This window comes from Luteibacter aegosomaticola, assembly GCF_023078475.1.
GTDB classification, from domain to species: Bacteria; Pseudomonadota; Gammaproteobacteria; order Xanthomonadales; family Rhodanobacteraceae; genus Luteibacter; species Luteibacter aegosomaticola.
The window spans coordinates 3091891-3146811 of record NZ_CP095741.1 but is presented as its reverse complement, the minus strand read 5'-3'; the positions used below and the strand labels follow the sequence as shown (position 1 = coordinate 3146811).

Annotated in this window: 56 protein-coding genes, 1 other RNA gene and 1 riboswitch (1 of these 58 only partly in view); of the genes, 32 read left to right on the top strand and 25 right to left on the bottom strand. The window is 63.7% G+C overall.

All coding sequences use genetic code 11. The features are described 5' to 3' along the window. On the top strand, positions 1-100 hold the 3' portion of the coding sequence (locus L2Y96_RS13865) for an asparagine synthase-related protein (RefSeq protein WP_247327155.1). The gene continues 1481 nt to the left of window position 1, outside the view; 100 of the gene's 1581 nt are visible here — the last part of the coding sequence; the start codon falls outside the window, past its left edge; it ends in the stop codon at positions 98-100. A 9-nt stretch (positions 101-109) separates the two neighbouring features. Here the strand turns inward: L2Y96_RS13865 and kdsA are convergent, their stop codons facing one another. After that, positions 110-955, bottom strand: coding sequence for a 3-deoxy-8-phosphooctulonate synthase (gene kdsA / locus L2Y96_RS13860; protein ID WP_247327150.1), 846 nt, complete (start codon positions 953-955; stop codon positions 110-112). A 132-nt stretch (positions 956-1087) separates the two neighbouring features. On the opposite strand from kdsA, the gene L2Y96_RS13855 reads away from it, so the two are divergent. The 3 genes from L2Y96_RS13855 to L2Y96_RS13845 all read left to right on the top strand — a co-directional run bounded on the left by L2Y96_RS13855 (position 1088) and on the right by L2Y96_RS13845 (position 2666). Continuing rightward, positions 1088-1225: a hypothetical protein gene (locus tag L2Y96_RS13855; protein ID WP_247327148.1), complete on the top strand. Its 138-nt coding sequence runs from the start codon at positions 1088-1090 to the stop codon at positions 1223-1225. A 10-nt stretch (positions 1226-1235) separates the two neighbouring features. Continuing rightward, a complete protein-coding gene (locus L2Y96_RS13850) occupies positions 1236-1565 on the top strand; it encodes a hypothetical protein (protein WP_247327143.1) in 330 nt (109 codons plus the stop codon). 189 nt (positions 1566-1754) lie between these two features. After that, positions 1755-2666, top strand: a complete 912-nt coding sequence (locus tag L2Y96_RS13845) for an MASE1 domain-containing protein (protein ID WP_247327140.1) — start codon at positions 1755-1757, stop codon at positions 2664-2666. A gap of 3 nt (positions 2667-2669) precedes the next feature. Here L2Y96_RS13845 and L2Y96_RS13840 read toward each other — a convergent pair whose 3' ends face one another. Together L2Y96_RS13840 and L2Y96_RS13835 are read right to left on the bottom strand one after the other, a co-directional pair. Continuing rightward, positions 2670-3125 carry a hypothetical protein gene (locus L2Y96_RS13840; protein WP_247327125.1) on the bottom strand — a complete coding sequence of 152 codons (456 nt, stop codon included), beginning with the start codon at positions 3123-3125 and terminating at the stop codon, positions 2670-2672. A gap of 87 nt (positions 3126-3212) precedes the next feature. Next, entirely contained in the window at positions 3213-3764 is a 552-nt protein-coding gene (locus L2Y96_RS13835) for a lipocalin-like domain-containing protein (protein WP_247327122.1), read from the bottom strand. Positions 3765-3899: 135 nt separating this feature from the next. Here L2Y96_RS13835 and L2Y96_RS13830 point away from each other — a divergent pair, with 135 nt between their 5' ends. The 3 genes from L2Y96_RS13830 (at position 3900) to L2Y96_RS13820 (ending at position 6545) form a co-directional block, all read left to right on the top strand. Then, the gene (locus L2Y96_RS13830) at positions 3900-4832 is read left to right on the top strand and encodes a LysR family transcriptional regulator (protein WP_247327119.1); all 933 of its coding nucleotides are present in this window, start codon (positions 3900-3902) and stop codon (positions 4830-4832) included. 84 nt (positions 4833-4916) lie between these two features. Then, entirely contained in the window at positions 4917-5753 is an 837-nt protein-coding gene (locus tag L2Y96_RS13825; protein ID WP_247327116.1) for an alpha/beta fold hydrolase, read from the top strand. A 45-nt stretch (positions 5754-5798) separates the two neighbouring features. Continuing rightward, positions 5799-6545: an SDR family NAD(P)-dependent oxidoreductase gene (locus L2Y96_RS13820; RefSeq protein WP_247327114.1), complete on the top strand. Its 747-nt coding sequence runs from the start codon at positions 5799-5801 to the stop codon at positions 6543-6545. 42 nt (positions 6546-6587) lie between these two features. On the opposite strand, the gene L2Y96_RS13815 is transcribed toward L2Y96_RS13820, so the two are convergent. Together L2Y96_RS13815 and L2Y96_RS13810 are read right to left on the bottom strand one after the other, a co-directional pair. Beyond that, entirely contained in the window at positions 6588-7127 is a 540-nt protein-coding gene (locus L2Y96_RS13815; protein WP_247327102.1) for a methylated-DNA--[protein]-cysteine S-methyltransferase, read from the bottom strand. A 12-nt stretch (positions 7128-7139) separates the two neighbouring features. Beyond that, entirely contained in the window at positions 7140-7508 is a 369-nt protein-coding gene (locus tag L2Y96_RS13810; protein ID WP_247327100.1) for a VOC family protein, read from the bottom strand. A gap of 150 nt (positions 7509-7658) precedes the next feature. Between L2Y96_RS13810 and L2Y96_RS13805 the strand changes: the two genes are divergently transcribed. Then, a complete protein-coding gene (locus L2Y96_RS13805) occupies positions 7659-8906 on the top strand; it encodes a glycoside hydrolase family protein (protein ID WP_247327097.1) in 1248 nt (415 codons plus the stop codon). Between the two features lie 12 nt (positions 8907-8918). Here L2Y96_RS13805 and L2Y96_RS13800 read toward each other — a convergent pair whose 3' ends face one another. Next, complete coding sequence (locus L2Y96_RS13800) at positions 8919-11327, bottom strand: glycosyl hydrolase family 95 catalytic domain-containing protein (RefSeq protein WP_247327081.1); 2409 nt, start codon at positions 11325-11327, stop codon at positions 8919-8921. 339 nt (positions 11328-11666) lie between these two features. Between L2Y96_RS13800 and L2Y96_RS13795 the strand changes: the two genes are divergently transcribed. The 3 genes from L2Y96_RS13795 (at position 11667) to L2Y96_RS13785 (ending at position 16225) form a co-directional block, all read left to right on the top strand. Next, the gene (locus L2Y96_RS13795; RefSeq protein ID WP_247327079.1) at positions 11667-14576 is read left to right on the top strand and encodes a TonB-dependent receptor; all 2910 of its coding nucleotides are present in this window, start codon (positions 11667-11669) and stop codon (positions 14574-14576) included. 38 nt (positions 14577-14614) lie between these two features. Continuing rightward, entirely contained in the window at positions 14615-15817 is a 1203-nt protein-coding gene (locus L2Y96_RS13790) for a glycoside hydrolase family 27 protein (protein ID WP_247327076.1), read from the top strand. Between the two features lie 195 nt (positions 15818-16012). Further along, entirely contained in the window at positions 16013-16225 is a 213-nt protein-coding gene (locus tag L2Y96_RS13785) for a hypothetical protein (RefSeq protein WP_247327063.1), read from the top strand. A gap of 3 nt (positions 16226-16228) precedes the next feature. Here the strand turns inward: L2Y96_RS13785 and L2Y96_RS13780 are convergent, their stop codons facing one another. Then, complete coding sequence (locus L2Y96_RS13780; protein WP_247327060.1) at positions 16229-16567, bottom strand: hypothetical protein; 339 nt, start codon at positions 16565-16567, stop codon at positions 16229-16231. A gap of 130 nt (positions 16568-16697) precedes the next feature. Next, positions 16698-17525 (bottom strand): SDR family oxidoreductase, encoded by an 828-nt coding sequence (locus tag L2Y96_RS13775; protein WP_247327057.1) that lies wholly within the window; start codon positions 17523-17525, stop codon positions 16698-16700. Positions 17526-17622: 97 nt separating this feature from the next. Between L2Y96_RS13775 and L2Y96_RS13770 the strand changes: the two genes are divergently transcribed. Both L2Y96_RS13770 and L2Y96_RS13765 read left to right on the top strand, forming a co-directional pair. Then, entirely contained in the window at positions 17623-18540 is a 918-nt protein-coding gene (locus L2Y96_RS13770; RefSeq protein ID WP_247327056.1) for a LysR family transcriptional regulator, read from the top strand. A gap of 453 nt (positions 18541-18993) precedes the next feature. Further along, entirely contained in the window at positions 18994-19986 is a 993-nt protein-coding gene (locus L2Y96_RS13765) for a hypothetical protein (RefSeq protein WP_247327053.1), read from the top strand. 300 nt (positions 19987-20286) lie between these two features. Here L2Y96_RS13765 and L2Y96_RS13760 read toward each other — a convergent pair whose 3' ends face one another. From L2Y96_RS13760 to L2Y96_RS13750, 3 genes are all read right to left on the bottom strand, one after another. Beyond that, a complete protein-coding gene (locus L2Y96_RS13760; RefSeq protein WP_247327050.1) occupies positions 20287-20493 on the bottom strand; it encodes an excisionase in 207 nt (68 codons plus the stop codon). Beyond that, the gene (locus L2Y96_RS13755) at positions 20490-21095 is read right to left on the bottom strand and encodes a hypothetical protein (RefSeq protein ID WP_247327047.1); all 606 of its coding nucleotides are present in this window, start codon (positions 21093-21095) and stop codon (positions 20490-20492) included. Before L2Y96_RS13755 ends, L2Y96_RS13760 begins: the two co-directional genes overlap by 4 nt. Positions 21096-21935: 840 nt before the next feature. After that, positions 21936-22382, bottom strand: coding sequence for a DUF4145 domain-containing protein (locus tag L2Y96_RS13750; protein WP_247327045.1), 447 nt, complete (start codon positions 22380-22382; stop codon positions 21936-21938). 331 nt (positions 22383-22713) lie between these two features. Between L2Y96_RS13750 and L2Y96_RS13745 the strand changes: the two genes are divergently transcribed. Then, a complete protein-coding gene (locus L2Y96_RS13745) occupies positions 22714-23211 on the top strand; it encodes an IclR family transcriptional regulator (protein WP_247327042.1) in 498 nt (165 codons plus the stop codon). Positions 23212-23423: 212 nt separating this feature from the next. On the opposite strand, the gene L2Y96_RS13740 is transcribed toward L2Y96_RS13745, so the two are convergent. Together L2Y96_RS13740 and ssrA are read right to left on the bottom strand one after the other, a co-directional pair. Beyond that, a complete protein-coding gene (locus tag L2Y96_RS13740) occupies positions 23424-24713 on the bottom strand; it encodes a hypothetical protein (RefSeq protein ID WP_247327024.1) in 1290 nt (429 codons plus the stop codon). A gap of 431 nt (positions 24714-25144) precedes the next feature. Beyond that, positions 25145-25537: a transfer-messenger RNA gene (gene ssrA, locus L2Y96_RS13735) on the bottom strand. Between the two features lie 299 nt (positions 25538-25836). On the opposite strand from ssrA, the gene L2Y96_RS13730 reads away from it, so the two are divergent. Continuing rightward, positions 25837-26718: a DUF3800 domain-containing protein gene (locus L2Y96_RS13730; protein WP_247327021.1), complete on the top strand. Its 882-nt coding sequence runs from the start codon at positions 25837-25839 to the stop codon at positions 26716-26718. Positions 26719-26751: 33 nt separating this feature from the next. Here the strand turns inward: L2Y96_RS13730 and smpB are convergent, their stop codons facing one another. Then, a complete protein-coding gene (smpB, locus tag L2Y96_RS13725; RefSeq protein WP_247327017.1) occupies positions 26752-27252 on the bottom strand; it encodes an SsrA-binding protein SmpB in 501 nt (166 codons plus the stop codon). Between the two features lie 80 nt (positions 27253-27332). Between smpB and L2Y96_RS13720 the strand changes: the two genes are divergently transcribed. Both L2Y96_RS13720 and L2Y96_RS13715 read left to right on the top strand, forming a co-directional pair. Then, on the top strand, positions 27333-27761 hold the full coding sequence (locus L2Y96_RS13720) for a type II toxin-antitoxin system RatA family toxin (protein ID WP_247327015.1): 429 nt from the start codon (positions 27333-27335) through the stop codon (positions 27759-27761). Beyond that, positions 27754-28026, top strand: a complete 273-nt coding sequence (locus L2Y96_RS13715; RefSeq protein ID WP_247327012.1) for an RnfH family protein — start codon at positions 27754-27756, stop codon at positions 28024-28026. The genes L2Y96_RS13720 and L2Y96_RS13715 overlap by 8 nt, the downstream gene beginning before the upstream one ends. Before the next feature lie 75 nt (positions 28027-28101). On the opposite strand, the gene L2Y96_RS13710 is transcribed toward L2Y96_RS13715, so the two are convergent. Next, the gene (locus L2Y96_RS13710) at positions 28102-28572 is read right to left on the bottom strand and encodes an outer membrane protein assembly factor BamE (RefSeq protein WP_247327011.1); all 471 of its coding nucleotides are present in this window, start codon (positions 28570-28572) and stop codon (positions 28102-28104) included. Between the two features lie 75 nt (positions 28573-28647). Here L2Y96_RS13710 and fur point away from each other — a divergent pair, with 75 nt between their 5' ends. Then, positions 28648-29064, top strand: coding sequence for a ferric iron uptake transcriptional regulator (gene fur, locus L2Y96_RS13705; protein ID WP_247327008.1), 417 nt, complete (start codon positions 28648-28650; stop codon positions 29062-29064). Positions 29065-29463: 399 nt separating this feature from the next. On the opposite strand, the gene L2Y96_RS13700 is transcribed toward fur, so the two are convergent. Next, on the bottom strand, positions 29464-31083 hold the full coding sequence (locus tag L2Y96_RS13700) for an MASE1 domain-containing sensor histidine kinase (protein ID WP_247327006.1): 1620 nt from the start codon (positions 31081-31083) through the stop codon (positions 29464-29466). An 89-nt stretch (positions 31084-31172) separates the two neighbouring features. Between L2Y96_RS13700 and L2Y96_RS13695 the strand changes: the two genes are divergently transcribed. Then, complete coding sequence (locus L2Y96_RS13695) at positions 31173-31802, top strand: response regulator transcription factor (RefSeq protein WP_247326995.1); 630 nt, start codon at positions 31173-31175, stop codon at positions 31800-31802. Positions 31803-32031: 229 nt separating this feature from the next. On the opposite strand, the gene recN is transcribed toward L2Y96_RS13695, so the two are convergent. Continuing rightward, positions 32032-33702 carry a DNA repair protein RecN gene (gene recN / locus L2Y96_RS13690; RefSeq protein ID WP_247326993.1) on the bottom strand — a complete coding sequence of 557 codons (1671 nt, stop codon included), beginning with the start codon at positions 33700-33702 and terminating at the stop codon, positions 32032-32034. A gap of 129 nt (positions 33703-33831) precedes the next feature. On the opposite strand from recN, the gene hrcA reads away from it, so the two are divergent. The 6 genes from hrcA (at position 33832) to L2Y96_RS13660 (ending at position 41279) form a co-directional block, all read left to right on the top strand. Continuing rightward, entirely contained in the window at positions 33832-34890 is a 1059-nt protein-coding gene (hrcA, locus tag L2Y96_RS13685) for a heat-inducible transcriptional repressor HrcA (RefSeq protein ID WP_247326990.1), read from the top strand. Between the two features lie 82 nt (positions 34891-34972). After that, the gene (gene grpE / locus L2Y96_RS13680) at positions 34973-35500 is read left to right on the top strand and encodes a nucleotide exchange factor GrpE (RefSeq protein ID WP_247326987.1); all 528 of its coding nucleotides are present in this window, start codon (positions 34973-34975) and stop codon (positions 35498-35500) included. A gap of 96 nt (positions 35501-35596) precedes the next feature. Then, positions 35597-37522: a molecular chaperone DnaK gene (dnaK, locus tag L2Y96_RS13675; RefSeq protein WP_247326985.1), complete on the top strand. Its 1926-nt coding sequence runs from the start codon at positions 35597-35599 to the stop codon at positions 37520-37522. A 130-nt stretch (positions 37523-37652) separates the two neighbouring features. Further along, a complete protein-coding gene (gene dnaJ / locus L2Y96_RS13670) occupies positions 37653-38777 on the top strand; it encodes a molecular chaperone DnaJ (protein WP_247326981.1) in 1125 nt (374 codons plus the stop codon). A gap of 457 nt (positions 38778-39234) precedes the next feature. Beyond that, a complete protein-coding gene (gene dapB, locus L2Y96_RS13665) occupies positions 39235-40029 on the top strand; it encodes a 4-hydroxy-tetrahydrodipicolinate reductase (protein ID WP_247326978.1) in 795 nt (264 codons plus the stop codon). A gap of 19 nt (positions 40030-40048) precedes the next feature. Beyond that, positions 40049-40239: riboswitch (yybP-ykoY riboswitch) on the top strand. Positions 40240-40268: 29 nt separating this feature from the next. Beyond that, on the top strand, positions 40269-41279 hold the full coding sequence (locus L2Y96_RS13660) for a sodium:calcium antiporter (RefSeq protein WP_247326965.1): 1011 nt from the start codon (positions 40269-40271) through the stop codon (positions 41277-41279). A gap of 174 nt (positions 41280-41453) precedes the next feature. Here L2Y96_RS13660 and L2Y96_RS13655 read toward each other — a convergent pair whose 3' ends face one another. Continuing rightward, positions 41454-42146, bottom strand: coding sequence for a 2OG-Fe(II) oxygenase family protein (locus L2Y96_RS13655; protein WP_247326948.1), 693 nt, complete (start codon positions 42144-42146; stop codon positions 41454-41456). A gap of 209 nt (positions 42147-42355) precedes the next feature. Between L2Y96_RS13655 and carA the strand changes: the two genes are divergently transcribed. From carA to greA, 3 genes are read left to right on the top strand one after another with little or no spacing between them, the layout of a single operon-like run. Beyond that, the gene (gene carA / locus L2Y96_RS13650) at positions 42356-43495 is read left to right on the top strand and encodes a glutamine-hydrolyzing carbamoyl-phosphate synthase small subunit (protein WP_247326942.1); all 1140 of its coding nucleotides are present in this window, start codon (positions 42356-42358) and stop codon (positions 43493-43495) included. A 51-nt stretch (positions 43496-43546) separates the two neighbouring features. Continuing rightward, positions 43547-46774: a carbamoyl-phosphate synthase large subunit gene (gene carB, locus L2Y96_RS13645; RefSeq protein WP_247326939.1), complete on the top strand. Its 3228-nt coding sequence runs from the start codon at positions 43547-43549 to the stop codon at positions 46772-46774. Next, positions 46771-47253: a transcription elongation factor GreA gene (gene greA, locus L2Y96_RS13640; RefSeq protein ID WP_247326936.1), complete on the top strand. Its 483-nt coding sequence runs from the start codon at positions 46771-46773 to the stop codon at positions 47251-47253. The genes carB and greA overlap by 4 nt, the downstream gene beginning before the upstream one ends. Before the next feature lie 74 nt (positions 47254-47327). On the opposite strand, the gene L2Y96_RS13635 is transcribed toward greA, so the two are convergent. From L2Y96_RS13635 to L2Y96_RS13605, 7 genes are all read right to left on the bottom strand, one after another. Next, on the bottom strand, positions 47328-47693 hold the full coding sequence (locus tag L2Y96_RS13635) for a hypothetical protein (protein ID WP_247326935.1): 366 nt from the start codon (positions 47691-47693) through the stop codon (positions 47328-47330). Between the two features lie 49 nt (positions 47694-47742). Continuing rightward, entirely contained in the window at positions 47743-48177 is a 435-nt protein-coding gene (locus tag L2Y96_RS13630) for a roadblock/LC7 domain-containing protein (RefSeq protein WP_247326925.1), read from the bottom strand. Then, on the bottom strand, positions 48174-48737 hold the full coding sequence (locus tag L2Y96_RS13625) for a GTP-binding protein (protein ID WP_247326924.1): 564 nt from the start codon (positions 48735-48737) through the stop codon (positions 48174-48176). Before L2Y96_RS13625 ends, L2Y96_RS13630 begins: the two co-directional genes overlap by 4 nt. Beyond that, the gene (locus L2Y96_RS13620; RefSeq protein ID WP_247326914.1) at positions 48734-49678 is read right to left on the bottom strand and encodes a hypothetical protein; all 945 of its coding nucleotides are present in this window, start codon (positions 49676-49678) and stop codon (positions 48734-48736) included. The genes L2Y96_RS13625 and L2Y96_RS13620 overlap by 4 nt, the downstream gene beginning before the upstream one ends. Continuing rightward, a complete protein-coding gene (locus tag L2Y96_RS13615; protein WP_247326912.1) occupies positions 49675-50436 on the bottom strand; it encodes a PAS domain-containing protein in 762 nt (253 codons plus the stop codon). The genes L2Y96_RS13620 and L2Y96_RS13615 overlap by 4 nt, the downstream gene beginning before the upstream one ends. Before the next feature lie 145 nt (positions 50437-50581). Continuing rightward, entirely contained in the window at positions 50582-51481 is a 900-nt protein-coding gene (locus tag L2Y96_RS13610; protein WP_247326910.1) for an RNA polymerase sigma-70 factor, read from the bottom strand. 78 nt (positions 51482-51559) lie between these two features. Then, entirely contained in the window at positions 51560-51982 is a 423-nt protein-coding gene (locus L2Y96_RS13605; protein ID WP_247326908.1) for a cupin domain-containing protein, read from the bottom strand. A 144-nt stretch (positions 51983-52126) separates the two neighbouring features. On the opposite strand from L2Y96_RS13605, the gene L2Y96_RS13600 reads away from it, so the two are divergent. The 4 genes from L2Y96_RS13600 (at position 52127) to L2Y96_RS13585 (ending at position 54749) form a co-directional block, all read left to right on the top strand. Further along, a complete protein-coding gene (locus tag L2Y96_RS13600) occupies positions 52127-52396 on the top strand; it encodes a sigma factor-like helix-turn-helix DNA-binding protein (protein ID WP_247326906.1) in 270 nt (89 codons plus the stop codon). Then, positions 52393-53400, top strand: a complete 1008-nt coding sequence (locus L2Y96_RS13595; protein ID WP_247326904.1) for a LysR family transcriptional regulator — start codon at positions 52393-52395, stop codon at positions 53398-53400. The genes L2Y96_RS13600 and L2Y96_RS13595 overlap by 4 nt, the downstream gene beginning before the upstream one ends. 76 nt (positions 53401-53476) lie before the next feature. Then, a complete protein-coding gene (locus L2Y96_RS13590; RefSeq protein WP_247326902.1) occupies positions 53477-54241 on the top strand; it encodes an SDR family oxidoreductase in 765 nt (254 codons plus the stop codon). Positions 54242-54257: 16 nt separating this feature from the next. Further along, a complete protein-coding gene (locus tag L2Y96_RS13585; protein WP_247326900.1) occupies positions 54258-54749 on the top strand; it encodes an Ohr family peroxiredoxin in 492 nt (163 codons plus the stop codon). The last annotated feature ends 172 nt before the right edge of the window (positions 54750-54921 follow it).

Genomic DNA, 54921 nt, shown 5'->3' with positions numbered 1-54921 from the left:
GCTCCTGGAAACGATCGCCGAGACGCGGTCGCACCCGGCCTCGTCGGCGTTTGCCTCGTTCCTGTCGCTGGAACGGTGCGCCCGGCAAGCGAGCGCCTGAGGTCTCGCGTTAGCGAATATCCAGCGGTGCGAAGCCCTTCACCAGATCGTCGATGGCCTTGATCTGCGCCAGGAACGGCTCGAGGGCATGGAGCGGCAGGGCGCTTGGGCCATCGCAGCGGGCGTTGTCCGGGTCGGCGTGGGCTTCCAGGAACAGGCCGCCGATACCGACGGCCATGCCGGCGCGGGCGAGTTCCAGCACCTGGCGACGGCGGCCGCCGCTGGCTTCGCTACCGGAATCACGGCGCTGCAGGCTGTGGGTCACGTCGAAGATGGCCGGGTAGCCACCCGTCGATTCGATCATCTCGCGGAAACCGAGCATGTCGACCACGAGATTGTCATAGCCGAACTGAGCGCCGCGCTCGCAAAGGATGATTCGCTCGTTGCCGGCTTCCTTGATCTTGCCCGTCACGTGCTTCATCTGCGTGGGGCTCATGAACTGCGGCTTCTTGATGTTGACGGCACGGCCGGTCTTCGCGATGGCTTCCACCAGATCGGTCTGGCGAGCCAGGAAGGCCGGGATCTGCAGCACATCCACTACCTCGGCGACGACCGGTGCCTGGAAGATTTCATGCACGTCGGTGATGACCGGGCAGCCGAATTCCGCCTTCACGCGCTCGAAGATGCGCATGCCTTCGTCGAGGCCCACGCCGCGGAAGGAGTGGATGGACGAGCGGTTGGCCTTGTCGAAGCTGGCCTTGAACACGTATGGGATGCCCAGCTTGCGGGTCACGTCGACGTAATGCGACGCCGCGTGCAAGGTGGAATCGAGGTCCTCCAGCACGTTGATGCCGCCAAAAAGCACGAAGGGCAGGCGGTTACCGACGTCTACGCCGGGTGCAATGGAAACGTTCATCTCGACTCCGAAAGGGGGCTGGGGCTAGCCCTCTATGGTACTGCGAGCGGGGTCTTCACGTTTCAGGGCTAAAGCGCCTAGCCGGATGGCCGTTAAGCCTCGGGAGACTCTAAATCCCCGAAGGACCGTGCCATGCCGCAGCAGCCCAACCCCTCGCGCGAACCGCGCGCCATCGCCCTCCACGCCCGCCGGGCCGATCTGATGGTGAAGAGCACCGTGCTCGCCGCCATCGCCTGGGGTATCGCGCACTACCTGCTGCAAGCGCTCTAAGGGGGCGGGCGTGCTGTTCTTTGCCTGGCGGGGCGCTGGCTGCCTCGCGCTCATCGTGCCCATCGCCGTCCTTATCGCGGCCCAGTTCTGTATCGACGGGGTCATGGGGCAGGGCTATTACTCTTCGCACCATGTCGTGCCTCCCCTTGCGTTGCTCGTCAGCGCCGTCATCGTGTGGCTGATCGGCCGCAAGGTGAACCGCAAGGAGGCGCTGTTCCACACCTACCCGGACACCGGCATGGTGGTGCAGAAGCGCGAACCGCATACCTTTCTCGGGATGCCGTTGGAGTGGTCCGCAGTGCTGCTGTTGCTGTATGCGGCCTATATGCTTTTGAAGTGATGCTGGAAAAAGTGACGTAGATCAACGACGTGGGGCGATATACCACGTCGATATTGCCGTTCGGTCGCGAGTGACACGCGTTTTCGGCAACGGAATGATTTCTGCGACTCTCGCAAGGTAGATGAGGGGACTTTTGGGGGCGCTTCTGCCACCCTTAGTGGACAACACAGGGATCGCTAAGGGGATGGCGTGAGCGCAAGCACGGAGCATTGGAGAGTTTGGGGCCAGCATCTGGCCGTTGCAGCCGTCTATGCGGCCGTCTATCGCGTGGCGTACCAGTTGAGTATTTCCCATTGGGAACTCACGGTCGGCTTGCGGCTGGGCTGTTTGTTGTTGGTGCCTATGCGGCTTTGGCCGGCGCTCGCGCTGGGCGAGCTTCTTCCTGTATTCGAGAGCGCCTTGTTGTGCATGGAGTCGTTTGGTCTGGCATGGCTGCTCGCCGCATCCGTGCCGCAGATCGTGATTTGCATGGCGGCCATGAAGCCGCTGCGCCTGTGGGGATCGGTTCGTGCGCCCGACGGCCAGGTCCGCATCGGTTACGTGTTGACGGCCGCCCTGTGTTGCGCACTATTGAGTGCACTTCGTGATACGGCGTCTCTATGGGTCGCATTGATGTCGTCGTCGCCCGACGGTGGTGTGAGTGCCACCTTGGCCACCGGATTCAGCACCTATCTGTTTGGCGGCTATCTAGGTGGCCTCACGGTCGTGCCGGCCATGCTCGCCGTCCAGGACCAGATGGGCAAGTTGCCGACATTCGGTGCACTCTGGCGTAGCTCGCTCTTTCGCGATAGTTGTTTGTGGTTGATACCTGTGCTCGCCATGCTCGTCTGGCAGGCGAACAATTCTGAGGTATCAGACGTCAGGCAATTGGCGCGTCTTGCCATGATGCTGCCCATGGCGGTTATGGCGTGGCGCTATCGTTGGCATGGCACCGCTATAGCTGGCTCCGCAGCGAGCGTTGCGCTCGCTCTGACCAGCCATGCAGTGCGCGACCCAGCGGTGATGTATTGCCAGGTCGCGCTGGCCCTTGCGATCTCGGCCGGGTTGATCATGGGCGGCAAGGCGAGCCTTGCCGCCCATGCTGTGCTCCAGAAGAGCTAGGTTTTAGGGGGCGCCCTTATTGCACTCGATCGGATCGCTCTTGCAATCCGTTGGTACCAGCATGAGCCTTGCCGTGCCATCGGCCTGCGGAGCCACGTAGGCCTGCACGCCATCGCCGCTGTAAACCTGCACGGACGCACGGCTTGCTGGTGCGGGCAGCGGCTCGTCCGGCGTGGAGAGGTTTCCGGCATCCGTGCCGATCGGCAAGCCCACCAGGCTGTACGGGGTGCGCGCAAACGCACCACGCACTACGCCTTGCGCGTCGTTGATCTGGATGTACCGCGTGCTTCCACGCGCAAACACATACACATGCCAATTCGGATTGGCGCTCACATCGGTGGTGTTAGGCCAGGCCTGGCCGAGCCCATTGGCCGCCGGTGCGGCGGCGAGGGCGGGCCCTGCGAGAAGCGCGGCGAGCAGGGCAAGGGACGGCAGGGTGCGACGGACGTGCACGTGCATAGGACCTCCATGGTCGTAATGGTCCGCCTAGCGTAACGCGTGTAACTAACTCACGTATATGAAGTCAGGCCGTTTTCCGGCCGAGAATTACGAGCCGACTCGACGCCATACCACCTCGCCATGCGCGCCTTCCGCGGCGCCGCTTGACGGCTTCGCCACGGTATAGGTCAGCTCATCGTTCTTAATTGTGTAGGCGGTGTCGCCGCCTTTGCCATCCCAGTTGGGAAACGATGCCCGCACGATCTGGCTATGCATCATGTTTGCGTCAGCGCTTACATGTCCGTAATGCGCATTGAAGCCCATCGATGCCGCCTTGTATTCCTCCGGCGTGCCTTTTGACTTGTCGTTCACGGCAAACGGCATCCGCTTTGAGCTCACGATCTGCATCATGTAATCGCCGTGTGCATCGATAAGCCACATGCCTTCGGGCGATGGCCCGTAGAGTTCGACCCGGTGGCCGTCGGGGTAGACGTTGTCACAACGGACGAGTGTCCACGCGCCGACCAGTTCCTTGGGGACCGGCATCGTGCCCTTCATCATCGTGGTGTCGGTGGACGCTGCCGGGGCGGCAGATGCCAGCGGGGCGACGAGCGCCAGGGCGAGTGCGGAAGCGAGCAGGGAAGTGTTGAAACGCGACATGGCGGTGCCTCGGGCTGGGTGGTGGCCAGATCCTCTCTCGCGCAGCGGATTTTGATAATGAGTCCCTATCTTGATTGACCTTCAAGCAGGATTTGAAGATGATCCGGCCAAACGGCCGTCCCGGAGGATGGATCCATGAACCGCCTGAGCGATATGCAGCTGCTCGTCGACGCCGCCGACCTCGGCAGCCTCTCATCGGCCGGACGCCGCGCCGGCCTTTCGCCAGCGGCGGCCAGTGCCTGCGTGCAACGGATCGAGGCCGCACTGGGTGCGCGCCTGTTCGAACGCACCACGCGCCAGCTTCGGCTCACCGATGAGGGACGCATCTACGTCGCTTCCTGTCGCGTGGCGATTGAAACCATGCGCGAGGCCGAGCGCGTCGTTCGTAGCGGCACGGAGCAGGTGAGCGGCACCTTGCGCGTCTCTGCGCCATCGGACCTTGGGCGCAACCTCCTGGTACATATTCTGGACCGGTTCATGGCGCGGTATCCGGAGGTGCGAATCGTGCTGACGCTTTCGGATTCGCTATCGCGCTTCGTGCCGGATGATGTCGACGTGGCCGTGCGCGTTGGCGCGCTCGAAGACACGGATCTCGTCGCACGCCGCCTCGCTTCCAGTTGGCGTGTGGTCTGCGCATCGCCCGCATGCATCGCCGCACATGGCATGCCGGAGCAGCCGAGTGATTTGTCCGAGCTGCCTACGCTTGTCATTACCACTAACGCGGGGCCACGGAATGAATGGCGCATCGGCGATACGGTAGTACGCGTTCGTCGTTATCACGAATGCACCGATAGTGAAGTCATCCGCACCTGGGCGGTGCTGGGCAGGGGATTTGCCTACCGGCAACTCTGGGCCGTAGCGAATGACGTTCGCGAAGGGCGGCTGGTCCTCGTCCATCCCGATACCTGGTCGGCGCCGGCGCCGATCCATGCGATGTACCACGCCAATACCTTCCAGCCGCCGAGGGTACGGCGGTTCGTGGACTTCCTGCAGGAAGAGATGGCGGCAGCGTTGCCGGGCGAGGCACTCGATGGCCTGTCCGTTCCGGGCCATGCCCGGGAGGCATGATGGGCTGCCAACAAAGTCTTTCCTGTGCTGGCTTTTCCAGGCCTAACCTTTGTCCATTCCTCCTTACGGACAAAGGCAAACGCCATGTCATCGCATAACCACAACACCGCTCCGACCCAGTATGTCGAAGCCAACGGTATCCGCTTCGCCTATCGCCGTTTCGGTAAGGCCGGCGGCGTGCCCATCGTGTTCAACCAGCACTACACGGGCACCATGGATTACTGGGACCCCGCTGTGACGGATGGGCTGGCCAGGGATCGCGAAGTCATCCTGTTCAACAATGCTGGCGTTTCCAGCTCATCGGGCGAGACCCCGGATAACTTCCAGGCCATGGGCGCCAACGCCATCGCGTTCATTCGCGCCCTTGGCCTGACCCAGGTCGACGTCCTCGGCATTTCGATCGGTGGCTTCGTTGCGCAGGAAATAGCGCTGCAGGGAGGGGATCTGGTCCGCAAGATCATCCTCGTGGGTACGGGGCACCGTGGCCAGGACATGACGGCCAGCCGTTCCAATGAGTTTTTCTCGGCCACGTACGATCCGCCGGAGCACCTGTGGTTGGACGTGCACTTCAAACCGACTGATAGCAGCCGCAAGGCCGGGCTAGCCTTCCTCGAGCGGAAGTGGCTGCGCACGGATCGCGATCCGGAAGTCAGTGAACAGACGATTGCCGCCCAGGGCGAAGCGGTCGGCAAGTGGATTGCACCGGCGGATGACGTGCTGGCCTACCTGAAAAGCATCACGCAGCCCACGCTGGTGGTACAGGGCAGCGACGACGCGATCATCCCCACCGTGCATTCGCTGACGCTCCAGCACGAGATGCCGAACGCGCAGCTCATCGTCTATCCGGATTCGGGCCACGGTTCGATCTACCAGTACCCCGACCTTTTCGTGACCCACGCGACGATCTTCCTCACCGCGTGACCTGCGGCCGCGTGGCTGCACTTTCTTCTTCTATCAGGAACACTCATGAACTCGCTTAACGGCAAGACCGCCCTCGTTACGGGCGGCTCGCGCGGCATTGGCCGCGCTATCGCTCTCGGCCTGGCTAAGGCCGGTGCCCAGGTACTGGTCCACTACAGCGCATCGCCCAAGGATGCCGATGACGTGGTCTCCGCGATCACGCAGGCAGGTGGTCGGGCTACGGCCGTCGGCGCCGATCTCGGTGCATCGGATGGTGCGCACAAGCTGGCATCGGCGGTGCGCAAGATCGTCGGCGAGCGGTTAGATATCCTCGTGAACAATGCGGGCGTGTCGTCGGCCGCGACGATTGAAGAGCAGACCATCGAGGACTTTGATCGCCAGTTCGCCGTGAATGTCCGCGGCCCGTATTTTCTCGTCCAGCAGTTGCTGCCGATCCTGGGCAAGGGTAGTTCGGTGATTTTCACCACCTCACTCGCGGCACGTTCGGCGGTGGGCAATCTCTCGGCTTACGCAGCGACCAAGGGTGCGACGGAAACCCTGGTAAAGCACTTCGCCGCGGCACTCGGCAAGCGCGATATCCGCGTGAACGCGGTGGCTCCGGGCGTGGTGGAGACCGACATGTCGAAGTTTGCACGGACCGACGAAGGGCGGGACTTTACGCTCGGTATGCAGGCGCTCCAGCGCGTTGCGCAGCCGGATGACATCGTCGGCCCGGTGGTTTTCCTTGCTTCGAATGATTCGGGCTGGGTGAACGGTGAGGTGATCGCGGTGGATGGTGGTTCGAAGCTCTAAGGCGCTTCGAACGCGAGAGCTAGCACCGCCGGTGGCTTCCCGTCACCGGTGGTGCGCGAAAAGGTCGCCTGTTCGCGCGGGTTCTGTTGCAGAGGCCGGCGTGAATGAACCCTCCAGCGTCAGTAACCACGTTTTTGCTGCGATACCGCCAGCGAAGCCGGTCAGGCTGCCGTTCGTGCCGATGATGCGATGGCATGGGGCGATGATTGAGATCGGGTTACGGCCGTTTGCCGCGCCGACAGCACGTGAGGCCGTTGGCCGGCCGATGGCTTCCGCGATTTGCGCGTAGGAACGGGTTTCACCGAAGGGCACGCGGAGCAGTTCGGCCCACACTTCTTTCTGGAACGCCGTGCCGTGGAAATCGAGCGGCAGGTTAAACACCTTGCGTTTGCCCGCGAAGTATTCGTTGAGTTGGCGCGCCGCTTCGTCCAGCACTGGGTGCTGGCTGGCTTCTTCGGCTACCGGGAGGACGACACGCCTGGGCGAGTCGTTCTCCCAAAGGATCGCAGCCAGCCCCTGGTCGCTGGCGATCAGTTTCAGCTGACCTACGGGGGAGGGAATAAGCTTATAAGCGTATGGCATGGTCGTGAGAGCTTAGCTGTTTTTGTCTTCAGGCCATTCACGAAAGATCACGCAGACAGTCGTCTTGTCCAGCATGGCGAACTCGCGGGAACCCCAGGGCTTGAGTTGGGGCCTGTTACCGTTGGGATGCAGGAGGTGCGGAACGCGTTGGGACAGCTCCTGGAAGATCCCGTCGAGATCGTCTGTGTCGATACTCAGTTCCGGACGATCCTTCGCTGCAAATTCCGGGCTTTCGACCAGATAGGCCTTTGCGCCATCACGGGCGATCACGGCCATGTCGTCGTCGCGGTACAGGACCGCAAAGCCGAGGCCGTCGACGAAGAATTCAATGCCTTCCTGCAAATGATCGTAGAAGACCTTGGGGATGAGGTTCTTGAACATGGCAGGCGGCCAGGGCGATGAAGTCATTGAGGCTACGCTCGGTCGGGCGGCCTAACAAGGCGGTGTGTGCCTTTGCTCGTGCCATACGAGCGGGACATAGAATTCACTTCCGGCTGTTAGCCTTCGTGCCTACTCAGAAGGGAGCACGCCATGCGATTGACGTTAAGCGCTCTTGGCCTCGCGATTCTCTCGTGTGCGACCGGAACGGCGGGCGCACAACAGGCCGACACGGCGTTACCGCAGCAGCAGATCACGATCCAGCCGATGACATCCGTCGACGTCAGTAGCGGCAAAGGCTATTTCCAGGATCCGTATCCCATACACACGACCTCGCCCGAGGCATCGCGTGGGTTGCCCGTCTTTGCCGGAACGAACCAGAAGCTCTTGTCGTGTACGGGAGAGATCCGGCCTGACTGCTTTGCAGCGAGCCCGGTGAAGCTTGATCCCGGCTCGTTCGCCGACAAGGTGACAGCCGCAGGTGCACACCTCAATAACTTCGAAAACCTGAACATCTTCCAGGATGACACCGGCGCCTGGCAGATGGCGGTGACGGCACACCTAAAGAAAATCGGTGGCACGGGCTCTGGCTGGAATGTGATCCTGCATGCCCATCCGACGAGTGAGGGCGCAGGGGTGCCTACGGCCTGGCAAGTCGACGACGTGCTGGTCGGAGGCGTCGAGAAACCCGCGCCGGATAACTATGACGGAAAGTACTTCGAAGACAACGGCACGCTCTATCTGGTCTACAACAGGAAGATCGGGGAAGGGCAGGATGCGGTGGTGGCGCAAGCGATGAAGTCGCCTTCCCAGAAGGCCGGCGTACCTCCCGTGCCGTTACTCGGGCCGGAGATGGCAGACGGTGGTTACAACTCCGAGCTAGCCTTCGGTTTGAACCAACCGAAGACTGTACAGCTGATCGAGACCGGCAACATCACGAAGATCGACGGGAAGTATGTGATGACCTATTCGGTTGGCACATACAACCGCCCGGACTACAAAGCCGGCATCGCGTGGTCCGATCATTTCCTGCCGACCGCCGGCACGTACTATCGTCGCGTACAGATGCCCGACAAGGCCGGCATCTGGGGGCAGATCAACCACCCGGAAGTGAAGTACCTCCTGCAGGCGCAAAAGCCGGCGTGGCCCAATTACGTGGGCCAGCAGGTGCTGGCGCCGGGCGTGCCGGCCATCATCAGGACGGCGGATCAGCAGTATTACCTGACCTTCGCAGGTTACGACCCCTCGGATGCACCGACCGACGAGAAGCATTTGTACAAGGGTGCGCATCGGCGCCCGTATTACGTGCGGCTGAAGGTGGACGTACCCGCCGGTAAGACCGTCGATGGCGCGTCGGCGGCAGAGCTGGCGAGGTGGGTCGAGCCAGCACGCGGCATCTGATGCCCGATGCGCTCAGCCGCGTTGCGCGGCTGAGCGTCGATCATGCGGGCTTGCGGTGGTGTCCGGGGTAAGCGTCACGGCGTCGCCCCGCCGGAGCGAGACATCCGTCGCCCATCCGCCGAAGCGTACGCGCGTCTGCTTGCCGCCCACGCTGTGCACCGTCACCGACGTGACCTTGCCTTGTTTCCAGGCTAGATCAACCCGAAACCCGCCGCGCGCACCCATGCCTGTCACGCTCCCCGATGCCGCCCACGCGTCGGGCAGGGCGGGCAGAAGCACGATTTCGCCAGGCCGCGAAGACATCAACATCTCGAGCATGGCCGTAGGCGTGCCGAAGTTGGCGTCGATCTGGAACGCCTCGGATGTGGCATCCAGCTGATACATGTCGAACAGGTTCTTCGCGGTGCCGTTGGTCAGGTGCTCCGAGGGCGACAGGTTGGTGAGGATGAGCCGGTAGGCTTTCGCCGCATCGCCCAGACGCGCCCAGCACATCGCACGCCATGCGCACGCCCATCCGTACCCGCCCGTGCCCCGCGCCTCGAGAAGGCGCTTCACGCCCTCGATCAGTGCCGGTGGGCTGGTGTCGGTCCGGATCCGGTCGCCGGGGAAGAAACCGACCAGGGGCGACAGGTGCCGGTGCTCGTGCTCGCCGAGATCGTCCGGTGTCATCCACTCTTCCAGCCAGCCGGTCTTGGGGCTCACCACGGGCAAGTAGAGCCGCGCGTGCAGTTGCGCAATCCTTGTGGCGTAACCGGCGTCCTTGCCGAGGATCGCCGCTGCCTGGCGATAGTTGGCGAACAGATCCCATACCCATTCCTGCGAATACGTATTCCCCCTGGCGTCCGTGGGGCCGTGTTCGGGCGACCAGTCGGCATCATCGATCAGCACCTCGCGCATCTCGCCTGTCGCGGGGTCTTTGATGCGAGTGGTCAGCAGGCGTGCCTCCCAGAACTCGCAGGCACCCTTCAGCAAAGGATAGATGCGCGCGAGATAGGCGCGATCCTGCGTGTACTGGTAGTGCTGCCACAGGTTGTTGCAGAGCCACGCGTTGCCGGCGGGGTGCCAGCGCCAACCGCCGCCGCCGTAGATGTTGGTGGAGATACCGACGGTCCAGCCAGCGACCTTGCCTGAGCTGTTGCGGTAGCTGTTCCTCGGGTCGTTGAAATGCTGCCGCGTCACGGTCGCCCAGGCATCCACCTGGCTCAGGCAGTAGTCGGTGAAGGGGGCGAAGCACGACGGCAAGCCCGCGCGGTCGGGCAGCCAGTAGTTCATCTGGATATTGATGTCGTTGTGGTAGTCGGCCATCCACGGCGACACGTTGCTGTCGAGCCAGAGACCTTGCAGGCCGGTGGGCAAGCCACCCCGCGAGCCGGCGATCGTCAGGTAGCGACCGTATTGCAGGTAGGTTGCTTCGAGCTCCGGGTCGGCATGTGCTCCGGCGCTGGCCCGCGCCCTGAGCCGGGTCCACGTGTCCATGCCGCGCTGTGCTTCTGTGGAAGCCCCCAGATCGACGTGCATGGCATCGAACAGGGAGCGGTAGTCAGCGACATGGGTACGTAGCAGCGCATCCCACGGCTGCGACGCGGCGGCCTCGGTCTTCTGGATTGCGCGCTTCAGCGGGTACAGCGACGCATCCATGTAGTTCGATGCCAGTTCCGGCGTGTAGTTGGTGCCGCCGCAGACCATGACGGAAAGTGTGCTGCAGTTCGCAAAATGAAGGCCCGAGGCATCCGCGCTGACCGTGCCGGAGCCGGCCGTGGCCACGACATGCGCCGCATAGCGCAGGCCGTTCTCCAGGGTACCCTGGAAGTGGCACGTAGCCGCTGGTGAGGCGCCCGGTACGCTCGTCGCTTCGGTCGTGTCGCCGTGCATGCCCTGTAGCGCAATGGAACCACTGCAGGCGCCACCACCGCCTTGCGACAGATGGATGGCGATCATGTCGTCCGGGTGGCTGGCGATGACATCCCACGCGTATGCAACGCCGTCCTTGCGGTACGAAATCCTCAAATAGCCTTGTTCGAGGTCCAGCTCACGGCGGTAGTCGGTGATGTGGCCCATGTCGTGGCCATGCACCGACAGACGCAGCTTTGCCAGCATCACCAGGCTGCCGAAATGTTCCGTGGTGTAGTCGAACTGGCCATCGTCACCCAGCACGACATCGCGTTTGCCCAGCCACATCGAGGCATCGGTGAGGTACAGGAAGGACGAGGCCGGGTCGCCGCCGACCAGCGCGCCGAGGCGTCCGTTACCGATGGGTAACGCCTCGCGCAGCACGTGGGCCTCTGCAGCGGGGGTGTCGTACCAGAGGACGTGTTTGCCGAGAGCCCGCCGCATGGGGCCCAGAGGGCGCGAAACGGGCTTTGCTTCAGCAAAACGGGGCAGGGCAAGCCACGGCAGCAGGGCCGCCGTGGTGCAGGTCATCTTGAGGAAGCGCCGCCGGCCGAGCCGATCCCCGCCTGGATCTCCGCTACCTGCCATCGCGTGCCCATACCCCTCGACGAATAAATTGTAAGACAAATCAATCTAGGCGGTTAAATCACGCTTGTCATGTTGCGCCGCAGCTTGTTGAAGGAGCGGAAACTGGGCAACGATTAAAAAGTACTACAAATGCGCGGTAGACGCTGGCGGCTCGGTCAGGCGGTAGGGATGACCCGGGCTCTCCAAGCTTCGTGGTGCCACCAATGGGGGGTGGTGCCGGTGAGCGTAGGGCGGCAATCCGTGTGTGCTCATGGGGTTTCCACAACGTCGGGGAGAGTAAGCATGCAGCTAACGAAACTAGCGGTCGCTGTGCGGCGGTCGCTCGTGGCAACGGGTGTCGCCTGGATGGTGGGCTATGGCGTACCGGGCTATGCACAGACAGCGGCCGCGCCAGATACGGCGCCGGCTGGAACGCAAACATCAGCGCCTCAGGCCAAGCCGGCCAAGCCGGCGAAGACGACCAAACCCGCGGCTGACGCCGGGGACGATAAGAAGGTGACCGAACTGGGTGCCGTGGCTGTCACCGGCCAGCTGGCCGCGCTGCAGCGTGCGCAGGCGATCAAGCAGGACGCGGTCAACGTCGTCGATTCCATCTCCGCCGAAGAGGCGGGCAAGTTTCCTGACCCCAACGTGGCCGACGCGCTCCAGCGCGTACCGGGCGTTTCGGTGAACCGCAGTGGCGGTGAATCCAGCCAGATCGCCGTGCGCGGCTTCGGCCCGGACTTCGTGGCCGTCACGATCAACGGGCGCCCCATGGCCACGGCCTCGGGCTCGCGTGCCTTCAATTTCGACGTGCTGCCGTCCGAGATCATCAGCGTTGCCCAGGTCAACAAGACCTCGTCGGCCGATATTCCCGAGGTGGATATCGGCGGCGTGGTGAATATCCAGACCGCGCGGCCGCTCGACTTCACCGGTTTCCACGGCGCGTGGAGCGGGGCGGGGGTGAACAGCAACCTGACCGGTGACTGGGAAGGCAAGACCACGCCCAAGGCCTCGGGTCTGCTGGGCTGGACCAACTCGGACCACACCTTCGGCTGGATGGCCTCGGCGTCGTACTACAAGCGCAAGGACACCCAGCTCAACACCCAGGCCAGTTCCTGGTATGCCAATCAGGACATCAAGACCCAGCCAGACCAGACCGTGCCGACGTACACCGGCGTGGCGGTTCCGGAAACGCTGGCCACGAACGTGCTGGACGAGACCCGCACCCGCAAGGGCGTTAGCGGCGCCATCGACTGGAAGCCGATCGACCAACTGACGGTGCAGTTCGATACCTTGTACTCGAGCTACAAGGTCGATGGCCTGGAGCATGAGTTCGGCGAGTACGGCAACACCGGCGATATCCAGTCGATGACGCTCGACCCGAACGGCACCGCGCTCAACTTCGTGCGCAATAGCTCCGGCCCCAACGTCATGGCGAACGACTACGTCATGTCCTATGCGCCGAGCTATGAAAAGAGCTACCAGAACGGCCTGAACCTCGGTTTCGATATCGACCAGGACACCAAACTGAGCCTGGATGTGTCCAGCTCCAAGGCGTGGAACAAGGAAAGCCCGAACGGCTACTTCCTCGTGATCGGTGCCAAGAACTTCGGTACCAACCCCACCTGGACCAACGGTGGCAACAGCGAGCCGCCGAGCTACTCGAACATCCTGTCGACCACCGACATGTCCAACCTCGCGGCGCACTGCTGCAACGCGGGCTCGGGCAACAACGTGACCAACAAGGTCAACAACTACCAGCTAACGCTCGACAAAGCCTTCGACGGCGTGTTCTCGCGGTTGCAGGCGGGCGTGCAGTACTCCAAGCAGTACGTGAAGTCGGATAGCTGGGGTACGCCCAACGGCATCCTCTGCAACGCCTACTGCGGCTATTCCCTCAATGTGCCGCCGGATGCCGTCGGCGCCTATGTGTACGATGCGCCGTCGAAGATCCATGGCGTGTCATCGCCGGGTGCGCCGTCGCAGTGGATCCAGTACGACCCGCGCGCCTACCTGGCCTGGCTGGCGTCGCCGGCAGCCTACAACCAGCTTCCGGACGACAAGCGCAACGCCTTGCTGGCCGGTCTGGCAGCGAACGGTGGCACCCTCGATGCCGCGCCCAACCCCGGTAGCTACAACAACGTGGCCGAGAACCAGAAGGCGTTCTTCGCCAAGGGTATTTTCGAAGGCACCGCCTGGAACATGCCCTGGGCGCTCGACGTGGGCGTGCGGTATCTCAACATCGTCTCGACCTCGACGGCGGTGAACCAGCCGCCGGTGACGTACTACGTCGACCCCAACGACACCAGCAATGCCCAGGTGACGTATGGCCCGCTGGCGCCGCAGTCGGCGGAGGGCGGCTATCACAAGTGGCTGCCGTCGATGAACTTCAAGTGGACCTTGCTGGATAACCTGGTCTACCGATTCTCGCTCTCCAAGACGCTGACGCCGCCGCAGCTCAGCAACCTCTACTACAACACCAGCTACGGCGTGCGCCCGAACTCGCTGACCATCTCGCGCGGTAACCCGCAGCTCCAGCCGTATTCCTCGCGGAACTACGACATGGGCCTGGAGTGGTACATCGACGACGCCAGCTACATCGCGCTGGAAGGCTTCTACAAGAAGGTCAGCAACTTCAGCACGCTGGTGAGCTCGCCGGTGCAGTTCCTGACCGACCAGAACAGCGGGCAGCCCCTGACCTGGTCGCTCACCCAGCCGGTCAACCTGAATTCGTCGAACATCTACGGCGAAGAGCTGACCTTCAACTACCAGTTCAAGAACCTGTTGCCCGACCCGTTCGATGGCCTGGGCATGGCGCTGAACTACACGCATGTGAAGAGCAGCACCTCGCTGAGCCCGGGTGTGATCGCTTCCGCCGGCAAATTCGCTGTGCCGGGTATCGGCGATTCGGCCAACGCGAGCTTGTATTACGAGAAGGGCCCCGTGCAGGTACGTGTCGCGTACAACTGGCGTGGCAAGTACCTGGAGAGCATCTCCTACGGCGGCGGCGCCCAGCCGGCCACGCGTAGCGCTTACGGCCAGGTGGACTTGAGCGCGAGCTACGCCATCAACAAGCATCTCTCGGCCTTCGTCTCCGGCACCAACCTGACCCACGAGCACTTGTACGACTACTCCGTCTACCGCAATCGCTTCCTGTATGCCGAAGCGGACGGCACCATCTACACGGTGGGCTTGCGGGGCACGTTCTGATGGTGCGGCAGTTCTTTTCACCGATACGAGGTAAGACGATGAACCCTACGCTGGCAAACATCCTTCGGGGCACGGCCCTTGGCACGCTCATGTGCGCGGCGGGTATCGCCACCGCACCGGCCAAGGCCGCCGACACCGCGGACCTCCTGCCGCAGATGGGTTTCAACAACTGGAACTCCACCCACTGCCGCGCCGAGTTCGACGAAGCCATGATTCGTGGCATCGCCGACAAGTTCATCAGCCTGGGGCTGAAGGACGCCGGCTACCGTTACGTGAACGTGGACGACTGCTGGGCGAACTGGCAGCGCGACAAGGACGGGCACCTTCAGCCCAACCCGAAGCGCTTCCCGAGCGGTATTGCCGCGCTGGCCGACTACATCCACCAGCGCGGGTTGAAGTTCGGTGTCTACTCCAGTGCGGGAACGTCGACCTGCGAACCGTTGCAGGAGGATCGTGGGTTCCCGGGCGGCCTGGGCCATGAGGTGGATGATGCAAAGACCATCGCCTCGTGGCACGTCGACTACCTCAAATACGACAACTGCAACAACCAGAAGCTCGATGCGCACAAGCGCTACACCGACATGGCCAATGCGCTACGCAACAGTGGCCGGCAGATCTTCTTCAGCATGTGCGAGTGGGGCGAGAACAAGCCGTGGCTGTGGGCGAGCAAGGCGCCGGTGAACGCAGGGTCGTGGCGTACCACGGGCGATATCACGGACACCTACGCGTCGATGCTGAAGATCTTCAAGGAAAACGTGGTGCTCGATAAGTACGCGAGCCTCGGGCACTGGAATGATCCGGATATGCTTGAGGTCGGCAATGGCGGCATGACGGATGTGGAGTACCGAAGCCACTTCAGCCTCTGGTCGATCATGGCCTCGCCGCTGCTGATCGGTACTGATTTGCGGACGATCAAGCCGGATGCGTTGCAGATTCTGCTTAACAAGGATGTGATCGCGATCGACCAGGACCCGCTGGGCGTCCAGGGGCATCAGGTGCGCGATGCCGATGGCATCCATGTGATCGTGAAGCCGCTGAAGGATGGTGGTAAGGCCGTGGCGGTGTTCAACGAAGGGGATTCGGCCAAGGATGTGTCCGTGGCGCCTTCGGAGATCGGGCTGAAGGCCGGCGGGAGCCATACCGTGCGGGATCTTTGGGCGCATACCGACGCCAAGGGCGACGGCGCGATCAAGGTGAAGCTGGAGCCGCATGCTACGGTGATGTATCGCATCAGCAAGTAACGCCTCGCGAACCTGTCGTTAATCCAAAACGGCAGGTTTGCTGTAATCGCAGCGGTAGCTCACACATTCATTACCTGCCGCCTGAGAGCCTGCACCTTGTCCCGTGGCACCTCACCCCGCCACGACGACCCGGCCGCTCCTGCATCCTCAGCAGGAGCGGCCTCCTTCATTGTGACTCCTCGCAGGAGAGTTACCGTGCAGATGCAGATGCATATCACCGATGAGCGTGGTCGCCGGAGAAGGGCGACCGTTAGCTACGATGCGTTTGACCACCAGGTGGCGTGGGTTGCCGAGGTTGAGGGCGAGGGCATGGATGTGCCTTTGTCTGGAATGGCGGCGGATGAGGATAGCGTTGCGCCAGCCGTGCAGGTGGCGGCGTTGCGGTGGGGGATTGCGTCGCGACGGTGACGCTCACTTCTGCCGGCAGTTCGGCCCATACCAGGCGTTGTTCACGGTATCGAGGTTCGCATCCATCATGGCTGCGCTGCAGATGGGGAATCGGGTGTCGCCGTTGCGCTTGATGCTTAGGGCCTTCATGCGGGCGTCGTCGTCTTTGGCGTCCGCGGCCGCATTTTCGCGCTTCTCATCGAGCTTCATCATGCACTCGGCGAATTTATCTGTGCCGGGTTGGAAGCCGTAGCCTGCGCACTTCTTTTGGTCGTCGGCCTGCTTGTGGTCGGCGAGGGCGGTCTGGCAGCCAGTCGCTGCGGTCAGACAGATGAGAAGCGGTAACCAGACCTGGGTGCGCATGGCATTTTCCCGTTTGCTGTTTGAGCCCCTGAATCAGGATGGCTTTTAGCGCCTTTTTTGCGCGCGGGCAAATGGGGTGGGCTGCCGGGGTTAACGGCAGCCCTTGCTTCATTAGCTCAATGGGTGGTTTTCAATCATCGACGTCGGCCGAGTAGGCGAGTGCCTTCTGCGCCGTGAGGTCGTCCAGCCGGGCGTGCAGGGACTTGTAGATGTTCTCGAACGCGGTGCTGCCAAGCGCGACGCGCAGGCGCGGCTGGCGTTGGTCGGCGATCTGGATGATCGCGTCGACGGTGCGTCCGGCGTCGCCCTTGATCTTGAACGAGCCGTTCGCGATGCCGCGGCGCACGTCCCCGGCCGGAGTAGCGTCATACACCGGCGTCTCCGGCGCGCGGTCGAGGCCGCTGCCGAATTCCGTGGCCGTAGGGCCGGGCTCCGCAATGACGACATGGATACCGAACGGCGCCACTTCCTGGGCGACGGCTTCGAGGAAGCCTTCGATGCCCCATTTCGTGGCGTGGTACAGGCTGAAGTTGGGGTAGGCCACCTGGCCGCCTTCGGACGAAACCTGCACGATGCGGCCGCCGCCCTGTGCGCGGAGGTGGGGTAGGACGGCGCGCACGAGCTGGATCGAGCTGGTCAGGTTGGTCGCGAGCTGCCGATCGATCTGTTCGTCACCGACCTCCTCAGCGGCACCGAACAGGCCGTAGCCGGCGTTACTCACCACGACATCGATGCGGCCGAAGGCGGCGAAGGCGTTTTCTACCTCGCGGCGCAGCGCTGCGGTGTCTGTCAGGTCGAAGCGCGCGATGCGCAGGCGGTCGCCTGCCTGGGCGGCCAGCGGTTCCAGCCTTTCGCTGCGGCGGCCGCAGGCCACCACGCGATCGCCGCGGGCCAGGAGCTTGCGTGTCATATCGAGGCCCAGGCCTGAGGAGGCGCCAGTGATTAGCCAGGTCTTCATGGGGGTTCTCCGGTAAAGGTGTTCCCTCAAGATAGGCGCCGACCACTGGACTGATAAGATGCACCAATGTGCATGGGCTAGTGGGAGATTTTCACCAATGCCGGACATCACCCTGACGGACCTGAAGGCGTTTATCCAGGTCGCGCGGCATCGCAGCTTCCAGCGCGCTGCGGACACCCTTGGGGTGTCACGGTCGTCCCTGAGCCATGCCGTGAAGGGGCTCGAGGATCGCCTTGGGGTGCGCCTCCTGCACCGTACGACCCGAAGCGTTGCCGTGACCGAAGCCGGCGAGAAGCTACTCCAGCGCGCCGCGCCCTTGCTTCAGGATCTGGACGACACGCTCGACGACCTGAGCCACGGTGAAGGCGAAATCGTCGGTACGCTGCGGATCAACGCGAATAAGGGCGGTGCGCGCTGGTTGCTGGACAACGCGATACCTCTGTTCCTTCAACGTCACCCGCAGGTCGAACTCGACCTCGTCACTGAAGGCCGCCTCGTCGATATCGTGGCCGAGGGATTCGACGTCGGCGTTCGTCTGGATGAGGCGGTGCCAGGCGACATGGTTGCCGTGCGCTTTGGTGAGCCCGTGCGGTTCATTGCCGTGGCGTCGCCTGAGTACATCAAGCGTGCAGGCACGCCGCGCAAGCCGCAGGATCTGATGCAGCACAGCTGCATTCGGCAGCGCCTACCGAGTGGCAAGCGTTACCGCTGGGAGTTCGGCAAGGGCAAGCAGGAAGTGCAGGTGGATGTGCCTGGGGCGCTTAGCCTGGATGACAATGATTTGATGGTCGCGGCGGCTGTCGCGGGGATGGGCGTTGCGTTTGTGCCGGAGCCGTTTGCTCGTGGTGCTCTGGCTGAGGGCGCGCTTGTGTTGCTTCTTGCGGAGTGGTCACCACAGGCGCCGGCACTTTGTCTCTACTATGCGAGCTATCGACAGGTGCCTGCGCCGTTGCGGGCGTTTATTGATGTTGTGCGGGAGGTTGATGCGGGGTTGCAGGGTGTGAGGCAGCCGTGACACCAGGTAGTCGAAGCTCGTCCATCGCTGTGCTGTTGGCGGGACACGCGGGCTGTTCGTCACTCCCATCGGGGCCCTTGCTCAGCGTGCCGCTCGTTCAATGGAGCCTCCTCTTCTAGGGCATCACTACGTTGCGGCACTTGAATTCTGAATGGCAAGATGGTTCGTCGAATGCCGCAAGGCAGAGTACGAAAACCGATACTTGCTAGGTGGCACCTGCAGGTCGCCTGGCATCATTGAATCGTTGACCAAGAGCACGTAGCGCGCGCATGGTACTTTGGGATGTTGCGGAGTATGCGCGCCATGACGTGGACGCACTATGCTCTTGGCAGCTCTATTGGCGAAGGCACTTCCCTAGGCAGCCGTAGGTAGTCACAGTGCAGCGTATGCGGCTTATGGTCGCGTTTAACTTCTCTAACACCCTTGGGATTGGTTGTCTTTTCGAGGTCTACGATGCGTTATATCTATCTTGACTGGGTGGTTCTTCAGCACATGAAGCACCTGACGATCAGTGACGGCGTGCACGGCCCCGATTTCGTGAGCCGAGTTGAGGCACTCTCGGTACAGTACGTTTTTCCGATTTCGCAAGCGCATATCAGTGAGATGCTCTCTCCGAAGGCAACACTAAGCGACGACCGAGCGAAAGACATTGCCCTTCTGAAGGCGGTGTCTAACGGTGCCGTTGTTCAGATTCGATGCGGAATTCCTTCGGTCGAGCCGGTTCCCTTGGATGCGTTTATTAACGCAGTCGAAGCGTTGCCCAACGAGGAGTCGATGCCTCCGGTCTCATTTGAGCGATTTCAGGCGAGTGTGGACACTGCGACGATGGACAAGAACCATCCGTTCCTGCGGCCGCTTGTGGAAGCCGGAGGCAATCTCGATGAGGCGTTGCTTGAGCAGATGGTCCAAGACCTCATGACGGCAAGCGATGAGCCGGCGTCGTACAAAGCATTTCGGCAGCAGGTGGCGAAAGCGCCTTCCGTGATCCGGAAGGGGCGTCCAACCGTGGTCGATAAGCGTTCCGAAGGCTTCCGGCGCGTGCTGCCCGTCTTCGACTTCTTGGCGGCGAGAGCCATCGCCGATGTCGAAGCTCAGCTCGTGCCTGCCGCCAAAGCGTTGGCCGAAATGGGGGGGTCGGACTGGAACGCCTTCCCGCGTGACTGTCGCATTGAGTTGGCTTTGGGGCTTCTAGATTTCCATGCGGACTTCCACGACAAAACGAGGACCGATAACCCGCCTCGCAACATGCAGCGAGATGCAGAGCACTTCTGTTTTGCGAGCGAAGCGGCATGGTTCGTGACTGAGGACCGCGGACTGCTCAAGAAGGCTCGAGTCGTCGGCAAGGCGTTCGACTTGGCGGTCAAGGTGGTGTTAATGGCGGATTTTCTCGCGGATGGCCCGGCGGCCGGCGTCGATGGTGTGGGCCAGTCGACCGAGGCGCGATAGAGGCGCCAGCTGTTGGAACGAATGGGTGATCGTGTGAGTGCCAAAACTTGGAAGCGCAGGACACCGAGCATGAAGAAGGCGAGATAGCTCCAGTCGTCCAGCTTGGTGCGGGGATGATACCGGTGCGGTCTCAGCGCGGCGTCGACGAAGAGTGCGACGTCCATGTGCGGGCTTACTCATCAGTTAGCAGAGTGATTAGTGAATGGCCGTCATATGGCGCGTTGCTGTCACCACTGCGCCACCCCAAACCATTGCTCACCCGCTCCCGACACCTGCCCCGGATGTAGTAGAAGTCGATCGCTATGCTGCTTTTCGTAGCTGCTCGGACGCCATTTGTCCGTCCACCCATTTCTCGTACCCCTCGGTGTCAATCAGCACACGCCCATCGGGCGCGTGCTTCCAGACATTGCCCTCCAGCCACACGCTGTTTTTGATCTTCGCCCGCACCGCATTCTCGCTATAGCCAGACTCGGCGGCGAACTTGCCAATGGTGACGTAGCGGATCACGGAGACCCTCCGGGCGGCGGAACAACACAAGGTTCGTCCAGGACGATAGTCACCGGCGCTCCGCCGACGCCAAGGTAGCCCGAGGTGATTGCGTTATGCCCGCGCACGCAGTGCGCATCGCCGGGCGGTGTCATGGTCGGGCCCTTGAGGTCGGGGCGGGCGCGGAATTCGCCGCAGGCGGTGAGGGCGAACAAGGCGGAGAGCAGGGCAGCGATTGCAAGCTTCATGACTTTGGGAGCCTTTCCGTAGGCCAGGAAGGCGAGCCTGATACGGCGTAAAACGTTGTCAAGTTCGTCGTCTTGCTCGCTCGAAAAAATGCGCGCACCATCCCGATCGACATTCATCACTCGGGAACGGACATGCTCAAGCGGGTTGGGAAGCATTGGGTTCAGTACAGCGCCGAATCGTTCGGGGCTGGGCGAGAAAGCTGGAATGGCGTGTACGCGATCTTCGATCACGAGCCCAAGGCTGATAGCGAGCCACTGGAGACAGGAGAAGCGGGGAACGGCAGCGATGAAGCCAATCCTGCCATCGACGCAGCTTATGCGGCTGGTGTCGCGCGAGCCAAGGAACTCGACGCTGCAAGTGGTTGAGAGGCTCACGCTATACCCGCCCTGGCGCGGCGCGGCGCATGCTCGCCACCTGGCCCTTTCGCGGGCGCATGTGCTGGCAGTCGACCGTTCGCTGGCCGAGGTCATTGATCTCGGCACACGAGCAAGGTACGTCAGTGTCGCGGCGCGAGACCTGCTCAGGCGCCTCGGCGAGCGTGTAACGGTGCGCCTCGTCAAGGCGCGAGGTGTATCTGGCACCGATCTTTGCCCACCACTGACGCGGCGGACACGCTGGCTCTCGCGCAGGTCGCCCTCGATCTAGCCCTTGAGCGCGAACTTGCCCGCATCGGCGGTATAGACGCCGACGATCTCGTCCTCAATGGTCAGACACAGAACGGTGCCTTATCGAATCAAGTTGCCGGGATAACCGAATTCACGACGCGCCACCCGACGGCGACCGCGGCAACACCCGTAGCGCAACTCCGCGTGGATTTGCCCGCGCCATATTTGATGCGAACGCAAGGCCGTTCCGGTCTGCGCTGGCGCAAGCCGCATGATCGGGCCGTGCACCAAACAGGTGGTGACCGCGGTAGTCGTGACTCCGACTGGTCTACGGTTCGTCGGCACCAATTACGTCAGCAACCACCAGTCGGCCTGCCCTCGCGACGGCATGCCCTCCGGAGTGGTATACGAACTCTGCCATGACGTGTGTCAGCAGGTTGGCCATGCCGAGATCGTGGCGCTGGCCGAGTCAGGTGCGCATGCCTTCGGCGCGACGCTATATCTCGAGGGTCACACCTATGCATGCGATCCCTACCAGGCCGCGGAACGCGCCGCCGGCGTAGTAGAAATCGTCATTTCCGCGCCGCCGGAGCAAGCATCAACTCCCAGCTACTCAGCTTCTCGTCGCGCCTTAAAGCGCTCAACACGCTTGGGCAGAGTGAACATGTAGGTGAGGAACGTCTCAACGAAGTGCGCGGCGTCTTCAGCGTCCTCTTGCGAGATGTCATCAAGCTCATGCATGTCGTTTCCCACGACGCGCACCGTGTCGGCCCAGTCCATCATTGCCTTCGGGATGGAGAGGTTGGCGGCAAGTTTCTTCAAGCGAACGTCGAGCTTGAAGGGAAGTGCCTCGTCCGTGCCGAGATCAGCCCAAAGAATCTGTGTGGCTCGATCAAGGCTGGTACGGAAGGATCCCGCGGCAGGAGTCCATTTGCCGAGCGCGAGGATGTCCATGCCGTCGACATACGCATTTCCGATCTTTTCGGGAACATCCGCCGGCGCTGCGTTAACTACAGCCACGGGGAGGGTGCGAACGAACTCGATATTGACGTTCACCTCCGCGTTCCCGGTGCACGAGGTTTGTCCTGCGAGCGCCATTCCGCTCGGTGCTCGAAAGACGACGATGCTGTGCTGCTGGCAGTGCACACATCGGCCAAGTGTTTCTCGAAAGATGACAGGGCCGCCTGGCGTTGTTGGATCCGACCAAACGATGGTTAGAATCGATTTGTCGTGTCCGCAACGCGGGCACGGTCTCGAGACGGTGTACATGCGTTTCTCTCCCTGATTTGGGCACCGATCATACGGGGACTTTTCGGCCCCCGCAGCACCTGGATGATCCCAGGACGACCCAAAACCTCCAAGCCGCGCCGCGCTGCGCTACGCTGGGATGGGCGGTCCTTGGCTGTACCAGCTTTTCGATGCGACCCAGGAAACGGTCGATCTATCGACCCTCGCCGGGGAGGAGGTGCTGTTCCTCGACCGCTTCCTTTCCGACCAGCCGTCACGCGCCGTGCCCGAGATCGGCTTGACCTATCCGGCTTACAGCATGACCAACGGTAAGGCCTTGCTGGCCTGCTTGTCGGATTGCGACGTTCGCAGCCTATTCGGCAACGCGCAACTTCGTCAGCTAACGCCAAAGACCTTGCCCTGTGTCAGTGCGCTCCTGACGCAACTCGCCACGATTCGCGCCGGCGATTTCGCTTACGACATCGAAGAACACAAGATGGGGACGTGCGCGATCGGTATGCCGCTTCCGGCTCGGCAAGGGCAGCTGCTGTCGGTATCAATCGTCATGCCGGCGTCTCGCTTTGAGGAAAGTTGGGAGCATGTGGAGGCGACCCTGCGGGCGCTCAGGGTGGCCACGGCGGTGATTGATAGGAGTTGAGTTGCGCTTTGGGGGAGGGGTGGCTCGGGTGCCGGGTTCTTGTTGTGGAATAGACGGTGGATGTCGTTCGGAACTTCCAAAAAAACCCTCGCAAGCGGAGGGTTTTCTCGAGGCGGTGGATATGGTGGGAGTCGAACCCGCGGTTGTCATCCTACAATCAACGAGTTACGCAGGGGTCGGACCAAAAATGGGCCATTTTCTGGAGGAGCTTCTCATGCCGCCGGTGCGTCGTAGGCGGCATCTTGCTCGGCGGCTTCCTCAATGATTTGCTCCCAAGGCCATCGTACTGTGGCGTATTTTCGATAGAGAAAGAGTTGCTTGTCCACGACGCTCACAATCTCTTCCTCCGGGTCATACGCGAGCACCAAGCCTCGTCCCTGATCATCCACCTGCAGGCCGGGAAACTTAGAGAGTACCGCTTTCAGGTTTCCAATAAGAATACGGGGCTGCCGTGCATGGGCGATCGTGTGGATCGTTTTCACAGATAACCCAGTCGATAGATCCTCGTCGCTTGAGCCCATGATCGCGGCCATGGCATGGGCGTAAATCCCGGTAGCACGCGTCCGACTACGGATTCCATCAGACACACGGCGCGCAAACGTCTGGTAGACCTGATTGAGCTGATCTGCGACGTGCATCGCAGCGTGGTCAAGCGCGTCCCGATCATTTAGTACCTGCTCATTCCCCTCAGGCATTCCATTCTCAATGCCAAGCTCATCTAAGTATCGGAGGGCGAGTTTCTGCAGGAGCCCTGCACTTTCGTAGGCAATGGCTGCAAGGTGGTTTGCCACCGCATCCGTCGGTCGCAACCCGAGGGCTCGACATCCCTTTACGAATACTTGTTTCAGCTCCGCTGGCTGCCAAATAACGGACAGCTCGTCGATTCGTCCCGAGAGATCCGGGTTCAGTGCGATCAGCATATTCTGGCTGGACCAGACGCCGACGATCACGACCATGGTTTTATAGTCCCACAAAGTCTTGAGATCGAAAGCGAAGGCCGTTTGCTGGTCCACTGTCAGGTAATGGAAGTCCTCGATCACGAGCGTGCGTCCAGAAGCGCGGATCAGGGACGCTACGAACTCGAGGTCGGCATGGTCTTTTCCTACGGCAACTGTTTTCTCGCTCGACGCGTGCTCGATGCCCGCCTCCAGCTGTCCAGTTGCTTTTAATAGAAGCTTGACTCCGGCTTCGCCGGTGGCAGTAACCTTCCCCGTAAACTTCGTCTGGCTCTGTTGCTCCACTTGAAGGCGCACGTCGAGCCTTGCAAGCGCATCGCGGTAGATGTCGACCGGCGAGTAAGTGATACGACATTGAACCACGATTGGCTCGGCGAGAACGCGTTGCCGGAGCCATGACTTTCCAGCCTTGGACGCTCCGCGGATGGCGATGTGCGTCTGCTCTCGGTCGACAAGTCGCCGAAACTCGCGGTCGAGTGAGCCCCGATCGATGTACGCATGCTCACTGACTTCGGGCTGGATTCCGAATACCTCATTTGTCTTCATGACTTCCCCTGGCGCTGCCGGATTCGTGGCGGGCGAAGCATACACCTAGGGCGCGTTTGAGGCTTGCTGAGGATTCGGCCTCAATGGGGGGGGAGTTCCACAGCTTCGCGACGTTGTCGTCAGCGTCGGCAGCGATGGAAGGAATCCAGCGCCAATCCCAAACACGGAGCATGAGTGTCGCCCCTTACAAGAGCGATGCCGGGAGCTAAGTGATAGCGGCACGTGCGCCGTCGAAGGCGCCGGGCGTCACAGCCGGCGGCGTTTGCCGCGATCAGGGCGGGGAGCTCGGAATTTCCAGCGCGCCTCGGATCGATTTTTAAAGCGCGCACTTTTGACGCGAGGATGGTAGCCCATAATTTTTGCGCACAAGAACTCTTAGGCTTCGCGCAGGCAAAAAAAAGCCCCTCGCAAGCGAGGGGCCTTTCTTGAAGTGGTGGAGATGGCGGGAGTCGAACCCGCGTCCGAAGGCGTTTAATCTCCAGATCTACATGCTTAGCTCACCGTTAAGTCTCGTCCACCGACAGCACGGCGTGCTAAGCGCACCGGCGGACATACCTGATTGATCTAGCGTCAGCCCCACAGGCGGAGAGGCTTTCGGCGGTCTCATGATAGTGACCCTACACCGGCGAGCATGAGCACAAGACCGGTTCGGGGGTTTGGCCTTTTTTAGGGGCCGGACAGCTTAGGCGGCGAGAGCCACCGAGTTGTCACCGTAGTAGTTGTCATTGGCAACTATATGTTTTGCAGCTGGTTTAACGAGGAAAGCTACCCCCTCGGCATGCACCAGTAGATCGCACTACCCCCGTCGAAACCAAAACATCCCCGGGGAAAACGTGGTGAACCTACGCGACACAGTATATGGCCGGGGTAGGGCAGTCACAATGGGCGCCCGCGAGATCCGGTGTAGGCCTACACCGTCTGGCCGTGTGGGGGATCCCGGAACAATGGCCATTTGCGCCAGTTTTCCCCTACAGACCCTGTCGGTGTTGCCTTGCTTGACTAAGTGATTGTTCGAGCGGAGAATTAATGGCTAGCGACTGGGCAGAGACGCGTATGCGCCTCCTGCGGGGCTTAGGCCCTGCCCCAGACGCTTTTTTTATGTCCGGCTCAAGGATGGATCGGTATGTATATCTGTTACCTCGATGAATCGGGTACGACGGAGCGTGGCGACTCCTCGCTGCACTTCGTGCTCGTCGGTCTCGCGATTCTGGCTCCTTCATGGAAGGACAAGGATGCCCAGGTGGATGCGATCAAGCGCCGCTATGGGCTTGAAGACGCTGAGATCCACACTGCCTGGATGCTTCGGGAATTTGCGGAGCAGCACACCATCCCTTCATTTGAAGGCTATGACTGGGGCGATCGTCGGCGCATGGTGATTGCGCAGCGTACCCAGAACCTTGCCAGGCCGAGGTCGCGGGCTGGCCTGAAGGCGCTCACACTTAACTATCGGAAGACGGTCGCGTACATACACCTCACTCGGGATGAGCGGCGGCAGTGTGTCGCAGACCTGGCTGATCTCATCGGATCGTGGGCGGACGCACGGCTATTCGCGGAGGCCCAGCGAAAGAGCTCGTTGCCTGATGGCGCGGGCGACTTCGAGGAGGCGTTCGAGCAGGTCGTGACCCGCTTCAATACTTGCCTGAAGAATGTCGGTGGGATCCATGGACTCCTTGTCCAGGACAACAACGAAACGATGGCGGATCGTCTGACGAAGCAGATGCGGAAGTTTCATCGCGACGGCACGACGTGGGCAAAAGACATCGAGTTTGTCGTCGAAACGCCGCTGTTCGTCGATAGCGAGCTGACCTCGATGGTTCAGCTCGCCGACCTGTGCGCATTTGCGATTCGACGCTTCTTCGACCAAGGCGAGGAGGACCTTCTTGATCGGATCTCGCCGGTCTTCGACAGAAAGCTCAATAGGCTTGTGGGCATTCGCCATTTCACCCGGGCTGACGCCTGCGAGTGCCGGATCTGTCTTGAGCACGGACGAAAGCCCGCTCGGTGAGGGCGCCGCTGGCACGCCCTCACGCCTTGGCCCTTAGCCCATACGGTTGTGCGACCGCATCACCCGCTGCTTATCGATAGCCCACTCGCGCTCCTTGTCGGAGTTGCGCTTGTCGTGTTCCTGCTTGCCCTTGGCCAGGCCGATCTCGCACTTCACCTTGCCGTTCTTCCAGTACATGGCGGTGGGGACGAGGGTGTAGCCCTTGCGCTCGACGGCGCCAACCAGGCGGTCGATCTCTTCACGGTGGAGCAGCAGCTTGCGGGTGCGGCGGTCGTTGGCCACCACGTGGGTGGAGGCGCTGATCAGCGGCGGGATCTGGGCGCCGACGAGGAAGACCTCGCCGTGCTCGATGATGGCGTAGCAGCCTTCGCCGAAGTTGATCCGGCCGGCACGCAGGGACTTCAGCTCCCAGCCCTGGAGGGCCATGCCGCATTCGAAGCGCTGGTCGATCTGGTATTCGTGGCGCGCGCGCTTGTTCAGCGCGATCGTGCCGCGGCCTTCTTTTTCCGTGTCCTTTGTCTTCGCTTTCGCCATGTCCGCTAAAATCTTCCGAATCGGTCCCTGATACGAGGCCGGCGGGTCCGTGAGCCGGCAAATACGACGAGGTCTATCCAGTGATTGAAATCCGCCGCAGTGCGATCGTGCCTTTCACGCCCGCGCAGATGTTCGACCTGGTCAACGACGTTGAAGCATACCCAAAGCGCTTCAACTGGTGTGACGCTGCCACGATCGTGGAGCGCGAGGAAAATGCCCTGGTCGCCCGGCTCGACCTGAAGTTCGCCGGGATGAAGCAGAACTTCACTACCCGCAACACCATGGAGCGGCCGGAGCGGCTGACCATGAAGTTCGTGGAGGGGCCGTTCCGCTCGCTCGATGGCGTGTTCAGCTTCCAGCCCCTGGGGGATATGGGCTGCAAGATTGCCCTCGAGCTGGATTTCGACTACGCCGGCCTCGGCGGCTCGGTGTTGAAGATGGGTTTCCAGCAGCTGGCAAACAAGATGGTCGACGATTTCTGCGATGAGGCGCGCCGCCAGTATGGCTGAGCTCCCCATCGAGGTGGCTTACGCCGGGCCCGAGGGGCAGGCTGTCGTGGCCTTGGTCGTGCCAGAGGGCACCACGGCCTGGCAGGCTGTCGAGCGGGCCTTGCCGCAGCTCCCGGCTGGCGTCCGGCCCGATGAGGGGCGGATTGGCGTGTTCGGGAAGAAGGTGGAGGCGGAGCAGGTTCTGGCCGCGGGCGATCGGGTGGAGATCTACCGGGCGTTGACGCTGGATCCGATGGAGGCGCGGAGGAGGCGGGCGGCCCGGTAGCCTTTTGGGTATCCCGGGCGCCTGATCGCGCGCAAGCGCGCTCCTACAAGGGCGGGGCGTGAGCCCCGCACCGGGTTACTTCTTGTCGTCGCTGGAGTCGCTGCCGCCGCCGAAGACGCCGCCGTCGTCCTTCTTGTCGTTGGCGCTGGTGTTCTTGTCACCCTTGGCGTCGTCGATCGGGTTGCTCTTGTACTTCTTGGAGTCTTCCAGCAGCTGCTGGGCATCCTGCTTGAAGAAGTCGCCCTCGGTCTTCACCAGCGTATCGTTGTTGAAGGTGAGGGTGAGCGTACGCGTGGTCATGGGCTTGCCACGGTGCGAGAACGTGGAGACGTAGTCCCAGCGGTCGTTATCGAACGGCGAGATCACCGAGGGGGTGCCCAGGAGCACCAGGACCTGACGCTTCGTCATACCGGGCTGCAGCTGGTCGACGTTTTTCTTGTCGAGCAGGTTGCCCTGCTGCACGTCCGGGACGTAGACCAGGTTGCAACCTGCGACGGCGGTTGCCAGGAGGACCGTACCCAGCGTGCGGATGAGCTGCTTTTGCATGCGATGAAGCGTCCAGATCGTGAAGCGAGCGATGATACACTAAGCGCCTGACGGCACCGCGAGAAGAGGTCTGAGATGGACCAGGAAACCCAAGAGCTCCGCAAAGCGGGCCTTAAAGTCACCCATCCGCGCATGCGGATCCTGCAGGTCTTCGAAGAGGCGGACGAGCGCCACCTCACAGCCGAAGACATCTACAAGCGCCTGCTTGCGCACCAGGAGGACATCGGTCTTGCCACGGTTTACCGGGTACTGACCCAGTTCGAAGCAGCTGGCATCGTAATGAAGCACAACTTCGAGGGCGGCCAGGCTGTCTACGAGCTGGACCGTGGCAAGCATCATGACCACATGATCGACGTTGACAGCGGGAAGGTCATTGAGTTCATTAGCGAGGAGATCGAGCGCCTCCAGCACGAGATCGCCGAGCGGCATGGGTACGTCATCGAGGACCATAGTCTGGTCCTGTATGTGCGGCCCAAGAAGAAAGGCCGCTAAGTCGCTGGCGTAAAAAGAAAAGCCCCCGGTTTCCGGGGGCTTTTTTGTGCCCTGTAGGAGCCCACCCTGTGGGCGACGCCGTTCGCCAAAAAGCCACAGGGCCTGTGGCGGTGGGGCGAAAAGATGTCGCCCACAGGGTGGGCTCCTACCGGGTAGGGCGCGGTGTTTCGGAGGGCGCAAATAAAAACGCCGCCGGTGGACTCCTGTCCACCGGCGGCTGATCCGGTTAACCGGGTGGTTCGTGGATCGCGAGTTGCTCGCAGATCCCGTACACCACCTAGTGCCGGCGAGGCTGACATCCTGTCGCCTCTTCAGGTCGATCGTCCCCACGATCGACCTGGGCTCACCGTCTCTCGACGGCGGCTCCCCCACATCGATGTGAGGATCGTAACGAAGCGTTCACGAACCGGCTATTGGAAAATTTCCTATGTTTGTTCCGATACTTGTGCTGCGAAGCAACACGCGAAGGTGAAGTCCGACGGGCTCCGGGACGATGCGGAAGACGCCCCCAAGGGCGGTAATCCGGTCGCTCATGCCCTGCAGGCCGCGGCCGCCGCCGTCGGTGCGGACGGGGCGGGGCGTGGAGGGCAGGCCATGGCCGTCATCACGAATATCCAGGACCGCCACGGGGCCGCTGTCACGCAGGCCGATGCGCAGGCGCAGGCGGAGCTCTTTTGCACCCGAATGGCGCACGACGTTGGTGGCGCTCTCCTGGACCACGCGGTAGATGGCGGTCAGGGTGTCATCGTCGAGCAGGCGGGGCTCGCCACGCAGGTCGGTCACGTAGTGGATGCTCGCGGCGGTCAGCATGTCGCGGATCGGGCCCTCGTCCAACGCCCGGAGCAGGCCGAACTCGTCCAGTACCGAGGGGCGCAAGCTATCCAGCATCTTGTGCAGGGCCCGGCGCATGTGGCCCAGGATGCCGTTCACGGCCGTCCCGATGTCATCCAGGCCCGCGTTGCCCAGCCGGTTCTGGGCCAGCTTCAGGTGGGTCTGGATGGCGGTGAGGTTCTGGCCGAGCTCGTCGTGGAGCTCCGAGGCCATATGCCGGCGCAGGTTCTCTTCGGCCTGCAGGTTGCCGCGGGCGGCGTCGCGTAGCTGGCGGGCCAACTGGTCGAGCCGCTGGTTGGCGGCGGCCAGGTGGGTATTTTGCTGGGCCACGCGCTCGCTGCTGCGGCGGAGGGCGTCGGTGGCGGCGCCGAGCATGAGGGTGCCGGTACCGGCGACGGCCAGGAACAGGTGGGCGGCGGCCGTGGGGGCGCCGCGGCCGATCATGTCCTCGGTGACATTCAGGCCCACGCTGGTGATCAGCATGGCCAGGCCGGCGCCGCGCCAGCCGTGGCGGAAGGCGAAGAACAGCACCGGAGCGAGCGAGAGCACGCGGGCGAACTGGGGCTGGGGCGAGTATTCGGCCAGGGTCACCAGGATCGCCAGGGAGGGCAGCATCACCAGCAGGCCGTCGAGCAGGAGCTCCGCCAGGGCGGTCTGGGTCGGCCGTTCGCGGAACACGAGGACCATCACCGGCACGGTGAGCAGCACGCCGAGGTAGTTGCCGAGCAGGTCGCTGCCGAAGGTGGTGCCGAGCATCTCCACCGGAGCAGCCGGATGCAGTGAGGCCATCATGGCGGCATTGCCCGCGGTGGCCACCGTGGCCGTGACCATCGCCGAGAGCAGCAGGCGGGCGACGTCCTCGGGGGTGTTCAGGCTGGCGTGGAGGTGCGCGCGGCGGAGCAACCACAGGCACGCGGCCACCATCAGCGGTTCGGGCGTGTCGCCCAGCACGAAGCCGGCGCCACCAATGGGCAGGCCGCTGCGCCACTCGCAGAAGGCGCTGGCGGCGATTTCGCCACCGAGGATCCAGAACCAGTCACGGGTGCGGGTGAGCAGCAGGGCGCCAAAACGCAGGCCGAACGGGAGCACCCAGTAGGGCTGCTCGGTCGGCCAGAGCATCACCCAGGCCAGCGCATAGCTGATAGCGATGATGGGGCCGGCGAAGCGTGAGAGGGTGCTAAGGCGCATACCCCTGAATGTTACACGGCGGATGTGGCGTCCTGACGCGCGATGAGGGCAGATGCGCACATTCGGTTGAGTACTGTTACATTCTGCCCATGCCAAGAATCGTCCTTGTAGATGACCACGCCATCGTCCGTGAAGGTTTCAAACGGCTGATCCAGCTGGAACCCGACCTGGATGTGGTCGCCGAAGCTCGCAATGCCGATGAGGCTGTCGATGCGGTGACCCAGCATCGCCCCGACCTGGTGGCGGTCGATCTGTCGTTGCCTGATGGCAGCGGCCTGCCGTTGATCGAGCACCTGGGGAGCATCGAGCCCAGCATGCGCATCATCGTGTTGAGCATGCACGATGGCGAGCCGTACGTTTCCGAAGCCATGCGCCGTGGTGCGCGTGGGTACGTGACGAAGGGTGTTGCGCCGGAGGAGCTGGTGGCGGCTGTACGTGCCGTGCTGGCGGGCGACCAGTACCTCAGCTCCGATCTGCGGGAGCGTCGTTCGAGCCGGTCCACGCAGGATCTGGACCCCTTCAGCCGCCTGACCGCTCGCGAGCGCGAGGTGTTCCTGTTGCTCGCGGCTGGCCGCGCGCCGAAGCAGGTAGCCGCGGAGCTGGGGATTGGCCAGAAGACGATCTACATCCACCGCGCCGCAGTGATGAACAAGCTCAACGCGGGGTCCGAACTGGACCTGTACCGCATGGCCCAGGAACGCGGCCTGATCCGCACCTGACAAAACACGGCCGCTGCCACACGGCGCGGCCGCTCTCCACACGACGCGTCCATCCTCCACACGACGCGGCCGCCTTCCACACGACGCGACCGCTCTCCACACGGCACGGCCGCTCTCCCTGTAGGAGCCCACCCTGTGGGCGACGCCGTTCGCGAAAGACCCACCCGGCCTCCAGTGGTGAGGCGAAAGATGTCGCCCACAGGGTGGGCTCCTACGGGGGGGGGGCGCGTTAGCTTTGCGCCTTGTCGAGCATCTTTTTCGCGTGCGCGCGGGTTTCTTTCGTGATTTCCACGCCGCCGAGCATGCGCGAGATTTCCTCGCGGCGGCCGCTGGCGTCGAGTGCCTTGATCCGCGTGCGGGTCGATTCGCCGTTGCTTTCCTTCGCCACGTTGAGGTGGTTGTGGCCTTGCGCGGCGACCTGCGGCAAATGGGTGACGCACATCACCTGCACGCGCTCGCCGAGGGCGCGCAGTTTCTGGCCGACCACTTCGGCGACAGCGCCACCGATGCCGGTATCCACTTCGTCGAAGATCATGCAGCCGATGTTGTCGTTGCCCAGCGTGGCTACTTCAATCGCCAGGCTGATGCGGGCGAGTTCGCCGCCCGAGGCCACCTTGCGTAGGGCACGCGGCGGCTGGCCAGGGTTGGCGCTGACCAGCAGTTCGCAGCGCTCGCGGCCCTGCGGATCCGGATCGTCGCCTTCGGCCGGCTCCAGTGCCACTTCCAGACGGCCACCCGACATGCCGAGCTCGCCCATGAGGGCGGCGACGGAGGAGCCGAGGCGTTCCGCCGCTTCCGCGCGTGCCTTGGACAGGCCGGCGGCAGCGGTGTCGTAATCGGTACGCAGGCGATCGCGCTCATGGCCCAGGCGCTCGAGTGCATCGCCGGCGCCCTCGAGTTCCGCCAGGCGTTCGCGGAGTTCCTCGGCCTTCGCCGTCAGTTCTTCGATCGGCAGGCGGTAGCGGCGCGAAAGGTCGTGCAGATGGGTGAGGTGGGTATCCACCTCGGCCAAGCGCTCGGGGTCGAGTTCGACATCCTGCGCGTAGCGGCCAAGGCCATCCACCGCTTCGCCCACCTGGATCTGCGCACTGTCGAGCAGTTCGAGGGTGGGCGCGAGCGTGGTGTCCAGTTCCGCCAGCCGGGAGAGTTCCGCGTGGGCGCGGAGCAGGGCGCGGCCGATGGCGAATTCGCTTTCGCCATCCAGCAGTTCCACGACGCCGTTGGCACCCTCGGCCAGCCGGCCGGCGTTGGCCAGACGGCGGTGTTGGGCTTCCAGGTCTTCCAGCGCCGCGGGAGCCAGGGCCCAGCGGTCGAGTTCTTCGAGCTCGTGGGTGAGCAGTTCGATCTGGTGTTCGCGATCGTCGCCGCCTGAGAGCTTGCGGATTTTCGCCACCGCCTCGCGCCAGGCCTTGGCCAGGTCGCGGACGCGGCCCTGGGCCTCTTCATTGCCCGCGAAGGCATCGAGCAGGGCCATCTGGTGCTGGCGCGAGAGCAGGGCCTGGTGCTCGTGCTGGCCGTGGATCTCGACGATGAGCGCCGCCACGGCCGACATCTGCGCCAGGCTGGCCGGGCGGCCGTTGATCCAGGCCTTGGAGCTGCCCTCGGCGCGGATCACGCGGCGCAGGTGGCAGGTCTCGCCATCATCCAGTTCTTCCTGGCGCAGCCAGCCCAGCGCCTCGGGCAGGCCGGCCAGATCGAACTCGGCGGCCAGCTCGGCGCGGTCGCTGCCGGCGCGGACCATGCCGCTATCGGCGCGGGCGCCAGCGAGCAGCATCAGGGCATCGACCAGCAGGGACTTGCCCGCACCGGTTTCGCCACTGACCACGGTGAGCCCGGGGCCGAAGGCCACTTCGGCTTCTTCAACGACGGCAAACTGGCGGACGTAGAGCGACGTGAGCATGGGCACCGGGGTGGCGGATGGAATCACGCCAATTGTAGCGGGAGCCGCGTCGCAGGAACCGAGACTTGCAAGCCGCGCGCGCAGACCTTATTGATAGCGCCTGCCACCCGACCTTAACCTCCGACGCGCATGAACCCGTTCTCCGGCCAAGACATTGATGCTCGCGCGCGGCGATTGTTGCGTACCCTGATCTCCCAATACCTGTCGGACGGCGAGCCCGTAGGCTCACGCACGCTGGCGAAGTCCTCTGGCCTGGAAGTCAGCCCGGCGACCATCCGCAACATCATGGCCGACCTGGAAGAGGCCGGCCTGGTGGCGTCGCCCCACACCTCGGCGGGCCGTATTCCTACGCCGCGGGGCTTGCGCCTCTTCGTTGATAGCCTGCTTGAGCTGAAGCCGTTGCCGCGCGACGACATGGCGCGCCTGCAGGGTGGCCTGCCGCCGCACCAGACCACCACGCGCGACCTGCTGGGCAACGTGTCGAACCTGCTTTCGGCGATGACCCACTTCGCCGGCGTGGTCACGGTGCCGCGCCAGGGCGACTTCCCCCTGCGCCACATCGATTTCGTGAACCTGCCCGATGCCCGCGTGCTGGTCATCCTGGTGTTTTCCGATAATCAGGTGCAGAACCGCGTGGTCCAGCTTTCCCGGCCCATCGACGGCCGCGAGCTGGAGCAGGCCTCGAACTACCTCAATGCCCACTTCGCCGGGTTCCGCCTGGCGGATATCCGTGCCCATCTGGCCGCGGAACTGCGTGAAGCTGGCGGCGAGCTCAACCGCCTGCTGGCCAGCGCGGTGGAGCTGGCCACGGCGTCCTTCGGCGACGAAGGCACCGACGACGTCCTCGTCAGCGGCCAGACGAACCTCATGGGCTATTCCGAACTGGCCGATATCGACCGCCTGCGCGATCTTTTCGACGCCTTCCAGCAGAAGCGCGAGCTGCTGCAGCTGATGGAAAACTGCGTCAAAGCCCCCGGCGTCCGGCTTTTTATCGGTGAAGAATCCGGCTTTTCAGCCCTCGATGGCTGCAGCGTGGTCACCGCCACCTATGGCACCAGCGGCCGCATGCTGGGCGCGATCGGAGTTATTGGACCGACGCGTATGGCATATGAGCGGGTCATTCCCGTGGTACAAGCCACCGCCGGATTGCTGAGTGACGCCTTGAATCGGGCCGTAGCGACCTCATAAACCGGCTCGGGAGGCGGGTTTATTAATTCCCGCGAATGTCCGGCCCCCTGGCGGGGCCGGTTAGCTGACATTTGGAGTAATCATGCAGAACAACGATCCCCACGCGACGGATCCCGGGCAGGACAGCGGCGCCGACGTCAACGCCGATCTCGACGCGCTGACCGGCCGGCTGGCAGCCCTCGAAACCGAGCTGGCCCAGGCGCGCGAGACGGTGTTGCGCGAACGGGCGGAGATCGAGAACCAGCGTCGCCGCCTGCAGCGTGACCTGGACCAGGCCCGCCGCTTCGCCAACGAAAAGCTGCTGGGCGATCTGCTCCCGGTGTACGACAGCGTGGCCCTGGGCCTCGCCAACGAGAACGCGGATGCGAAGACGCTGCGCGAGGGCCTCGAGCTCACGCTGAAGCAGCTCGAAAAGGTCACCTCGTCGAACGGCCTCGTGCTGGTCGACCCGCTGCACCAGCCGTTCAACCCGGAGCACCACCAGGCGATCAGCGCGGTCGATTCGACCGAGCACGCGCCGAACACCGTGGTGGCCGTGGTCCAGAAGGGCTTCGTCCTCAACGACCGCCTGCTGCGCCCGGCGCTGGTCGCGGTCGTCAAAGACAGCTGAACGCAGTCTCACAACGCATTGAATTGATGGGGTAAGACCCCATTTCCACAAACAGTCGCGGCCGCGGGGGCCGCATTGAAATTCGGAGCACGTTTTATGGCCAAGATCATCGGCATCGACCTCGGTACCACCAATAGCTGCGTCGCCGTCATGGAGGGCACCACGGCACGCGTCATCGAGAACGCCGAGGGCGATCGCACCACGCCGTCCATCGTCGCGTTCACCAAGGACAACGAAGTCCTCGTCGGTGCGCCGGCCAAGCGCCAGGCTGTCACCAACGCCAAGAACACCTTCTACGCGGTGAAGCGCCTCATCGGCCGCAAGTTCACCGACGCCGAAGTGCAGAAAGACATCAAGCTCGTTCCCTACGGCATCGTTGCGCACGATAACGGCGACGCCTGGGTGCAGACCGCCGACGGCAAGAAGATGGCACCGCAGGAGATCTCCTCGAAGGTGCTCATGAAGATGAAGAAGACCGCCGAGGATTTCCTGGGCGAGTCGGTCACCGAAGCGGTCATCACCGTGCCGGCGTACTTCAACGACAGCCAGCGCCAGGCCACCAAGGATGCCGGCAAGATCGCCGGTCTCGACGTCAAGCGCATCATCAACGAGCCGACCGCGGCCGCGCTGGCCTATGGCCTCGACAAGACCTCGACGGCTGACCGCAAGATCGCCGTGTACGATCTGGGCGGCGGTACCTTCGACGTCTCGATCATCGAAATCGCCAACGTCGACGGCGAGAAGCAGTTCGAAGTGCTCGCCACCAACGGCAACACCTTCCTCGGCGGTGAAGACTTCGATAACCGCGTCATCGATTACCTCGTGGAAGAGTTCAAGAAGGAGCAGGGCATCGACCTGCGCCAGGATCAGCTCGCCCTGCAGCGTCTGAAGGACGCCGCCGAGCGCGCCAAGATCGAACTCTCCTCGGCGCACCAGACTGACGTGAACCTGCCGTACGTCACCGCTGACGCCTCGGGCCCGAAGCATCTCAACATCAAGCTGACCCGCGCCAAGCTCGAGTCGCTGGTGGAAGATCTGGTCAAGGGCACCATCGAGCCGTGCCGCACCGCGCTGAACGACGCCGGCCTGCGTGTGTCGGACATCAACGAGGTGATCCTCGTCGGTGGCCAGACCCGTATGCCCAAGGTCCAGGAAGCCGTGAAGGACTTCTTCGGCAAGGAAGCGCGCAAGGACGTCAACCCGGATGAAGCCGTCGCCGTGGGCGCCGCGATCCAGGGTGGCGTGCTCGGCGGTACCGTCAAGGACGTGCTGCTGCTCGACGTGACCCCGCTCTCGCTGGGTATCGAAACGATGGGCGGTGTCATGACCAAGCTCATCGAGAAGAACACCACGGTGCCGACCAAGGCCTCGCAGACCTTCTCCACCGCCGATGACAACCAGACCGCGGTGACGGTGCACGTGCTCCAGGGTGAGCGCGAGCGTGCCAACGCCAACAAGTCGCTCGGCAAGTTCGACCTGTCGGGCATCCGTTCGGCCCCGCGCGGTACGCCGCAGATCGAAGTCACCTTCGATATCGATGCCAACGGCATCCTGCACGTGTCGGCGAAGGACAAGGACACCGGCAAGGAACAGAAGATCGAAATCAAGGCGGGCTCGGGCCTGTCCGAGGACGAGATCAAGCGGATGGTTGAAGACGCCGAAGCGAACCGCGAAGAGGACAAGAAGTTCCACGACCTCGTCCAGGTGCGCAACAAGGCCGACCAGCTCGTGCACCAGACCCGTTCGCAGCTGAAGGAGCATGGCGGCAAGATCCCGGCCGAGCAGCTCGCCAGCATCGATGGCGCGGTGTCCGATCTTGAGAAGGCGAAGGATAGCGACGACAAGTCGGCCATCGAGTCGAAGATCGCCAACCTCGAGCAGATCGCCCAGTCGCTCTACGCGGCAGCCCAGTCGGGCGGCGCGTCGGATACGGCGCAGCAGTCGGCTCCGGGCGGCGGTTCGGCCCAGCCGGACGACGTGGTCGACGCCGAGTTCACCGAAGTCAAGGACGACAAGAAGTAATCGTCCCGATGATGGGGGCAGGTGGCGCGGGTAGTTTCCCGCGCCACTCGTCAGATGTATTAACGACGCGACCGCGCCGGGGCGAAAGCTACCGGCGCGTTTGTCCGTCCAAGGGAATGCAACACGCAACATGAGCAAGCGCGACTACTACGAAATCCTCGGCGTCGAACGCACCGTCACCGAAGGCGATCTTAAAAAGACTTTTCGTCGCGTCGCGATGAAGTACCACCCTGACCGCAACCCGGATGATCCGGAAGCGATCGACAAATTCAAGGAAGCCAAAGAGGCCTACGACATCCTCTCTGACGCCCAGAAACGCGCGGCCTACGATCAGCATGGCCATGCCGCGTTCGAAGGCGGTGGCTTCGGTCGTGGCGGCGCCGGTTTTGGCGACGTCGGCGACATCTTCGGCGATATCTTTGGCGACATCTTCGGTGGTGGCGGTGGCCGCCAGCGTGCGCGCCGCGGCGCCGACCTGCGCTACATCATGGAGCTCGATCTCGAAGAAGCCGTGTTCGGCATCGAGAAGAAGATCGAGATTCCCACCCAGGTCAATTGCCACCACTGCAATGGCACGGGTTCGGAAGACGGCAAGGTTTCCACCTGCAGCACCTGCGCCGGCCACGGCCGCGTGCGCATGCAGAACGGCATCTTCTCCATCCAGCAGGCGTGCCCGACCTGCCATGGCTCCGGCCAGAAGATCGACAAGCCCTGCAAGAAGTGCCACGGCGAAGGCCGTCTCGAAGAAGAGCGCACGCTCTCGGTGCGTATTCCGGCGGGCGTCGACAACGGCGATCGCATCCGTCTGACCGGGCAGGGCGAAGCTGGCCCGGCCGGTTCGCCGGCGGGTGACCTGTACGTGGAAGTGCACGTGCGCGAGCACGCGATCTTCCAGCGCGACGGATCCGACCTGTTCTGCGAAATGCCCATCCGTTTCGCCCAGGCCGCGCTGGGTACCGAACTGATGGTGCCGACGCTCGATGGCGAGGTGGCCGTGAACGTGCCGCCGGAAACCCAGACGGGTCAGCAGATCCGCCTGCGCGGGCGTGGCGTCAAATCGGTGCGCGGTGGCCGCACGGGCGACCTCATCTGCACCGTGGTCGTCGAAACCCCGGTCCGCCTCACCAAGGAACAGCGCGACATCCTGCAGCAGTTGGAAGCCACCTTCGTCGGCGAAGACGCCGCGAAGCACACCCCGCGCTCGAACAGCTTCATGGATGGCGTCAAGGACTTCTGGTCCAAAGTCACCTCCTGAGCGGGCAGCACCCGCCGATCGTCGTACCTTGTAGGAGCCCACCCTGTGGGCGACATCTTTCGCCTCACCGCAACAGACCCTGTTGCTCTCCCGCGAACGGCGTCGCGCCCAAGCGCGCTCCTACAAGGGCGTCGTCGCGTTCGATGCATCGGCGCCCTCAGGGCGTCGTCTCCTGACCCGGCATCACCCGTTGCCCGTCGCGCCTTGTAGGAGCCCACCCTGTGGGCGACATCTTTCGCCTCACCGCAACAGGCCCTGTTGCTCTCCCGCGAACGGCGTCGCGCCCAAGCGCGCTCCTACAAGGGCGTCGTCGCATTCGAGGCGTCGTCGCATTGGAGGTGTCGCCGCGTTCGATGTACCGCCATGTTCGAGGTGTCGTCGTGTTCGCGGGCGTCGTCGCATTGGCGGGGGTGAACGATTAGGATGAGCCTCTTTGCGATTTAGAAGGCCCATCCCCATGACCCGCCCCATTCGTCTCGCCATCAGCGGTGCCTCTGGCCGCATGGGTCTTGCGCTGCTTAACCTTGTGCGCGACGACGAGCGCTTTGAGCTGGTGCGCGCGGTGGTCTCCGCTTCCTCCGCCCGCTTGGGCAAGGCTGCGTACGGCGACGTTTCCGCGCTGCGCTTCACGACGTGGGATGACGCCACGGGCATCGATGTCGTGATCGACTTCAGCGGCCCTGAGGGCCTTGGTGCGGCGCTGGATGTCTGCGAGGCGACTGGCGCGGCGCTGGTTACCGGCACCACGGGCCTCGATGCCGCCATGGAAGATCGTCTCATCCACGCCGCCGAACGCATCGCCGTCCTGCGCGCCGCCAACTTCAGCCTCGGCGTGGCCGTACTTACCCGCCTGCTGCGCGAAGCCGCGGCCGCCTTGCCGGGCTGGGATATCGATATCGTCGAGGCCCACCACGGTCGCAAGGAAGATGCGCCCTCCGGTACCGCGCTGGCGTTGGGCCATGCCGCGGCCGCTGGCCGGGACGCGAAGCTTGATGATCTGGCCGTCTATGCCCGCGAGGGCCGCCCCGGTGCCCGTCAAGCCGGCACCATCGGCTTCGCTGTCGTCCGCGGCGGGGATATCGTCGGCGAGCACCAGGCGCTGATCATGGGGCAGGGCGAGCGCATCGAGCTCGGCCACCGCGCCACCGATCGCAGCATCTTCGCCCGCGGCGCCCTTGAAGCCGCCGCCTGGATGGCCGGCCGTGCCCCCGGCGCCTGGACCATCGAAGACGTGATCGCCGCCCGGGTCTAGAAACCGTGTTAAGATCCGCGCCGATGTCATTGGGGAGTAGCCATCCTCGTTCCCCCTGAGGAGTTCGCGTCAACAGACTTGGTGGTCCCCGGACCCCATGGCGCGAACGGCAGTAGCGTGTGGAGAGCACGCTGCCGGCCCGGCGAGACCTTTGGCCATCGACATGCTTACCCGAGGCCGGGCGAGCGGTGTCGTTGTGCCATCGGTATTCGTGCGCTCGCCCGGCCTGTTCCTATTCCATGCTGCTGACAACCTTCCTTTTCCTGGTCTCGGCCGGGGCTATCTATTTCACCTGCGAATACTTCGTCAACGGCGTTGAGTGGTTTGGGCGCAAGCTCAACCTCGGAGCCACGGCGACCGGCACCGTGCTTGCGGCGTTTGGTACGGCCCTTCCTGAAAGCGCCGTCACCTTCGTGGCTGTCATGTTCGGCAAATCGCCGGAGGCCAAGGACATTGGCGTGGGCGCCGCCCTCGGCGGCCCGCTTGTTCTCGCGACGATCGCCTATGCCGTCGTAGGTTTTGCCTTATATCTCAACCGTAAGCGCCTGAAGCGCACGGATTCCCGCGTCCGCGTGGATCACCAGCGCCTCGCCCGCGACCAGTCCTGGTTCCTTGCCATCTTCGTGGTGAAGGTGGGCTTGGGCCTCATCGCCTTCGCCTGGAAGCCCTGGCTGGGCGTGCTCTTCCTGCTGGCTTACGGCCTGTACGTGTGGCGCGAAATGCGCGACGACAGCTCGGCGCCTGAGGATGAGGACGAGTTGGAGCCGCTCAGCTTCCGCCCCCGCGATGCCGATCCGGCCATGAAATGGGTGTTGCTGCAGACCGGCCTGGCCCTGGTGGTGATCGCCATCGCCTCGCGCGTCTTCGTCTGGCAGCTGGAGGCCTTCGGCGAGTTCTTCCATCTTTCGCCGCACCTGGTCGCCCTGGTGCTGAGCCCGGTCGCCACCGAGCTGCCGGAAACCGTGAATGCGCTGATCTGGGTGCGACAGGGCAAGGAGCGGTTGGCGTTGGCGAACATTTCGGGCGCCATGATGATCCAGGCCACGATCCCGAGTTCGCTGGCGCTGTTCGCCACCCCGTGGCTGTTCGATACGCCGCTGATCGTGGCGGGTGTGGTCACCATGGTGGCCGTCATCGCCCTGTGGGCCATGTTCCGTCGCGGCGCGGTCGAGGCCCGCTGGCTGATGCCGATCGGCCTGCTGTACGGCGTGTTCGCCGTGTTCGTCGGCTGGTATTTCGGGGCCGCCTGACCGCTCGCACTGCGTTTCCAAACGGCGCCGCGCCATCGTAGGAGCCCACCCTGTGGGCGACATCTTTCGCCTCACCGCCGCAGGTCCTGTGGCGTGGTCGCGAAAGGCGTCGCCCACAGGGTGGGCTCCTACAACGACGGTACCGGTGCGAGGTTTTGGTGGGCGGCGTGGCGTTTAGTCGCGGTGCGAGGCGTTGCGGTCGCGGTCGGCGCCGACCTTGCGGTCGAGCTTGCCGAAGATCTTCTTGAAGGCGCGTGAGAACTTGCCGCGCTTGGTCTTGCGGGCCTTTTCCTCTTCCGAGGTGAGCCACGCCACCTGGATGACCCGGCGCTCGCCCTCGTAGGGCAGGTGCCCGTGGAACGAATTCTCAGAGCGGCGGAAGACCGCGAACTCGCCGTAGAGCGGCTTCAGCTCGGGGGCCACGGTGTCGTCGATGTTGTCGATCGAGCCCAGGAAGCGCAGGCAGCCGTCACTGGTATCCGGCCACATCGGGTTTAGATAGATCAGCGCCGTGGCGATCTTCGACTTGCTGTCGGTGTGGATCGTGCCGTGGCGGCGATTGAGCAGGCGGCACAAGGTGACCAGGGTGGGGTAGTCCTCCAGGCCCTCGATCTTCAGGTGGCGGCCCACCGCGGCGGAAAACGGGCGCGAGGTCATCTGGCCCACCAGCTCGTTCACCGACGGGCCGCAATCGGCGGCGTCGTAGGGGAAGAACCCGGCGCTCGAGTACTGCGGGAAATCCCGGTCGAGCTCGCTACGGGCCTCATCGGGCAGCTGGCCGTGGGCGATCATGAACGAGAAGGGCTCGTGCCGGATGTCAGTATCGGGACGATCCAGGCGGGAGGGGTCGAGCAACATGGCGGGCATTTCTCGGTCAGGTACCACTAATGGCCATTGTATCGTGCCAGAACGGGCATCTGGCACGTAATCCTACGTAATTGTTCAGTCTAAGCCGGTGGACAGAAGGGCCTCTCACGCCTACAATTCTTACCCGCCCAAACGTTCCCATCCCCAAGGCCCACGAGCCGCTATAAAGCTGGCTTGCGGGCTTTGCTGCACCCGAAGGCGGCCATCCCATGCGTACTCCTGCTCTGCTTGCTCTCGAAGACGGCAGCGTTTTTCACGGCCACGCGGTCGGTGCCCACGGTGAGACCGTTGGTGAGGTGGTGTTCAACACCGCCATGACCGGTTATCAGGAAATCCTGACCGACCCGTCGTACAACCAGCAGATCGTCACCCTCACGTACCCGCACATTGGCAACACCGGTACCAACGACGTCGACGTCGAAGCCCCGCGCGTCCACGCGGCCGGCCTCATCGTGCGCGATGTGCCGCGCCTGGCCAGCAACTGGCGTAGCCAGGAACCGCTGCCGCATTACCTTGAGCGCCACAACGTCGTCGCCATCGCTGGCATCGATACCCGCCGCCTCACCCGCATCCTGCGTGAGAAGGGCGCCCTGAACGGCTGCATCGTCGCTGGCGACGCCATCGATGCCGACGCCGCCGTGGCCAAGGCCAAGGGCTTCCCGGGCCTCAACGGCATGGATCTCGCCAAGGTCGTCAGCACCAAGACCACCTACCAGTGGGGCGAGGGCGTATACGACCTCGACAAGCAGGCCTTCTTCAACGCGCCGAAGAAATTCCGTGTGGTGGCCTACGACTTCGGCGTGAAGCAGAACATCCTGCGCCTGCTCGCCGGCCGTGGCGTCGACATCACCGTGGTCCCGGCTGAAACGCCGGCCGCCGACGTGCTCGCCATGAACGCCGATGGCATCTTCCTGGCCAACGGCCCGGGCGATCCGGCCGCGTGCGATTACGCCATCGAGGCGACGAAGCAGATCCTCGCCACGAAGATCCCGGTGTTCGGCATCTGCCTCGGCCACCAGATCATGGCGCTGGCCATCGGTGCGAAGACGCTGAAGATGAAGTTCGGCCACCACGGCGCGAACCACCCGGTGAAGGATCACGACACCGGCCGTGTGCTGATCAGCTCGCAGAACCATGGCTTCGCCGTGGATCCGAAGACGCTGCCGGCCAACGTGCGCGTCACCCATACCTCGCTGTTCGACGGCTCCCTGCAGGGCTTCGCCCTCACGGACCAGCCGGCGTTCTGCTTCCAGGGCCACCCGGAAGCGAGCCCCGGCCCGGAAGACGTCGGCTACCTGTTCGATACGTTCATTGCCGCGATGGAAGCGCACAAGGCGAAGCAGGCGTAACACGCCGCTCGCCCCACACCTCCATCCAGCCTTCGATTCGCGAGAAAAACCATGCCAAAGCGCACCGACCTAAAGACCATCCTCATCATCGGCGCCGGCCCGATCGTTATCGGCCAGGCTTGTGAGTTCGATTACTCCGGCGCCCAGGCCTGCAAGGCGCTGAAGGAAGAGGGTTACCGCGTCGTCCTGGTCAATTCGAACCCGGCGACGATCATGACCGACCCGGACACGGCCGATGCCGTGTACATCGAGCCGATCAACTGGCAGACCGTCGAGCGCATCATCGCCAAGGAGCGCCCCGATGCGGTGCTGCCGACGATGGGCGGCCAGACCGGCCTGAACTGCGCCCTCGACCTCGCCGACAACGGCGTGCTCGAGCGCTATGGCGTTGAGCTTATCGGCGCGTCGCGCGAAGCCATCCGCATGGCCGAAGACCGCGACCTGTTCCGCAAGGCCATGGCCGACATCGGCCTGGAATGCCCCAAGGCCGCCGTCGCCCGCTCGATGGAGCAGGCGCTCGAGATCCAGGCCACCGTCGGCTTCCCGACCATCATCCGCCCGAGCTTCACCCTCGGCGGTTCGGGTGGCGGCATCGCTTACAACAAGGAAGAGTTCGTCGAGATCGTCGGTCGCGGCCTCGAGCTCTCGCCCACGCACGAAGTGCTGGTCGAAGAGTCGGTGCTCGGCTGGAAGGAATTCGAGATGGAAGTGGTCCGCGACAAGGCGGACAACTGCATCATCGTGTGCTCGATCGAAAACTTCGACCCGATGGGCGTGCACACCGGTGACTCGATCACCGTGGCGCCGGCACAGACCCTGACGGACAAGGAATACCAGCGCCTGCGCAACGCTTCCATCGCGGTGCTGCGCAAGATCGGCGTGGATACCGGCGGCTCCAACGTGCAGTTCGGCATCAATGCCGAAGATGGCCGCGTGGTCGTCATCGAAATGAACCCGCGCGTGTCGCGTTCGTCGGCGCTGGCCTCCAAGGCCACCGGCTTCCCGATCGCCAAGGTCGCCGCCAAGCTCGCCGTCGGCTACACGCTCGATGAACTTAAGAACGACATCACCGGTGGCCTCACCCCGGCCTCGTTCGAGCCGTCGATCGATTACGTCGTCACCAAGATCCCGCGCTTCGCGTTCGAGAAGTTCCCGGCTGCTGACGCCCGCCTCACCACCCAGATGAAGTCGGTGGGCGAAGTGATGGCGATGGGCCGCACCTTCCACGAATCGATGCAGAAGGCCCTGCGTGGCCTCGAGATCGGCAAGACCGGCCTGAACCCGACCGGCCTGGACATCGGCAGCGAAGAAGGCTTCCAGACGCTCAAGCGCGAGCTGCGCGAGCCGCGCCCCGATCGCGTCTTCCACGTGGCCGATGCGTTCCGCGCCGGCCTCTCGCTGGAAGAAGTGCACGACCTCACGCGCATCGATCCGTGGTTCCTCGCCGCGTTCGAAGACATCGTGATGACCGAAGGCGAAGTGCAGCGCCAGGGCCTCACCGCCCTCGACGAGCCGCGCCTGCGTGAACTCAAGCGCATGGGTTTCGCCGATGCACGCCTGGCCGAACTGGTCGGCACCGACGAGGGCGCGCTGCGCCACCTGCGCCGTACCCTGGGCGTGCGCCCGGTGTACAAGCGCGTTGACTCGTGCGCCGCCGAGTTCGCCACCACCACCGCGTACATGTACAGCACGTACGAGGAAGAGTGCGAAGCCAACCCGACCAACAAGGACAAGATCATCGTTCTTGGTGGCGGCCCGAACCGCATTGGCCAGGGTATCGAGTTCGACTACTGCTGCGTGCACGCCGCGCTCGCCCTGCGCGAAGATGGTTTCGAAACCATCATGGTCAACTGCAACCCGGAAACCGTCTCGACCGACTACGACACCTCCGATCGCCTGTACTTCGAGCCGCTGACGCTCGAAGACGTGCTGGAAATCGTCGACCTCGAGAAGCCGAAGGGCGTCATCGTGCAGTACGGCGGCCAGACCCCGCTGAAGCTCGCACGTGCGCTTGAGGCTGCTGGCGTGCCGGTGATCGGCACCAGCGCCGATTCGATCGACCTGGCCGAAGACCGCGAGCGCTTCCAGAAGATGATCCAGAAGCTGGATCTGAAGCAGCCGCCGAACCGCACCGCGCGTAACGCCGACGAAGCGCTGGCCCTGGCCCGCGAGATCGGCTACCCGCTGGTCGTGCGCCCGAGCTACGTGCTCGGTGGCCGCGCCATGGAAATCGTCTACGCCGATGCCGATCTCACGCGCTACATGCGCGAGGCCGTGCAGGTGTCGAACGAATCGCCGGTGCTGCTGGATCGCTTCCTCGACCACGCTGTCGAGGTGGACGTGGATATCGTGGCCGACGCCGACGGCAATGTCCTCATCGGCGGCATCATGGAGCACATCGAAGAAGCCGGCGTTCACTCGGGCGATTCCTCGTGCTCGCTGCCGCCGTACTCGCTGACCCAGGAGGTGCAGGATGAAATGCGCCGCCAGGTGAAGGTGATGGCCCGGGAGCTGAAGGTTGTCGGCCTGATGAATACGCAGTTCGCCATCCAGGGCGATGACGTGTTCATCCTGGAAGTGAACCCGCGCGCCTCGCGTACGGTGCCGTTCGTGTGCAAGGCCACCGGCATGTCGCTGGCCAAGATCGCCGCGCGCGCCATGGCCGGCATCTCCCTGGAAAAGCAGGGCGCCACGAAGGAAATCATCCCGTCGTACTACGCCGTGAAGGAAGCGATCTTCCCGTTCCTGAAGTTCCAGAACGTGGATCCGATCCTCGGCCCCGAGATGAAGTCCACCGGCGAAGTGATGGGCGTGGGCCGCACCTTCGGTGCCGCCTTTGCACGCGGCCACGAAGCGGCCGGCATCAAGGCACCGCCGAAGGGCAAGGTCTTCATGTCGGTGCGTGATGCCGATAAGGACCGCCTGCTGCCGATCGCGAAGGAAGTGGCGACCCGCGGATACACCGTGGTGGCTACCTCGGGTACCGCGCAGTTCTTGCAGGACAACGGCGTGGCGTGCGAGCGCATCAACAAGGTGCTCGAAGGCCGTCCGCACATCGTCGACCTGATCAAGAACGGCGAAGTGGTCTATATCGTCAACACGACGGAAGGCAAGCAGGCCATCTCCGATTCGTTCTCGATCCGCCGTGAAGCGCTGCAGCAGCGCGTCACGTATTCCACGACTGTCGCAGGCGCGCGTGCCCTCGTGCACTCGCTCGATTTCCACGCGGAACCGGAAGTCCACAGCCTGCAGGAACTTCACAAGGAGCTGAAGGCATGAGCGCAACCCGTCCCCCGATGACCGCGGTGGGTGCCGACCGTCTGCGTGACGAGCTGGAATACCTGAAGCGCGTCAAGCGTCCGGAGATCGTCGCAGCCGTGGCCGAAGCCCGTGCGCACGGCGATCTGAAGGAAAACGCGGAATACCATGCCGCCCGTGAGATGCACGGCTTCAACGAGGGTCGCATCAACGAGCTCGAGGCAGCGCTTTCGAACTCGGAAGTCATCGACACCGAGCGCCTTACCGTTGCACCGCGCATTGTGTTCGGCGCGATCGTCGACCTGGTCGATCTGGATAGCGAGGCGGAGGTCACGTACCAGATCGTGGGTGACCTCGAGGCCGACATCAAGAAGTTCCTGATTGCGGTGAGCTCGCCGATCGCGCGTGCGCTGATCGGCAAGAACGAGGGCGATGAGTTCGACTTCAACGCACCGAATGGTACGAAGACGTACGAGATCAAAGGCGTCCGTTACAAGTAACAGTCGTTACACGTAACAAAAAAAGGCCCCGGCAAAAACCGGGGCCTTTTTTATGTCCTGCTGGAGCGCTGACGTTAGATCGCCAGGGCGACCGACACGTCGGCCGTCTTGCGACGGGCCAGGGCCAGGTTCGACTTCGAACGGTCCAGCACCACGTAGAAGAACAGACCCGCGTGCTGCGACACCGGGTTGATGATGTGGTACTGGCCGCTAAGCGTGATCAGGATGTCTTCGATCGACTCCTTGATACCCAGCGCCGACATGGTCTTCAGCTTCGAGCGCACCACTTCCGTGTTGCCTGCCGCAGCGATATCCAGGTCGAACGAGGCGGTGTTGCCGGCGGTACCGAGGCACATGCCGCTATTGGCATCGACCAGCGCAGCGCAAATCGCGCCATCGGTGGTCATCAGGTTGTCGAGCGATTCGTTGAGCGTGGCCATGCTTTCGTTCCTTGGGTGCGTTGTGTTTAGGTCAGGCGGGGTTGCGCGCTCAGGGCTTGAGCGCGGCGATGATCTGGGCGGCGCATTCACGCAACGCCCAAAGACTGTTACCGAGGAGCAGGTCGGGCTTGGCCAGCACGGCCAGTACGTAGTCGCTGCGTTGACCACGGATCGAAATCAGCTGCATCTGGCGGGCGTCGTACTGCAGGCTCACCACGTTCAGCGCGCCGGCATCGATCTGCTGGCCGGCCGCTTCACCCAGTGCGCTCAGCGAACTGATGACGGCGGCGAGGCGGCTCTGCATGGCTTCGTCGAGCGTGCCGTGGAACGCGGCGGCAAAGCCGTCGGCGGTCGCCAGCATGGCGGCCTCGGCGCCGTTGAGGCGGGCGATCAGCGCCTGCAGGAACTGTTCCAGCACGTAGCGCTGCGTGCGCGAAAGCGGGCGCGAGGCCTCGGTCGCGGTGGATTCGGTCAGGCTGGTCATGGGGCGACTTCCGTGCGCTCGGCATCCGCCTGCGCTTCAATCTGGACAAACAACACGTCGAGCAGCAGATGGACATCGGCGCGCTGGCGCACGTCCACGGAAAACACGGGCGCAAACAAGCCGCGTTCGGCCAGATGGCCACTCACGTCATCGACGCTGTGCGCACCCGGCTCGTTGCTGCGACCGACGCCGACCACGGCGCGGCCAGCGCGGAAGAGCGCATCGAATGAATCCAGGAACGGATCCAGGCCGGTAAGACCGTCGGCGCGGGTGGCGTCCATCAGCAGCACGGCGCCGAGTGCGCCCTTGCCAACCATTGGCCACATGAAGGCGAACCGCGACTGGCCGGGCACGCCGTAAAGGCGCAGCATGCCGCCGTCGTCGAGCGCCACTTCGCCATAGTCGAGCGCTACGGTGGTCGAGGCCTTGCCGTGCGCGGCGAGGTCGGTGTTGCGTACTTCCGTTGCCACCGGCGGCCGCGTGCTGATGGCCGAGATCGCAGTGGTCTTGCCGGCGCCCATCGGGCCGAGGAAGACGATCTTGTAGTCGCGTTGCATCATGACTGCCCCATGCCCAGTGCGCGGCGCAGCTTGCCCATCGCGGCGTGCAGCGGGCCCCGCGTGGGTGCTTCGCGGCGAGCCGGGGCGTGCTTGTCGAAGGTATCGGTGACATCGAGCCAGCCGCAAAGGCGGCAGCCGGCGAGCAGGGCGAGCACATCCGCCTGTTTGGCGGGGTGCGCCGCGAGCAGGTGCTCGAGCGACGTGGGTTCGCGAATCAGCTGCGAGGCGACGCGCAGGAAGGTGTCGCGGCGTTCGAGTGAGCCGAAATCAGGCCAGCGCTTCAGGCGCAGGCGGCGTTGCGGCTCGATCCCGAGCTCCGCAATGGTCCATGGCCGGCCCAGCGCGATCGCCCAAAGGACGTGCGCAGCGGAGCAACGCAGTGCTTCCGCCGGGGCTTCATCCGCGGTGATTTGCGTTCGAAGGAAGGCGTCGGTCATCGCCGCGGGCAGGGCATTGGCCACGGTCGGTGCGACCCAGCCAGCGCCTTCGGCGACATCAAGCCACGCCACGGGCCCCGTACTCCCGTCGATCTGCAGGCGCTGGCCCGTGGCACCCGCATGGGTGGCGTGGGCAAGCCATGCATCGACCGAGGCGGGTGTGCCGCCGGCCGTCGTCGGCGTGTTATCCATCCGCAGCGGATTCGCGGCCGCGCGGCGCCCCTGCGCGATCGTGTCGGCAAGCTGGGTGGTATTCGGCCAGCGGTCGAGGAAGCGGATATCCGGCTGCGCGGCGCGGCGCGGTCCCGCAACGATCCGTACGACGTTATCGCTCGGTGCCGGCGGGAGCGTGCCCAGGTCGGTCGACAGCAGCACGTCGCAGTGTTCGGCAGGCACGGTGCGCCAGCGCACGCCGGCGGCGCGCAGCCCGGCGCGCAGGAGGAGGGCGTCGGCAAGCGGCATCGGCGCAAAGGCCACCGCCAGGCGCGCGGTTTGCGGGCTCATGCGGCGGCCTGCGACGAGAGGGCGCGCTCGCGGCGCTCGCGTGCCACACCGAGTATCCAGCGCAGACGGCCCTCGGCGTCGAAGATCGGCGAAAGGAAGAGTTCGTTGTCGAACGCGTCGCCGTTCTTCCGGTAGTTGCGCAGTACCACCTGGGTGGCCTGGCGCAGGCCGATCGCCCGGCGGATCGCTTCCACGGCAGCCGGATCGGTGTCCGGCCCCTGCAGGAAGCGGCAGTTGCGGCCGATGCATTCCCGGGCGGTATAGCCCGTGAGCTGCTCGAAGCGACGGTTGACGTAGGCAATCGGCAGGTCGGGTGCCTGGGCATCCACCAGGACGACGCTGGCCGCGATGGCCTGCAACGTATCTTGCAGATCGCCCATGCGGTCGCGCGTGGCCCCGAAGTTGTCGAGATCCACCATGGTGATGATGCGGAAACGGGCGCCCGCGACGGTGGCCGTGCGCGCCTGGAAGAGCAGGACCTTGTCGGCGGCCCCGTTCTGGCCGCGCAGATGGCCTTCCGCGCCCACCTCACCTCCATCCATGCCGAGCAGGCCAGCGAGGCCTGGGAGCAAGAGGGTGTTGGGGAGGTGTAACCGGAGGCTGCTGCCCAGCATGTCGCGATCGGAACTGCCAAGGCGTTCGGCGAAGTCGCCGGCGGTCTGCACGACGCGATCATTCGCGTCCACGATGCAAAGCCCTATCCGGGTCGCGCGCAATCCTTCACGGAGAAGGGCATTCTCCGCATCGAGGTACTCCATACCTGCTCCATCCCCCCTGCCAGGGTGGGGTCGTTGTCTTAGAACGATTTAAGCGATTTCGGCATATGTTAGCCGAAAATGTGCAAATGCACACAGAACCGACAAGACTGCCGAATTTGCGCAGATTCCTCGCCGGCTTGTTTGGCTACGGCGTTTCAGGCCCGCTGAAGCCAGCCTGGCGGGCGACGAGGCGGGCCAGCTTCTCGGGGTTGCGCTGCACATGGATGGCGGTAATCCGGCCATTTGCGATCGCAAACGTCTGGACGGACTCCAGGGCACCTGAGAAATATCGGAGTATCGCGAGTTCGCCATTGACGCGGGTGAGCTCGATACGCATGCCGCGGTCGTTGCGAATGCTTGGGGCAAAGAGCAACTGGGCGATGCGGGAACCGCCTTCCATCGGCTTGGGGAAGCTTGTCACATGGCCGCCGCCATCGCCCAGGAGCTGCGCATCGGGCGCCAGCATGTCACGCATGGCCCGGAAGTCCCCTGACGCCATCGCGCTGGCAAAACCGCGTACCAGGCTGGCGTGCGTGGCCTGGTTCACTTCGAAGCGTGGGCGCTCGTCGCGCAGTTGCTCCTTCGCGCGGTGGACCAGTTGGCGGCAGGCGGCTTCGCTCTTGCCCAGGACGCGGGCGACCTCCGGATAGCCCTCGTCGAACACTTCGCGGAGCAGGAAGGCGGCGCGGGCCTCGGGGGCGAGCCGCTCGAGCAGGGCCAGGAAGGCCACGGAAACGTCGCTGGCCAGCTCTTGCAGGTCTTCCGGGGTGGCGCCATCGTCGGTGAGCACGGGCTCGGGCAGCCAGATGCCTACGTACTGCTCGCGGCGGGTACGCGCGGCCCGTAGCTGGTCGATGGCCCGGCGGGTGGTCGCGGTCACCAGCCATGCTTCAGGGTTGTCGATGCCCGTGGCATCGGTGCCGTGCCAGCGCAGCCATACGTCCTGCACCACGTCTTCGGCCTCGGGTACCGAGCCGAGCATGCGGTAGGCGATGCCATGCAGCCGGGGGCGCAGGGCGATAAAGGTGGCGGTAGTAGCGCTCATGTCACTCCAGACGTCGCGACACCGTCTGTTGTGACACGAGCGCGTAAGCCCCGTCGAGCAAATTCCTGCCCTGCAAGGTTACTTTTCGCCCGGCAGCACGATCGGCTTGCCCTTGTCATGAACGATGAACACCACGAACTTCGCCGGCTCGGTCTGGCTGGCGTTGCGACCGATGGTGTGGGTGTCGTTGGGTCCTTCATAGAAGGTGTCGCCGGCCTTCAGGTGCTGCTCCGCCTGGCCTTTCACGCCTTCGATGATGTTGCCTTCAAGCACGTACACGATGGCGTCGGCGTCGTGGTGGTGCACATGCTCGACGACGCCAGGTGGGTAATCGACCGTGATGGTGGTGATCTCCTTGCCCGGCACATCCGGCATGTCGTGGTGGCTGAGCAGCGTGACCTTAGGCTGTGCGGTGGTGGGCGCATGCGTGTCACCGTGCGCCAGCGCTGCGCCCGCGGCGGCGAGCCACGCCAGCGTGGCGATCGTAAAAATGGCTTTCATGGAAAGTCCTCCGGTGGGGGGTAAGCCAGGTTCATGCTAGGCGTGGCCTCCGGTTACCAGTAGCCACCGCCGCGTGCGCACGGTGTTGCGCCGAACGCACCAATGCGGCTGTCACAGCGATGCACGCTGCCGCGTCTGTAGGGCATGGACACCGAAAACGCCACGCCATCGTGCGATCCGGCTCTTCACCGCGACGACGGTTGCGATCGCGTCTGGTTGGAATTCCAGGCGGTGCTGCAACGCGTGCCGATCCTGCCGCGACTGGCGTTCCTGCTCAGCGAGGTCCTGGGCAAGCCGCTCGACGAAGTGGCGGGCCTGCTGGGTCGCGATATCCCTGCTTGCCGTCAGCTCATCGACGACGCCCGATCGCGCCTGCGTGCCCTGCACGCCGCCGCCCACGGAGATCCGCCATGAACGTCCCGCTTTCCCCGCCTTGCACTGGCGCGGGTGCCGATGCACTCAGCACCAGCTTCTCCGCCAGTTACGCCGGTGTGATCGCTTTCATCGCCGTAGTGAACGAGGGCAGCTTCGCTCGAGCGGCCGATCGCCTTGGCATTGGCCGCAGTGCGGTAAGCCGCAGCGTGCAAAAGCTTGAGCGTCAGGTTGGTGCGCGCCTGTTTTCACGTACCACGCGCAGCACGTCGCTGACGCCCGAGGGTTCACTGTTTTTCGAGAACTGCCAGCCAGGCGTCGAACGTATCGCGCAGGCGCTGGAGGATATGCGCGAGCTGCGTGAAGGGCCACCTCGTGGGCGCCTGTGCATCCGCGCCGCGGTCGGCTTCGGGCGCAAGGTGGTGGCACCCCTGCTGCATGGTTTCCGTGCGGCGTATCCCGACGTGGCGGTCGAGCTGTTGCTCGACGACAGGCCGGCTGACTTCATCACCGACCATGTGGACGTCGCCTTTCGCAATGGCCGCATGGAAGACAGCCAGGTCATCGCGCGGCAGATCGTTCCGATGCGCATGTTCCTCTGCGCCTCGCCCGGCTATCTGACGCGTAGCCCGGTGCTGGCGTCACTGGACGACATCGCCGCGCACGAATGCCTTGGCTACCGCCTCGCGAGCGGCCGCACCTTCGATTGGGAGTTCCGCGTGGACGGCCGGGATCGCAAGATGCGCCCGGCGTCGATGCTCTCGTTCAACGACGCGGACCTCGTGCTGCAGGCGGCTTTGGATGGTGAAGGCCTCGCGCAACTCGCGGGCTACCAGGTCTGCGAGCACATCAAGGCCGGTCGGCTTGTGGCCTGCCTGCCGCAGCACGCGCCGGAAGATCGCGGCCATTACGTGTGTTACCTGAGCCGCCAGCAGATGCCTTCGCGCGTCCGCGTATTCGTCGATTACATGATCGCGGCCATCCGTTCGCGGGATTTCGATGGCGGCGACGACAACCGGATTGGTGTCTCCGTGGCAACACGGTGAGGCCGCCCGCATGGCTACCGGCCCGGTGGTACCGGGCCTAGCCTTTCAGTCCTGGATCACAGCATCGGAGTTAGTCATGAAATACCTCGTCATCGGCGGTACCGGCCTTATCGGCAGCAAGGTCGTGGCGCACCTGAAAGCGAAAGGCCACGATGTCATCGCTGCGGCACCTTCCACCGGCGTCAACACGATCACGGGCGAAGGCCTCGATGCCGCGATGTCCGGCGTGCACACCGTCGTCGATGTGGCGAACTCACCGTCGTTCGCCGCCGAGGATGTCATGCAGTTCTTCACCACGGCAGGCCGCAACATCGCTGCCGCCGAGCGTACGGCGGGCGTCAAACACCACGTGGCACTCTCCATCGTGGGGACCGACCGTAAGCCGGGTAACGCGTATTTCGCTGCCAAGAACGCCCAGGAAGCGATCATTCGCGAATCGGGCGTGCCCTACACGCTGGTGCGCGCCACTCAGTTCCTCGAGTTCACCGCCGGCATTGCGAATGAAGCAGGGCGGGGTGCGTTCATTCGTGTCTCCACGGGTGGCATCCAGCCGATCGCCGCCGCCGAGGTGGCCGAAGCGGTCGCGGAGGCGGCAATGGAGGCTCCACGCAATGCGTTTATCGAGATCGCCGGCCCGGAGGCCTTTCCCATGGATGAGCTGGTGCGCCGCTACCTGCATGCGGTGGGCGACGAGCGTCAGGTGACGGGTGATCCTGCCGCGCCGTATTTCGGCGGCATCATTGGCTGGGAATCGCTGCTGCCGGGGCCGGGTGCACATCTGGGCAAGGTCAGTTTCGAAAACTGGCTGGCAGGCCAGGCCAGCGCCCACGCGGCGGCCTGACCACGGCGTTGCCGCCATGCAACCCAAGGCACCCGACGTATCCTTCCTGGATCGTTACCACGGTGATGTCTTCCAGCCGCTTTACACGGCGGATGTCACCGTGACGGGCGGGGCGGCGGTGCATGCGCGTGCCTCCGGCGTGGCGCGCTCCTCCGATGGGGAGCTTGATGTGACGCTGCGGCTGCCCGCGGCGCTCGGCGGCTCGGGCGGCGGCACGAACCCCGAGCAGCTGTTTGCCGCGGGTTTCGCGGCATGCCTTCACGGTGCCCTCATGTTGCTTGCCGAGCGTTCGCGCATCGCGATACCCGATGCGTCCGTGAAGGCGAGGGTGGTTTTTGGCCGGGACCCTGCGGATGGCCAGTTCACGCTGGTGGCGGAGGTGCGCATCGCGCTGCCTGGTGTGCCCCGGCCGGTGGCGGAGGCGTTGGTGCGCCACACCGAGCGGCTCTGCCCCTACGCGAAAATGGCGAAGCAGGGCATCGATTGCACGGTGTGCCTGGAGTCCTGAGCGTCTTGAATCCTGAGTGGGCGCGTGACGGGCTTCTCGGCCCTTTGGTCCGGCCAGCTGGCCGACTACCCGAGCTGCCTCGCAAATCGTTATGATCACGCCCACAAGCCGCCTCGTGGGGAGGCGCGGCGCGCCGCGAAAGGGTTTTTCGCTTGTTGCGGCACCAGGGAGG

What these genes read in the sequence shown, in the direction of transcription:
- L2Y96_RS13780 (WP_247327060.1), bottom strand. Translation starts at nt 16,567, where the DNA reads ATGCGCACCCAGGTCTGGTTACCGCTTCTCATCTGTCTGACCGCAGCG.
- L2Y96_RS13730 (WP_247327021.1), top strand. Translation starts at nt 25,837, where the DNA reads ATGTATATCTGTTACCTCGATGAATCGGGTACGACGGAGCGTGGCGAC.
- dapB (WP_247326978.1), top strand. Translation starts at nt 39,235, where the DNA reads ATGACCCGCCCCATTCGTCTCGCCATCAGCGGTGCCTCTGGCCGCATG.
- L2Y96_RS13610 (WP_247326910.1), bottom strand. Translation starts at nt 51,481, where the DNA reads ATGAGCGCTACTACCGCCACCTTTATCGCCCTGCGCCCCCGGCTGCAT.
- L2Y96_RS13745 (WP_247327042.1), top strand. Translation starts at nt 22,714, where the DNA reads ATGGGCGGTCCTTGGCTGTACCAGCTTTTCGATGCGACCCAGGAAACG.
- L2Y96_RS13835 (WP_247327122.1), bottom strand. Translation starts at nt 3,764, where the DNA reads ATGTCGCGTTTCAACACTTCCCTGCTCGCTTCCGCACTCGCCCTGGCG.
- smpB (WP_247327017.1), bottom strand. Translation starts at nt 27,252, where the DNA reads ATGGCGAAAGCGAAGACAAAGGACACGGAAAAAGAAGGCCGCGGCACG.
- L2Y96_RS13595 (WP_247326904.1), top strand. Translation starts at nt 52,393, where the DNA reads ATGAACGTCCCGCTTTCCCCGCCTTGCACTGGCGCGGGTGCCGATGCA.
- recN (WP_247326993.1), bottom strand. Translation starts at nt 33,702, where the DNA reads ATGCTCACGTCGCTCTACGTCCGCCAGTTTGCCGTCGTTGAAGAAGCC.
- L2Y96_RS13830 (WP_247327119.1), top strand. Translation starts at nt 3,900, where the DNA reads ATGAACCGCCTGAGCGATATGCAGCTGCTCGTCGACGCCGCCGACCTC.
- L2Y96_RS13655 (WP_247326948.1), bottom strand. Translation starts at nt 42,146, where the DNA reads ATGCCCGCCATGTTGCTCGACCCCTCCCGCCTGGATCGTCCCGATACT.
- greA (WP_247326936.1), top strand. Translation starts at nt 46,771, where the DNA reads ATGAGCGCAACCCGTCCCCCGATGACCGCGGTGGGTGCCGACCGTCTG.
- L2Y96_RS13805 (WP_247327097.1), top strand. Translation starts at nt 7,659, where the DNA reads ATGCGATTGACGTTAAGCGCTCTTGGCCTCGCGATTCTCTCGTGTGCG.
- L2Y96_RS13855 (WP_247327148.1), top strand. Translation starts at nt 1,088, where the DNA reads ATGCCGCAGCAGCCCAACCCCTCGCGCGAACCGCGCGCCATCGCCCTC.
- L2Y96_RS13615 (WP_247326912.1), bottom strand. Translation starts at nt 50,436, where the DNA reads ATGGAGTACCTCGATGCGGAGAATGCCCTTCTCCGTGAAGGATTGCGC.
- L2Y96_RS13695 (WP_247326995.1), top strand. Translation starts at nt 31,173, where the DNA reads ATGCCAAGAATCGTCCTTGTAGATGACCACGCCATCGTCCGTGAAGGT.
- grpE (WP_247326987.1), top strand. Translation starts at nt 34,973, where the DNA reads ATGCAGAACAACGATCCCCACGCGACGGATCCCGGGCAGGACAGCGGC.
- L2Y96_RS13795 (WP_247327079.1), top strand. Translation starts at nt 11,667, where the DNA reads ATGCAGCTAACGAAACTAGCGGTCGCTGTGCGGCGGTCGCTCGTGGCA.
- L2Y96_RS13810 (WP_247327100.1), bottom strand. Translation starts at nt 7,508, where the DNA reads ATGTTCAAGAACCTCATCCCCAAGGTCTTCTACGATCATTTGCAGGAA.
- L2Y96_RS13625 (WP_247326924.1), bottom strand. Translation starts at nt 48,737, where the DNA reads ATGATGCAACGCGACTACAAGATCGTCTTCCTCGGCCCGATGGGCGCC.
- L2Y96_RS13790 (WP_247327076.1), top strand. Translation starts at nt 14,615, where the DNA reads ATGAACCCTACGCTGGCAAACATCCTTCGGGGCACGGCCCTTGGCACG.
- hrcA (WP_247326990.1), top strand. Translation starts at nt 33,832, where the DNA reads ATGAACCCGTTCTCCGGCCAAGACATTGATGCTCGCGCGCGGCGATTG.
- L2Y96_RS13820 (WP_247327114.1), top strand. Translation starts at nt 5,799, where the DNA reads ATGAACTCGCTTAACGGCAAGACCGCCCTCGTTACGGGCGGCTCGCGC.
- L2Y96_RS13800 (WP_247327081.1), bottom strand. Translation starts at nt 11,327, where the DNA reads ATGACCTGCACCACGGCGGCCCTGCTGCCGTGGCTTGCCCTGCCCCGT.
- L2Y96_RS13740 (WP_247327024.1), bottom strand. Translation starts at nt 24,713, where the DNA reads ATGAAGACAAATGAGGTATTCGGAATCCAGCCCGAAGTCAGTGAGCAT.
- L2Y96_RS13710 (WP_247327011.1), bottom strand. Translation starts at nt 28,572, where the DNA reads ATGCAAAAGCAGCTCATCCGCACGCTGGGTACGGTCCTCCTGGCAACC.
- carA (WP_247326942.1), top strand. Translation starts at nt 42,356, where the DNA reads ATGCGTACTCCTGCTCTGCTTGCTCTCGAAGACGGCAGCGTTTTTCAC.
- kdsA (WP_247327150.1), bottom strand. Translation starts at nt 955, where the DNA reads ATGAACGTTTCCATTGCACCCGGCGTAGACGTCGGTAACCGCCTGCCC.
- L2Y96_RS13630 (WP_247326925.1), bottom strand. Translation starts at nt 48,177, where the DNA reads ATGACCAGCCTGACCGAATCCACCGCGACCGAGGCCTCGCGCCCGCTT.
- L2Y96_RS13605 (WP_247326908.1), bottom strand. Translation starts at nt 51,982, where the DNA reads ATGAAAGCCATTTTTACGATCGCCACGCTGGCGTGGCTCGCCGCCGCG.
- dnaK (WP_247326985.1), top strand. Translation starts at nt 35,597, where the DNA reads ATGGCCAAGATCATCGGCATCGACCTCGGTACCACCAATAGCTGCGTC.
- carB (WP_247326939.1), top strand. Translation starts at nt 43,547, where the DNA reads ATGCCAAAGCGCACCGACCTAAAGACCATCCTCATCATCGGCGCCGGC.
- L2Y96_RS13660 (WP_247326965.1), top strand. Translation starts at nt 40,269, where the DNA reads ATGCTGCTGACAACCTTCCTTTTCCTGGTCTCGGCCGGGGCTATCTAT.
- dnaJ (WP_247326981.1), top strand. Translation starts at nt 37,653, where the DNA reads ATGAGCAAGCGCGACTACTACGAAATCCTCGGCGTCGAACGCACCGTC.
- L2Y96_RS13825 (WP_247327116.1), top strand. Translation starts at nt 4,917, where the DNA reads ATGTCATCGCATAACCACAACACCGCTCCGACCCAGTATGTCGAAGCC.
- L2Y96_RS13815 (WP_247327102.1), bottom strand. Translation starts at nt 7,127, where the DNA reads ATGCCATACGCTTATAAGCTTATTCCCTCCCCCGTAGGTCAGCTGAAA.
- fur (WP_247327008.1), top strand. Translation starts at nt 28,648, where the DNA reads ATGGACCAGGAAACCCAAGAGCTCCGCAAAGCGGGCCTTAAAGTCACC.
- L2Y96_RS13715 (WP_247327012.1), top strand. Translation starts at nt 27,754, where the DNA reads ATGGCTGAGCTCCCCATCGAGGTGGCTTACGCCGGGCCCGAGGGGCAG.
- L2Y96_RS13585 (WP_247326900.1), top strand. Translation starts at nt 54,258, where the DNA reads ATGCAACCCAAGGCACCCGACGTATCCTTCCTGGATCGTTACCACGGT.
- L2Y96_RS13770 (WP_247327056.1), top strand. Translation starts at nt 17,623, where the DNA reads ATGCCGGACATCACCCTGACGGACCTGAAGGCGTTTATCCAGGTCGCG.
- L2Y96_RS13765 (WP_247327053.1), top strand. Translation starts at nt 18,994, where the DNA reads ATGCGTTATATCTATCTTGACTGGGTGGTTCTTCAGCACATGAAGCAC.
- L2Y96_RS13775 (WP_247327057.1), bottom strand. Translation starts at nt 17,525, where the DNA reads ATGAAGACCTGGCTAATCACTGGCGCCTCCTCAGGCCTGGGCCTCGAT.
- L2Y96_RS13590 (WP_247326902.1), top strand. Translation starts at nt 53,477, where the DNA reads ATGAAATACCTCGTCATCGGCGGTACCGGCCTTATCGGCAGCAAGGTC.
- L2Y96_RS13635 (WP_247326935.1), bottom strand. Translation starts at nt 47,693, where the DNA reads ATGGCCACGCTCAACGAATCGCTCGACAACCTGATGACCACCGATGGC.
- L2Y96_RS13620 (WP_247326914.1), bottom strand. Translation starts at nt 49,678, where the DNA reads ATGAGCCCGCAAACCGCGCGCCTGGCGGTGGCCTTTGCGCCGATGCCG.
- L2Y96_RS13840 (WP_247327125.1), bottom strand. Translation starts at nt 3,125, where the DNA reads ATGCACGTGCACGTCCGTCGCACCCTGCCGTCCCTTGCCCTGCTCGCC.
- L2Y96_RS13600 (WP_247326906.1), top strand. Translation starts at nt 52,127, where the DNA reads ATGGACACCGAAAACGCCACGCCATCGTGCGATCCGGCTCTTCACCGC.
- L2Y96_RS13700 (WP_247327006.1), bottom strand. Translation starts at nt 31,083, where the DNA reads ATGCGCCTTAGCACCCTCTCACGCTTCGCCGGCCCCATCATCGCTATC.